Below are 53,491 nucleotides of genomic sequence, written 5' to 3' on the forward strand. Positions count from 1 at the left end.
CCCTTCGGGCTTCGCCCGAAGCAGCGAACCGGGTCGCTGCGCTCCCCGGCCGCTCCCGCTCCGCGTGAGCGGAGCGGCTCGCTTCGCGCACCGCCAGGCGGCACGCGCTGCGCGCGCACCGCCAACCGCAGGGCAGGCGCCTCGCGTTGCGAGGCGCGGCCGGCCTCCGGCCAGCCGGTGGCCTCCGCTGCGCTCCAGCCACCCCGCATCCCGCCACCTGACCCCGCCTCACCTCCCATACGGACAGGATGCGCCACGCTGCGCGCGGCCCACCCACGGGCCTGCGGCCCGCAGCTGGCTACAGGAAGGGGGAGGTGGCGGGGAGGCCGGAGGGTGAGGGGCTGAGTCGAGGGGTGGGGGCCCGAGTTGACCGGTCTTCAGGCCGCCTTGCCGGGTGACCATAAGGCAACGGTAACAGAATCCGGCCACGCTCAAAGGATTCTATCCGTTCCGAGTGCTTCACTTTGAATAGCCCGATAGACTATGGACTCAGATGGCACCACTACTAAGGGAGCTGGGACGGTTTCCGATCACGCTTCCGGTTACTGGCCCGAGGCTGTGACCCGGTCCCGGTGAAGTTCACCGTAGCCGATCGCAAGCCCTCTACATGTAGGTTTCCTGCTTCCTGCCCAGCAAGAGCCCAGGAGAAGGCAGACGGATATGTCGACCACAAGCCGAACCGATCAGCGTGAGGCGGCGCAGCAGGAAGCCGTTGACGCGGTTGTCCGTGCTCTCGAATTGCCTGCAAGGTCGCTTGCGCCCGAGAGGGGTCTCCGGACTCAGGTGATCATGGCGACGGGGTCCGGCAAGACCCGGGTCGCGGCCCGCAGCGCGGAGAAGCTCCGTGCGGGCCGTGTGCTGGTGCTCGTTCCCTCGCTGGATCTGCTCACCCAGACCGAGGCCGCGTGGCGCGTGGCCGGCCGTACGGGCCCGATGATCGGGGTCTCGTCCCTGCGGGGCGAGGACGTGCCCTTCCCCAACACCACGGACGTGGACGAGCTGGTCGACTGGGTGCGGCCGTTCGAGAAGGTCACCGTGTTCGCCACCTACGCCTCCCTGGGGCTGGGCACGCTGGAGCGCGCGCACAGGGCGGGCCTTCCTGGCTGGGATCTGATCGTGGTCGATGAGGCGCACCGGACCTCGGGGCGGCTGGGCAAGCCGTGGGCGGTCGTCCACGACAACACCCGTATCCCGTCCCTGCGCCGCCTCTACATGACCGCCACGCCCCGCCTGTGGCAGCTGGACGAGAACGCCGAGGGCGCACCAGGCGAGCTGGTGGCGAGCATGGAGGACGACCCGGACGGCCCGTTCGGCGCCCGCTGCTTCACGCTGACCCTCTCGGAGGCGATCGACCGGGGAATCTGTGCCCCCTACCAGGTGGTGTGCGTGGACATCACCGACACGCAGCTCCAGGCCGCGCAGCTCCTGGGCGCTGAGGGCCGCTCGGACGCGGTCCGCGGGGCCCGGCTCGCCGCCCTCCAGACCGCGCTGCTCAAGGCGTCCTCGGAGGAGAACTTCCGGCGCACGCTCGTCTTCCATCATGTGGTGAAGGAGGCCGAGGCGTTCGCGGCCGGCCTTCCGGACGTCGCCGCGCAGCTGCACGCCGCCGCCCCCGAGCTGTACCCGCGCACGATCTGGGCGGACTGGCTGTGCGGCGAGCACAAGCCGAACCACCGCCGGCGCCTGCTGGGCGAGTTCGACCGGGGCGTCGCCACGGACGGCACGGTCGTGGAAAAGTGCTTCCTGTGCTCGGTGAAGGTGCTGGGCGAGGGCGTCGACACCAAGAACTGCGACTCCGTGTACTGGGCTGACGTGCGTGGTTCGATGCCCGACCTCGTCCAGGTCGTGGGCCGCGCGCTGCGGATGCAGCCCGGTGAGGGCAAGGTCGCATCCCTCGTGGTGCCGGTCCTGCTCGGGCCGGGCGAGACGGTAGACAACATGCTCACCTCCCGGGCGTTCGGAGGGCTGGCGAAGCTGCTGGAGGCGCTCAGGGCGCACGACGCCCGGATGGTGGAACAACTCGCTGAGCAGCAGGCCCTCAGCGCCTACAAACCCGTCCAGAAGGCCGCGCAGGGTCAGGAGAGCCGGGGCGAGGGAAACGGGTCCGGCGGCCCGTCGGCGCTGGCTCGGCAGCTGCTGAAGTTCTCCGTGCCGCGCGACCCGGCACAGCTGGCCGCGTTCATCAACCTGCGCGTCCTCAACCCCGAGCACGAGCACTGGCGGCGCGGCATCGAGGCCGCCGTCATCTACAACCGCGAGCACGGCGACCTCAAGGTCCCGTTCACCTTCCGCGTGCCCGCCGTCGACGGCCAGGAGGCGGAAGCCGAGGGGTGGCCGGCCTCGCTCGCCAACTTCCCCCTCGGACAGTGGATCGCCGACAACCGGCGCTTCTACGCCCGCGGCAACATGGACGCTGACCGCATCGAGCAGCTGGAAAAGCTCGGCATGGTCTGGTCCCACTTCGACGTCGCGTGGCAAGAAGGCCTCGCGGCGGCGCGCGGCTGGGCCGAGCAGAACGGTCACCTGCTCGCCCCGCTGGACGCCACCTACCAGGGCTACCGGGTAGGCATCTGGCTGAAGAACGCGCGAGCCGCCGCCCGCAAGGCGGCAGAGATCGAGCAGCGGCGAGCCGAGGGCCTGACCGTGGAGTCCTCGACCGGAGCCATGCCGGCGGAGCGGCGCGAGCAGCTGGAAGACATCGACCCAGCCTGGTGCCCCGCCTGGCCGGTGGAGTGGCAGCGCGCCTTCCACCTCGTCCGCCTCCACCTGGAAGCCGGCCACCCGCTGCCCACCGAACCCGGCGACATCGTGCACCAGAGCGAGGACCTCGGCCGGTGGGTACGCTCAGTCCGGCACGGCTGGGACAACCTCACCACCGCACAGCAGTGGATGTGCGAACAGGTCCTCGGCATCACACCCGCGACCGAAGAGGAGAAGCCGCCCCCGCGCCGTACGCAAGCGGACAAGTGGGCGCTGAACTACGAGGCCGCCAAGCAGTTCTTCGAGCGCGAGGGACACCTGCGGGTGACGAGGAAGCACGTCGAACGGATCGTCGTCGGCGAGGACCAGGAGGAGCGGGAGCTCCGGCTCGGTGCATGGATCGGGAACCAGCGCAGCCGGGCGGCGACGCTGCCTCCGGAGCGGGTGGAGCTGCTGTCCACGATCGGGATGCGGTGGTCGTGATGGGCGTCGTGCACGCTGGACAGTCGCGTTCGAATTGTGTTCAGCCGACACGGGGCGGTACGCGTAGAGGGACTGGGTCCTCCTGCCCCTCCCATGCGACGTAGATCACTGAAGGGATCGGTACCTGCATGCTCCCGGCCATGAGGAAGTCGTGCAATTCTCCCGGGGCCAAGGTGAGGTCGCTTGGCCAGGGGTGGTGCAGTGCAGGAACCTCTTCAGTGAGTCGCACGCCTCTTGCGGTAGCTGTTCCGACGTTGATGATTTGCCACCTGGCCTTTGTCGCATGTTCGACACGCAACTCAACCCGCGGGCGGCTGGCTTCCCGCTCTGCCGCAAGACGATCGGCGTCCTGCTGTCGCTGATGAGCCAGCGCTTCTTCGGCAATTGCAGCGGACCGCTCGGCTGCGTCAGCCGACCGCTTCCCGTCGCCACGCGCCTTGAGGCTGATCACAAAGGCCCCTACCGACACCCCGAACGCCGCCCACCCGGCCACATCACCCCAGTCCATGCGCGGACTCTACGACACTGAACCTACTGAGCTGAGCGTCGACCTGTCGGAGGACCGAATACGTTCAGCGCATGTGTTCCATGGAGGTCAGCAGGCGTCGGCAGTTGTTGACGGCATCGTAGGTGCTGCCGAGGGGCTGGTATCGGTAGGAGCCGCGGCGAACGGACCACAGCCCTCTCCAGACTGCGTAGGGAGCCATGGCATCCGCCCATCTGCGGGGATAGAGCGTCATCCGGGTGGCACGTGCGGGCGGTGACAGTCGTTGGATCTCCCGTTCCAGTACTGCTCTGTCGAAGTCTGCGTTGTACGCGAGACAGGACCGGTTCGCCAAGAGGTGGGCGAGGTCGGGCAGAAGCGTGCTGAAGGTGGGAGCGGACGCCAGTCGGTTCTGTTCAAGACCATGGAGGGCTGTGGCTTCGGGCGTGATGGCGGCCAGAGGATTGACGAGCTCGTCGAAGAGGACGTTGCCGTCCCGGTCGGTGGCGCCGATTTGTACGGCCCAAGCCGTACCGAGCCCGGTGGTCTGAATGTCGAGGACGAGCAGGTTCGGATCGCTGAGGATGCCTCGCGCCCACCGCCGCACAAGCTCTCGGTCGGTTGCCCACCGGACGGGACGGCGCAGGGCGCGGACAGCATCGTCAAGGCTGTGGTGACACTCGTTAAGAGACTGGACGTGCCATCGGCCACCGACGTCGAACTGGCCGTGGACCGTGCCCAGGTAACGAGCTTCTTCGTAGGCGACCCAGGTCGGCTGCTCGGTATCGCTGGGGCGCACGAAGTAGACGGGAGCCGTGTCCACTGTGTGGGTGAAAAGGTGATGTTGAGGAATGGGAGGGTCAGGCGGCTGCATGGTCGGTGGTCTCGGGGATGAAGGGGGTAAGGGGGATGCCGTGCGCCATCCAGTTGTGGAAAGCCTCGGCGGTGTACGTCGTGCCGCTGCCCGAGAGCCGCCCGCCCTGCCTGGGGTGACACCGTTTGAGTTCCAAGATCAAGTGCCTTCCGCCTGCCTGGTGAGATTCGCCGAGGTCGAGGTAGACAGTGCGCTGGCAGGCGCCGATCGTCTCGCGGGGCATGCTCCAGGCGAAGTTGACGCGTGGTCTCCCCGGGTAGAAGCGCAGGCAGAGACGGCCTTTGCTGTGTGCATGGCAGGCGTAGAAGAGCCAAACCATGTTCCCGTAAACGCGTTCGCGGTGCTGGATGTCGTTCTCGGAGAGATGCCCGTACTGCAGCTCCACGATCACGCCGTGCGGATTCTGGCAGTCTCCCACCAGTTTGCCGCGGGGGACGAACTGGTTGCCCTCGGGCAGCTTGGCTCGCCAGCGCTGGTTCCACGGCCCCTCACCGTGCACACGGGAGGGGCCGAGGAGCGCCCCGCAATGGGGACACCGGTTAGAAGAGGTCATTACGTCGTCTTCAATGACGCATGCGTTGACCCTGCATAGAGGCGTTCACGCTGGGCGACAACGACTTGGGAAAGGGGGTTGGTTTGCACTTCGACGTATGTGCCGTCCGCAGTGCAGACGTCCAAGGTCAGGCCGCCGTACGGGGTGCCTTGCCGGTTTTCGGTGAGCCCTGAGCGTCGCAGCTTGCTCCAGGCGTTCTCCGAAGCGATGCGCGGCTTCCTACCGCGGGGAGGGATATCGGGAGAGAACATCACGCCGCCTTCAGTTGGGTGTCCATCCACTGCACTGCTTCGTCGGTCAGGCCCAGGTCATGTGGGGCTTTGCCAGCTGCGCGGAGGACTTCAGCGATGGTCCTCGCGTTGCGGTAGGTGTTGACCAGGTTTTCCAGCCCGGCGGCGTCTGCGGCCTCTGCGAGGTCGAGGTACTTGAGCTCGTCGTCGTTGCTCTCGATCTGCCTCTTCGTCGTCTTGGCGACACCGACCAGACGCCGGTTCTCCGTCTTGACCTCCTTGCGCCGGGTGGGGATGCTGGCCCGCCACTCGCTGTAGGCAATAAAGAAAAGCGTCCCCTGCTGCCCGATGCCCGTCTTCTGGTCTTTCCCTTCGTCCGTCCTCCCCCCGCCGCACCCTCCACCGATGTTGTTCGCGTCGTTGCCAGCCGATCCCCCCGGGCCTGTGCCCGTTCCGGCGTTGGCACCGCCGCCCTGACCTTCCTTGCCCTCGCCCGTCTGCTGCCCCGTATCGGTTCCGGGGGCTTCCGGTGGGTCTGTCTTGCCGGTGGTGGAGCCGTTAGGTGGTCCGGTCACGATGGCCGCCGAACGGGCTTCGTCGTATTTCGCGTACCGCTCCTCAAGGTATTTCGCAGCGGGGCTATTGGCCGCAATGAATTGGTCGGCGACGACGAAGGCGTGGGAGACGCCGTCGTGCAATGCAATGCGGATCAGCTCGCACCAGATTTTGCGGAACTCGTAGTGGCTGTCCCCGGCCTTGTCGTTGGCCTCGTCCCCCAGCTCGGCGAGCCATCGGGCCGTCTCGGGCGGGTACCGGTCGAAGAAGGAGGCGGCGTTGTCGCCCGTGTGACCGTTGTCTTCGCCATGGTCGTGATTCATGCGGTGGTGCTCTCCAGAAGGCGCAGGCCGGGCTTGCGCGAGTTGAGGATGGCCGCGGCCCACTGGGCCACGTCATCTGCGAGGTAGGTGATGAGTTTCAGGAGGTCGTCGTCGGCGTTCGCGGCGACCTTGTCGGCCGGATACCAGTCGGTGACGAAGGCGTTGATGCGGGAGATCGTCTTCGCGAAGTCCTCTCGCCATTCGGCCAGCCGCAGCTCGTCGCTGGGCCGGTTGCCTCCCATGACCTGGAGAAGTTCGCGGAAAACGGCCTCGCCGCGATCCGCGCCGGCCGAAGCGGAGGTGCCGTGCGTGGCGGCTTCCTGGGCTGCAGCTTCCATGAGTTCCGGGTCTTCGCGCAGGACAGCGCGGGCCAGGTCGGGGCGCTGCATCAGGTAGGCGGCGGCCACGGTCTTCGTGGCGTCCTCGTCGGCCTTCACGGCGTCGAGGACGGCGGTACGGACTTCGGGACGGCGCGCTTCGAAGTGCTGGACGGTCGTCGTGAGCGCCTTGTGCCCGACGCGTGCTCCGGGCTGGCGGCTGGGGCGGATGGCTTTGCGTACCGCCCTGAGGTAGTCGGTCTCGGTGACTTCCGTGATGTTGTTCTGCTCGGCCTGTGCCATCAGGTCCAGCAGAACGCCGACTTTGGCGTCGAACTCCGCCTGGTCGAAGACGCCCTGCACGCTGCTCAGGGAAACCTGGTGGACGAGGGTGAACGATGCGAACACCGAGGCGTCGAAGACCGGCGGGCGCCGTTCGGGCCGCCACCGGTGCGCGACCATCCGCCATCTGCGCAAGGTGTCAGGGGCCTTGCGGAGCCGGCCTGCGAGCTCCTCTAGCTGGGATTCGGTTCCGTAACGGGAGTGGGGTTTGGGTTCGGGCCCGTATTTACCCAAGAGCCAGTCGCCGACGGCAATGCGCGCATCCCGCGACTCACGGCCCGTGGCCGCGGTGACCGAGATGACCTGTTCGATCTCCTCGAACTCCGCCGTGGTGCAGCCGGTCCCGTCTGCAGCACGGGGTTCAGTCCAGTACGGCGTAGACGTCCTTGACATCCTCTGCCCTCCGGGCGCATGGGCCGTTCCCGTCGAACGACCAGACACGGAGAGTAGCCAGAACCCGCATACCGGACACACTGGCTGAATTCACCAGGCCGCGTTCACTGCATCAGGCATGCCCAGGAGCCGCGCGGGACGGGACGTTCCTGCACCTGCCAGGCGGCATCATGCGTCCACCGACCGAAATCCACTCTTCCGGGTGAGCGGAAAGCCTCTACGACTGTTTACCGAACTCTCCTGCGCTGCGGGCGTCATCGCAGGCCGCAGCCCACAGCCAGCGGGCATCGGCCTCGCGCTCCGCCTCCGTCACGGCTTCGGCGTTCGCCGCGGCATGCCCCCACAAGATCCGTTCCCGCCCTGAACAGCGCGCCTCCGCCTCCCGCGACCGAGCGGCCAGTCGCTCGGCCTCGGCACGCACACGGAGCAGCGGCGGAGTTACTGCTGAACGAGAACAACTGAGTGTCATGGCACCACACTGCACATCTGAAAGCCCCACAGGATCCCGGCAGAGCCGGTGTGACGCCGATCGCCGACACGGAGGTGCTTCCGCCGGTGCAGACGGATCCCGGGTCGGCGTGGCAGGCATGCGCCCCGTGCTGGTGATCAGGCCATGGCAGCGGGGGAGGCGGCTAGGCATGGATACCGGGTGACCGGTTCAAAAGGGTGCGGAAGAAGTCGGCGACGACAGATGGGGCGCGCTCACCACACAGTTCGTCGTGGCCAAACCGGAACACTTCGTACCCGCGGAACTTCAGATCGCGGTCACCAGCCATGGTTGCGGCGTACTTCGCGCTGTCGGGCTCGGTTCTGCCGTTGCGGGTGCGGGTGAAGTGCTGCTTGCCGTCGACTTCGAGCACCACCCGCCGGCTTCCCGGCAGCAGCATGAGGAAGTCCATGCGCAGGTTCTGCAGGGCTCGTTCGCCGCGTTTGCGGACGGTCACGGGATCCCAGTGCAGCCATATCTCCGGAAGGAGAGCGGGGAGATCGTGCAGGTGGTCCTTGTAGAGGTGGTGGTAGAGCCAGAACAGGTTCCTTTGCCCCTCGGATTCGCGGGGAAGGGATTTCTGCATGCGGTCGTAGAGAGCCAGGCCGGCGCTCTCCGGGTCGGTGGCTTCGTGGGTCTCCTGCCACCAGGCCAGCAGGTCGCGCCAGAGCAGCCCGTCATTGCTGATCGGCCGGTCGTAGACCAGGACCTGGTCGGCGCGTTCGGCGATCTCGATGTCGTTGTCGAGAGCGCTGGTGAAGCGGATGTCGGGCTTGCCCAAGGTGGCGAAGATCAGGTTGCGCGGCCGGCGGGCGGTGCCGTAGCCCGGCCGGACGAGCTGGAACAGGGGGTAGCCGTCCTCTTCCCCTTCCTGGCGCAGCCGTGCACCCAGTGGTTGCAGGTGGCGGTTGGCCAGTTCGACGAAGTGCCGCTGTGCTTCCTCGTCCGGAAGGACGGCCGGGGAGGCCAGGCCCTCAAGGAAGTACCCGAAGCGGGGGTGCGTGGCTTCGAACGCCTCCAGCTTGTCGAAGAGCTCCTCGGTCGACCAGTCGCGGAACCTGATCACATGGCGCTCGATCTGGCCGCACAGGCTGCGGGCGGGATCCCCCCACCCGCCGAGGTCGCCGTCCAGGTCCCACAGATGTTGCAGGAGGGCGAGAAAGCGGTCCGGGTAGCCGAGGTGGTCGGCCAGGTCGAAGTCCTTGGCCAGCTCGCGCCGCGTACGCCCGGGTATCTCCACGTAGGGGCGGCCGAGCCACAGCACGTCCTGCAGCTCATTGCGTTCCCGTGCGCGCAGCGGCTCTGTGCCGAGAACCGCTTCAGCAACATCCTCCAGGCGGTCATCCGGACACGCTTGCAGGCTGGCCGCCAGGCGCTGGTGCTTCGTGTGCCCGTCTTCGGGAGGGGGCGCCGGAAGGCACAGACGATCGCACAGCTCCGGCAGATCCCGGTGACCGTACCGCTGGTACAGGTCGACCAACACGCCCTCGATCAGATTCCGCAACCGCGGCAGGTCCGTCCGCTCAGCCATCTCACGATGATGCGGCAGGCCAGGCGGCGATTCCAGTGATGCAACCCGGCAGGCATGGCCGCCCCTCCTCGCAGCCCCAGAGCGGCGCTCCGGTTCCGGGGATACGTCCGACGCCGCAGCCGACTACGGCATTCGCAGCGGCTGGTCGAACGGCTCGTCCTCCCAGTAGGTACGCACGTTGCGGCACCTGGGCCGGGTACACATCCAAAACCCGTCCGGCACCCGCCCTGTCACCTCCCGCAACCACCGCCGCTGCTCGCGGCTGTCCAATGCGACGTGCTGCTCACGCGACCGGCAGGTCGCGCAATACAGCTCCCTCAAGTCCTTGGCCATACCCCCACCGTCCCCGGCACGCCTGGTTCCGGGAAGATGCGCACGCGCCACCCTGCCCGGCACGGAGCCCCCACCGCCGCACCACTGGCCCCGGCGACGCGGGTGATTGCCCAGGTGGCCCGTGGGTCTGATGTGCCACCGGTTCGGGACGTGCCCGACGGACCGGAAACGCGAGAGCCAGCCGCCGGCCTTCTGCTCCGGCAGGGCCGGCCCCTCCTGTTCTTGGCGCTCGTCCTCGGCCTGCCGGCCGGCGGACCGCGGTGGTGGTGAGAGGGAATTTCTCCGGTCTCTGTCCACAGGCCAGCCAACCGAGCATGCGGGAATGACGCCGTGAGTGGCACGGCGGCCATCGTGAGGAGAGCTTGATGCCGTATCTGATCCCGTCCCGTACACCGCTGACGCCCCAGCAGGTGGAGCGGGGCTTCGACTACCTCCTGGCGCTGCAGACCGGTGGCGGCGCCGCGGTCGCCGGGCGGGCGGAAGCAGATCCGGAGCTGCCGTTCGTCCTGCTGCGGCTGGCCGAGGACATCATCTGGCCCGCCACGGCCGTGAACGGGGAGGCCGCCCCGTGCGCGGATTCCTTCGCACTGGACGAGGCTGGATGCGTGCTGCTGTCCGCGCTGCGGGACTGGGCACGGGACTCCCCCACCACGGCGGCGCCGGGCATCGCCCGCAGCCTCATCAGGTTCACGGTGAATGTCCTCCCCGACCCTGGCCATCCGGACACCGCCGGCACGCTGGAGGCGATGCGCGACGAGCGCCTGGTGCTGGCGCACGCGGTGTACTCCGCGCCCGGTGCGCACCGGTAGCCAGCGGCTCACCCGGCTGTCAGAACGAGTCGTCCGGAGGCGGAGGCAGCGTACGCAGCACCGCCTCCGGGCGGCAGATCGCGCACGTGGTGGCCACCTCCGGGCCCTGGGCCAGGAGCCGGAGGGCGTCGGCGTCGGTGGCCAGGCTGCCGCCTTCGGACCCGGCGGCGCAGTCCAGGCGGTGCACCAGGCGGCGCCCGTCCCGCGTCACGTCGACGCGCCAGCGGGTGCGCTTCTCCGGCGGCGGAGGATCAAGGACGGTGTAGTCCTGGCCCTCGATCGGCCGCACGATGCCGTACGGGGCGCTGAATGCCACGACATGCGGCTGCTGGATGGGTCCGCGCGGGGTGTCCACCCGTCCGGGCAGCGTGAGTTCGCAGTCGTACCACCAAGTACCCGAGCGATCGCGGCGGCGCCGGGTGACCACCGCCCGGATCGTCTGCCCGTCCGGCAGCGCCACTTCCACCAGCGGGCCGTCACCCCAGTGGGCCGCCGCCTCTTCGTACACCTGCACCCCCTGACCCTAGAACGCCCGCCCAACTGCCGCGCGGTTCGCCCCTTCACGGCCGGGATCACCCATGTGTAGCGGCACAGGCGGCGGGGCAGGGCCGGCCCTCCTGTTGCTGGAGAAGACGGACGAGGCGCGGCAGCCCCGGACCGACCACGCCCATCTGCCAACGACGCGTCGGCTCCCGCATGGTCTGGTTCTGCTGTCCTCAGCAGGCGGCGGGTGCCGGCAGGTCGGCTTCGACCGCGCGCAGACCGCGGTCCCACTGCTCAAGGACGTCACGCAGCCGCGTGGCCAATGCTCCGCTGCAGCGCGGCCGCCCGGCCACGCTGCGCACGTACGTCTCGGCTCCCTGGAGCATCCCTGAACGGGGGTACTTCAGCACCATCGCCCGGTGGGTGCCGTAGGGGCCGACGTGGCTCCAGGCGTCGAAGTCGCTGCTGTCGGTGGTGGCGGGGATGTGCCCGTCCACGTAGCCGCCGCCTGGCTTCTCGCACGACCAGGGTGTCTCCAGGGCGCACCTGTCGCAGGCGAGCAGGCCGCGCATGGCCGGGTAGCGGCGCTGCCATTCCCTGTCCAGGGTGTGGATGTCCTGGGCGGGTGGGATGTTCTTGCGGCACAGGCAGCACGTGATCCGGAAGGGTGCAGTGGTCGAACGGGGCATGAGGGCTCCGGGTGTCGGCGAGGTGGGGTGCCGACGCTGGCACACCGCTCGTCATCGGCCCGGCACGATCGGGGGCGACACCAGCGGGATCACTCGCACGAGCGTCTGGGTACCGGGCGGCTCGTCGTACGGCTGACGCGTGCCGGGCAGCGTGGTGGTGCGGCACGTTCAGTGCGGGCCGTGTCCGAGATCGTGCAGCAGAGCCTGGCGTTCGGCGTGCTCGCGGGCCAGGACCGCGTCCAGGGCGTCCGGGTCGCGGTGGCGGCTGATCGCCGTGTGCACGATGCCGGCCAGGGCGGCGGGGCTGAGTGCCTCTGCCTGGGTGGTAGACGTGCCGGCGAACGAACGCCGGTCGGTGGCCTTGACGGGGGCGGTGGGCAGACCGAGCTCGGTGACCTGGTCTTCGGTGACGGCCAGGCGCTCGAAGGTGAAGGGGATGCCGGGGGCGTCGGTGGCGGCGAAGGCGGTGATGTCCTCGGCGAGCGCGGTGAACAGGTGCAGGCCCGAGGGGTCCCAGTCGCTGATCACCATGATGTGCACCGCGGCGTGCCCGCCTTCGGCGGCGCGGCGGGCGGCGCCGCGTTTGCCGGGCAGGCTGTTGTAGCCGGAGCCCGAGTAGCACGGCACACCGAACGGTTCGGCGACGGCCGCCAGCTGCGGCACCATGCCCGCGGTCTCGCAGAACAGCTCGATGCGGGCTGGCTGGCCCGCCTGGCGGTCCAGCCGGTAGGCGCGGGCCGCCTCGAGCTGCGCCTGCTGGAAGTCGGTGACGCCGGTGAAGGCGACCGGCTCGGCGGCGGTCTCGGTGTCGTCGCGGATCGCTTCCCAGGGGATCCGGCCGGAGCGGCGGGCCATGCCGCACAGCTCGACCAGCCGCTTGTAGGTGCGCTCCTGCTTGGCCAGGACGTCGTCCGAGACAAGCGCGTACCAGATCTGGCGGATCGTGAGCGGCAGCTGGGCGGCGTAGCGGGCGAGCACCCGCTCCACCGCCGTCAGCAGCTGAACTGTGTGCGCGCGGGGCTTCCAACCCGGCTGGTATCCGCGCGGTCGCTTGTCCGGCATCGGCCCTCCCCGGGCAAGGACGCCAAGACGTCCCTTCTCCCCGGCCTTCAGGATCCCGTGCTGCGGTCCGCCGTCAACAGCCGCGGCCTACACCTGCCGGTCAGCCACCGCAGGTCGCCGGCAGCGGCGCTGTGCATGACAGCCCGGACATCTGGGCATGATCGGCGCGGCTCGTTCCTCGGGGAAGAAGAACGAGACACCGGCGGGAACGGGTCGGCGGCGGCCAGACGCCGGTGACGAACCGGCCCGGCCCGCCCCTGCGGACCCGCCGAAAGCACCGTCGCCCGGGCGCGGTGCGGGCTTGATGTCGGCGGCCGCCGTTGGTCAGGCCCCGCCGCCGTCGTAGCGCGGGCGAGGGGGCGCAGGCGCCGAAGGGTGTGGCGGGCTCCGTCGGGTGTGCGCGGGCGCATTGTAGGGGCTGGGCCTTCTTTGCGGACGTTTATAGGAACTTTCGCGCGGGGGCGTTAAGGCGTGCTGGACAATGAGGCTGCCGGGTGTCTGTTACGCCTCTGCGCATTGCTTTCGTGTATTCATTTGAGAGGCTTTTCGTCTTTCGTGACGACGATGTCGCTCTCTGTACACGCGGCGGGCTAGGGTCTGGCATGCGGGAGGGCCCTGAGTGGCCGTCAAACCTTTCTCAGGGCCCTGCCGTCGAAGTGCGAGTACAAGGTGAAAGAAATGGTGCTCATGTCTCCTGCCCCGCGTGCCGCCGGCTGCTTGCTTGAAGCATTGACCAGCGGATTCGACCGTAGCATGCCGCCTGTTTGGGGGCGGCAAACCTTCCGCGTTGTCGACACGGCTGTCAACATGCCCGTGGCGGTCTTCGTCGTCGTCCTGGCGCTGGGTGTCGTGCTCGTCCACGGCCCCCAGGCCGCCGGCCCCCTGGGCGTTGTACTGGCGCCGGCACTCCTGGCCGCGCGCTGTCCCCTGCTCCGGCACCGGGTTATCCGCTTCGAGTAGCGGAAACCCGGTGGTGCGGTCCCGGCTGAGACCGGGCCGCACCGTTTTCGCTCTGCTGTTTCACTGGTCGAACGGCACTCGGATGCCCCTCATTCGTGTCGCCGGATTCCTGTGAAGCCGCTGCCCTGCGCTGCATGAAATCTGCGACCAGACAGACGCGTGTTCGCGCAATGCCCTGATCGAATACGACCGAAAACGGGAAAGCCGAGGATGACGAACGAACCGTCCTTGCTCATCTGCGACCATTGCCACCGGCATTTTCAGCGCCCGCGCTCCACCGGACGCATGCCGCGCTACTGCGGCCCCCGATGCCGCAGCGCCTCCTACCGGGGCCGGACCCCCACCCCGCCCCCGGCGCGCACGTACGACGAGGACGCCGCCCGCATCACCAAGGCCCTGCTCACCAAGGCCCAGGCCCTCGAGCACCGCGCCAACCAGCCCGTGCCCGCCTACCCGCTGGAGACCATCCAGTACTGCGTCGCCCTGCGGCGCGATCTGGAGGAGGGCCTGGCCGTCCTGATCCGCCAGTCCCTGCAGAACGGCGCGACCTGGGGCGCCCTCGGCAAGACGCTGAACCTGACGCCCAACACCCTCAAGAGCCGCTACTCCGCGCCGCAGGTCGACAAGCTGCTGCGCGACCGGGCCGACCGCCGACCGCCGGCGATGCCCGCCCTCCCCGCCCAGTACACCCCCGAGGACGGCCATCTGAGCGCGGTGACCCGCTCGCTGCCCGGCCGTCCCGGCGACGCGCTCGCCCGCGCCCTGTCCCACCTGCACAAGGTCTCCGGCCACAGTGTCCGCGCCCTCGCCCCGGCCACCGGCGTCTCCCCCTCCTTCATCTACCGGATCATGGCCGGGCAGCGCACGCCGAAGTGGCCGGTCGTCCTGTGGTTCGCGCGCGCCTGCGACACCGACCCCGAAGACCTGTGCCTGCTGTGGAACAAGGCCCAGGGGCTGGCCTCGGCCCCGGCCGGCACCTACGACGACGCCATCCGCCAGGTGCAGGCCGCACTGCGCGGACTGCACCTGGCCGCCGCCCGGCCCCCGCTCGACACCCTGCCCGACCGCCCCGGAGCCGCCGGCCTGACCGAACGCACCGCCCGCGCCCTGCTGGGCCAGGCAGAACTTCATCCCGGTGACCTGACCTGGCCGGCCGTGCGCGCGTTCGTCGCAGCCGTCCGGGGCGACGAAGACGACATCGAACCGCTGTGGACGCGCGTCCAGGCGCTGCACCCGCCTCCCGGCCCCGACGGGCCCTGCCTGCCCGCGCAGTCCTTCGGCTAACCCGCCCAGCCTGCCACCGCTCCACACGGGGGACCCATGCCCAGCCCGCCCGCCCTCACCGCACCCGCCGGCTCAACGATCACCGTACGGCTGCCCGCCGACTTCACCGCCTTCTGCCAGCTCCACCACCCCACCTACCTGCACTACACCCACCTGCGCGTGACCCACGCACCGCAGGCCGAACGCCTCGTCGAAGCCGCCCTCGGCGACCTCGCCACCATCTGGCCCCAGGCACTGGCCAGCCCCAACACCCCCGCCACCGCCTGGCACCTGCTGACCACACGCATCAACTGGTTCCAACGCACCACCCCCGCCCCCCGCTCCGACCCCCTGCACACCCTCCTGCCCCACCCCGAAGCCGACGCCGCCCTCCTGTGCGGCATCATCGGCCTCACCCCCACCCACAGCGCCGACATCACCGGCAGCACCCCCACCACCATCACCGGCCTGCTGACCGCCTTCCACCGCCGCCTGACCACCCCCACCGGCACACAACTCCGCGCCCGCTGGCACCACCTGAACACCCAGCCCCTCCGGGGACACACTGGCGATCAAGAACGCGTACCGCGCGAGCGGTAGGCCGGAACTCGATACGGGACACTGGTGCAGTGACCAGCCCTCCTGCACCCCGCGCCCTCGGCCGGGGCGGGCGAGCCGGTGGCGCAGCGCACGTCTCTCAGGCCGATGTGCCACCGCAGACCACTCCGCCGCAGCACAGTGACCGAGGCATACCGCCTTGCTGCGGCTGCCCTCAAGCCCCGCCCAGTGACGCGTTCGCGATGTGCTGCCAGGTGATGTGACGACGGTCGTGGGACTGCGCGACGAGCGAAATCTTCTCCGCGCGCACCACGACCGGTTCGCCAGGGTGATCAGACATCAGGCGCTTCATCGTCTGCCGGTTGGCCCGCTCGGGGCCGGCCACCCCGTACGCCAGAGAGCTGTGCGGGTAATAGCCGGAAGGGGTGGTCGGGAAGCGGCTGCCGGTCACTTCGGCGTCGATCCTGGTGGTCAGCTCCCACAAGCGCCGGGCCGGGGCGCCGGGACGGGCGGTGCATTCCACCGCGACGCGGCCGATCGCCGGGCGGTCGAAGACCAGGTCGAAGGGTGCGATGGTGGCGCACTCGGCGCGCACGCGCTCCAGGATGGTGTCGATCTCGCCCGGCTTGTACTCCTCCATGGGGCCGCCGTGCATGACGGTGGTGTGCACCCAGCGGGCGTCGACCGGGGCGAGCCCGGGCTGGTGCAGGATCTCCCGGTACGGGGCGACCAGCTTCTCCTCGATCACCTCGGGGGCGAACAGGATGTGCCAGTGCAGGTCCGCCCGTCCCGCAGGCCAGGCAGTCGCCCGGGTCTCGACCTCCGCATAGAAACCCTCCATCAGCTGCCCCATCAGATCGCCGTGCTGCAAACGGCAGATCATCTTGCCACCAGGGGTGCAGGATGAGGGCATGTCTGACGTCCCGACGGCGGAGCCCGCCGCCCAGAGCGCATACGACCTCGACCTGGAGATGAGCCTGCTCCTATTCTCGTCAGCCCCAGACCGCTGGGTCACCGCAGTGCACGAAGCGGCCCGCATCCTCATCAATCGGCCGTGGGTGCGCGGCGGCCGGGCAGGCGACGAACTGTGCACGCTGGCGCTGCTCCTCTTCGCCCGCACCTACACCGGAGAGCGGCAGCCTCATGATGTGCCCACCGCCGAGCTGCATGACGCCCTCGCCGGGCCCGCCGACCGAGAGCCTCAGATCATCGACGAGATCGAGCTGGCCCTGAACGCAACCGGGCAGAGCTACGATCCCACGTCGCTGTATGCCCCTCCGCTGTGGCGGATCTTCAACACCATCCGCAGCCAGTACGGCGGCCGCCTCGGCAGTTCGCTGGCCGACGACATCGAACCGCCCGCCCCGAGCCCCTCCCCCATGCGCGGCGCCGTCCAACGGCTCACCGAGTTGCTCACCGGCTGCTCCGACCAGGAACGCCGGCAGGCCACCGCACCGGAAGTCCAGGCCGGCTCCCTCACCATCGAAGCCGACCGCATCCGAATCGTGACCGCCAACAGCCTCGTGCGGCTCTGCTGCCCAGACGACCACCCGGCTCGCGTGGTGCGCGCCGACGGGCCCTCAGCCATCCGCGAATGCGCGCAGGGGCACGTTTCGGAGCACTGGCAGCTCGACCCCGCTCACCTGCGTGTGGCTGCCGCCCGGGCCACCGGCGTACGCCCCTCGTCCCAGGGTGTCCACCAGGCTCAGGACCTCATGATCGTGGCAGCGGATATGCCTCGGCACAGCGACCCGAACGAGATCAACGCGTTCCTCCGGCAGCCGGAATACCCGATCGTCGGTCGCGACGACATCATCGAACAAGTGCGCCGGAAGGTCGACGGCGCGGACTGACTGCCACCGGCCACCTGGCCGGGAGTCTGGCGGCAACCCTCGAGGCAGCCTCGCGGATGGCCACCTGGCCAGGTGGCGTACGAGAGCGTTGGTGCTGCCCTGCCGCCGTATGGCCTACCGCGCTCGGGCACCGGCACCGCCGTTCAGTACTCGTGATCGCCGAGGGCGTCGGCGATCTGACGGTGCTCAAGCAGCCGCCGGTATATGGCCCCGAAGGCCCGCATCGGTGTCTCGGTCTCCCAGTAGCGCTTCCCCGCCACATCCCGCGCCACCATGGCCGCCAGCTCACCGGTGACACGCAGCACCCGCTCCCACCGGTCCCGGCCGTCCAGACGGCCCGCGTGCTCGGCCAGCGCGATCCGCTCGGTGCGGCCCCGCTCGGTGCTCTCCTGGTCGGGCACGCCCTGGACGCATGCGAGAGCCTGCTGGGTCAGCAGCCCGGTCACTCCGCGGCCCTGTGGTGCGCACAGCGCCACGTCGTTGGTCTCCTCCCCTACCAGGGCCGATGTGGACGCCTGCTGGTAGATGGCGGCCGCGAGCACCACGTTGACCAGGAGCCGGTCCGGCTCCGTCAGCGTCAGCGCCCACTCCTCGGTGGGCACCGTACGGCCGGCCTTCTCCACGTAGTCGATCATCGCTGTGCCCCAGCTCAGGCAGAACTCCCACGTCGACTCCGGCGCACGCCCCTGCCCCTGGTCCTGCTGCCCACCTGTCATGCCGCACACCGTAGACCGCCCGGCACCGCCAGTCGGCCCCGGGCCGGGGCCCGCTTCGCCCGGCAGGCATCACTCCTGGGCCAAGGGGCGGAGCATCATGGTGTAGACAGGGGCATCGGCGAAGGGCTGCTGGTTGCCGAGAGCGCGGTAGCCCCACTGCTCGTAGCGCCGCCGAACCTCCGGGTGGGACGCGTCGACCAGCAGTGTGGCACGTTGCTCCGGCCGATCGTGCAGAAGCCGTTCGTGGAGACGGTGTGCCTCGCCGGTGCCACGCCAGGGGCGGCGCACCATGACCTCGAAGACGGCGAAGGTGCGCCGGCCGTCCTCGCGGGTGAAGTCGTCCGACAGCGGACCGGCAGCGGAATTCCACCAGGCGGAGCCGGCCGGCAGCGGGGCGCCGAAGGCATATCCGGTCACCTCTCCCCCGCTGCCTCCCGCACGGCCGAGGACAGCGCACCAGCCGTCCAGGGAGGCGTACATGTCGGCGCGCTCGGCGAACCGGTCCACGTCATGAAACGCCTGGTCCTCGTCGGCGTAGATCTCACGGTAGACGTCGAGCAACAGGCTGCGGACCTCGCGGTACTGGTCAGCGCGGACAAGCTGCAGCAGGCTCTCGGACACGACGCTCATCTCCTACCGGAAGGTGGGGCGGGGGGGCGGTGCAGCCAGTCGGCGGCGGCCGGCTCGTACGGGGCGAGGGCGGACAGGCGGGTGCGGAACTGGCCGAGCAGGGTGCGGATGCGCGCGGAGGCCGGAACCGGTCCGGCCAGGGCGAGGGCCTGGTCTGCGGTGGCGCACGCCTGCTCGATGTTGCGCTGAGCGGCCTGGGCCAGGGCGAGCGTGGCGGTGTAGTACGCGCGGTTGCGCACCAGGTCGGGGTGCATCTGGGCCAGGGCGTGGTGGGCGCGGTATTCGGCGAGGTCGTACTGCCCGAGGCGCTGGTGGAAGACGCCAGCGAGACCGTGCAGCTCGGCCGCGTCGAAGAAGCGCAGCCAGCCGGGGCGCCAGATGTCCGAGTCGGCGTGGGTGAAGGACCGCTCGGCGTAGCCCAGGGAGCGCAGGACGGCTTGCCGGTTGCCGGTGCGGGCGTGGCAGGAGGCGGTGCGGGCGTGGGCGAGGGAGGCGTAGAGCGGGTCGCGGGCGGCGGCGCTGGAGGTGCGGGCGGCTTCGGCGGCGGCGAGCGCGTCGCTGTGCCGGTCCTGCTGCGTGGCGAGCATGGACAGGTTGTGCCAGGCGCGCAGTTCGGCGTCCGCGTCGTGCGCCATGCCGGCCAGGGCGAGCGCCCGGTGCAGGCAGGCGGCGGCCCGGGCGGGGTTGTGGGTGTCGATCGCCGCCCAGGCCGCCGTGGTGGTCGCATCTGCGGCCAGCGCGTACAGCGCGCCGCGGACCCGGGCGGAGGCCACCGTGCGCTGCAGCAGTTCCTGTGCCTGATCGGCGCGGTGCAGCGCCGTCTTCTCCAGGCCGCGGCTGCCGCCGTGTGCATCGTCCTGGTGAGCCAGGGCGTCAATCCGTGCGCGCAGGCGGTGGACGTCGCTCATGCCGACCGCGGCGTTCCTCGGCAGGGCGGCGCCACCGGCCGCGGTCACAAAGCGGCGTCGGCGCACCTCGTCCTCCTCCCCGTCAGCGGTACGGGGAACGAAGCCTAGGCCGGTCGCCGACTGGCCGGTCACCATCTGCAGGGCTTGGCGTTGGCGGGCTTGTGGCCATGGAGTTTCTCCGGACAGCCAGCGGAAGACGGTCCGGTCGCTGACGCGGCCGCGCCGGCCGGTGAGCTGTTCCAGGGCCGCATTGACCCGGTCGGCCAGCTCGAGCGTGGTGAAGCGGTGTTGGTCCATCCAGCTGCCGAGCGCCCGGTTTCTCACCCGCTCCATGAGGCCACGGTAGGGCGGCGGCCGCTTCCACTCGGGTAAAGGACGGGTCAACTTGTCAGGGTGCCGGTGGGGTGAGAGGGCAGCGGTTCGTCATGGTCCCCTCGCCTGCTACGGCGTTGTCTGTGCGTAAGCCGTTCCGCCGTGCGCCGGCCCCCGCCGCGCGCCGAAACGGGCATCGCACGCGAAAGGGCAGCCGCGCATGGACCAGCACATCCTGTACGACCCGGGCGGCCTCTGGGAGCAGACGCTGCCGCTCGACCGCGAACCGTACCTCTCATTGGTCACCGCCGTCCTGGCCTGGACCGGCCCCAAGCCGGTGCTCCAGCCCCGCGACTACGAACAGATCAATTTGCAGCTGACCGGGCATGCCCGGGCCGTGGCCGGCGACGTCCAGCGCCGCTGCGCCGCACTGCCCAAGAACAGCACGGTGCGGGGACTGGCCGAGGTCGTCCTCGGCGAAGCCGAACGCCGCCTGGCAGCTCAGCCGGACGCCACGGTCGCCTGTGTGCAAAACCGTGCCCGCCTCGTACGGGCACTGTACGAACGCCTCGACCACCTGAAGGCTGCCGAACGGCCTGCCCCCGCCACTACGGCGCCCTGAGGAAGCGTCCCAAAGCCGCCGCCCGGCGGTACCACCCATGGCCCCGGGCGGCACGAAGCCCCGGCGCCGCACCGCCTGCTACCACCTGCGGCCGCCGGGGCTTTCGTCGGCGCGATCCAGCCCAGAAACACGCACTGCCCGAGCGGTAGCTGGCCGCGGTCTTGCGGGCGTTGGGCTTCGGTTGGTTGGCTGAACGTCCCGATGACCAGAGGGGGCAGCAGTGGAAGCGAGCGAGTCGGAGCACTTGAAGTCACTGATCATCAGCACCGCACAGGAGTTGTGGGAGGACAAGGCCGCACTCGGCAAGTTCCTCAATGTCGTCCGACGCAGCGCCGGTTTCGTCCAGCTCGCCGACACGATGGAGCAGTCCGAGGTCCGGCCCCCGAAACCTACGTTCCTTGGCGTGAAGAGCACCGAGTTCCAGGACTGAGCAGGAGCCGGACGCACCGGTACCTGGACGACAGCACATACGGCGGCCCCATCTCGGTGGTGGGGCCGCCGTATGCCGTTCACCGACGTCTGCCGGAGCTCTGGCCGTGGCCCGGCTGAGGCGGACGCTGTGCGCGCTCGTCTTCTGGGCGAGGCGTACGGGGTGTGTCATCGCCGTGGTCGTCCTGGCGGAGCCGCTGCCGGGACGCGTCCCCCACCTCGGCGAACGCCTCGCCCGCCCGCTGGATTTGATGCAGTTGCTCGGCGGTCAGCGCGAGCGCCTCCAGGTCGGTACGCAGTGCCTCCAGGTCGACCGCCGGCTGGGGCACATCCTTTGTCCTGCGGCGGTCGGGGGCGGTGTCCTGGTGCGGGAGCAGGAGTTCGGGCATCGCTGCTTGCTGGTGCCCGGCGACGTCGTAGACCCGGCCCCGCACGGCGGTGGTGGTGCGCAGCTTCCCCCGCACCGCCGCGCCGGCGAGGACCGCCCGGTCGTAGCGCAGCGGGACGCGGGGTATCTCCCGCTCCCCCAGCTCCGGGTCCGGGGGTCGGGGCGAGGCGGGCGCGCCGGGGCCGGCCGGGGGCTGCGGGTCCGGGTCGGATGGCGCGGTGCTGGGTGGGCGCCGGGCGGGTTCGAGGTCGGACAGGGCCCACTGGGCGGTGTAGAGGCGGTAGCCGGGCTCTTCGCCGCGCGGGGTCTTCGGCTCGCTGATGTCCAGGCAGTGGGTGTCGAGCGCGGCGGTCACGATCTGGTCGTCCAGGTTGGGGTCGCGGCGGCGGCCGCGCAGGACGAGGGCGAGGTGACGGCGGGCTTCGGCGAGCAGATGCCGTCGGTGGAACCGGCCGCCACCATTCATCACGAACACCGTCGCGGTGACGTCGACCGCCGCCAGGGCGACGTCCACCACCGCGGCGACCCGGGCCCGGATGGTGACGGCCGCAGCGCGAGCGCGCTCGAGGAGCGAGTTCACCAGGTCGGCACCGAAGTGCATGATGGCGCTCGCCTTCCACGAGGCGCGCAGCTGCGCGAGCGGCCGGGGCTTCTGCTTGGGCGGGCGGGTCTTGAGGGCAGCGATCCGGTTCAGCTTGGCGCGGGCCCTCTCCGAGACCACGGGCAGGAAGCGGGGCTCGCCGTCGTCGTCGACGGCGGTGACGTACTCGTGCTCCAGCTCGGAGAGGCAGGCGGCGATCTGGTCGCTGCGCCGGGCGGTCCAGCGGATCAGCTCGTGCGGCACCCCGGCTATCTCTATCACGGGCCGGCGCCCGGCGGTGACGGTGCGCGGCTCGGTCGCCAGCCCCAGCGCCTCGCAGACCTCCGTGGCCACGAGCTCGTTGTAGAGCGCTGAGGCGGCGACGGTGTTCTCATGCAGGGCCGTGGTGTGGATCGAGCCCCACTTCCCGTCCAGACGCTGCCCCTTCACGGACAGAAGCAGATGGTCATGGAGCAGGGGCATGCCGGAGCGGGCCTCGTAGTGGCGGAAGCGCGCGGCGACCAGCCCGCCGGGCGGCCGGTCACGGTAGATGCCGTCCTTGCCGTAGCGGATCACCGCCACCTCGTCCTCGATCCACGCCAGCACCCGCTCGATCGCGTACTCGTGTGCGGCCTCGATCACCCGCCGGGTCTCGTCATCCCCCAGCGCCCATAGGAGGTAGATCGTCGGCTGCGGCCGGAAGACGAAGCCGACGCCGGTGACCGTCACCCGGCGCCCGAGGGCACCGGCCCTGACCGCCGCCTTCGGAGAGTCGCCTTGGGCGAGCCGGTCGGCCTCGATCCGGTCCGCGTGCGGGTGCCGCCCCCGCTCACCGAAGAGATTCCGTAGCTGACTTTCGGTGACTTCCTCGCCCGGCGCCAGTCCGAGTGCGGCCAGGCCGCGGCCCATCCACCGCCCGGCCGGGACACCGGCTTGTTCCTGGGCCTCGCGCAGTGGCGTGCGGGCCGGGCGGTGCCCGTCGCCGACGACGGTATGGCGCAGGCAGTAACGGTACATCTGACCGGCTCGGATGATGCTGATCTCCACTGTCATAGAGCCACGCCACACGGCTCTGACCTGCAAGAAAGAGCCGACCAGCGGTAGGTCCCGTCAGGTGGGAGCAGCGGCCGGACTTTCTTCTCAGGCGCCCGTCAGGCGGGAAGTGTCCCCGGGCCGGAAGCGAATGTCATCGCTCTCCGGCAGCCCACACCTCACGAACCGAATGACACCGGCAAGCACCGCTGAGCATCACTGAGCACCAAAAAACGTGCACCGCTGACGAGCACCGCCCTATTCAGCCCCCGGCGCCCGCCGGGGGCTTCGTCGTGCTGCCCGCAGGAGACTGCCGTGCCCACCTTCGAGGTCCTCCCCCGCTTCGCCGCCGATCTCCAGCACCTCACCCCCGCCCAGCGCCAACGCTTCCACCGCGTCGTCTTGGACGCTTTCGTCCCCGACCTGCGCACCGGGCTCTTCCGGCCGGGCCTGCGCATCAAAGGGGTGCACGGCGCTTCTGGCGTCTACGAGCTCACCTGGTCCATGGGCGCCGGGCCCGCGGGACGTGCCACCTGGCAGTACGGCCAAGAGCAGATACGCGGCACCCGCCACATCGTGTGGCGCCGCATCGGCACCCACGCCATCCTCACCGGCCCGTAGTGCCGTCGTCGGCAGTCTCCTGGCAGTACCTGATCGGGTACTACATGACCTACCCGGATTCCGGCGACGTGTGTGCCCCAGCGGCCGACGGCCGATAGGGTCGCCACGTCTAAGGGCGCGAGGAGTTGGTGTGGACCACCTCTTTGAACGCGGCCACGTCTACCAGGCATGTGCTCCGCCTGGCCGGCCACCCCAGCACGTACGGATCCTGCGGCGGCATCCCGGCGGCCAGCGGTACCGGATCGCGGTCGCGGCCACCCCGCAAGGAACGGTGAACAGGAGCGAGCAGCCATGGCCGCAGAAGCCGAGCAGGGGCCGGGAGAGCGGGCCACCCTGGAGAACTGGATGTGCCCACCGCCGGACGGCTGGACGTACGATCAGGTGAAGCACGCGGAGCTGCCGTTCGAGTGGGAGCTGCTGGGCGGGAACATCGTGGTCCGAGGGCTGACCGTTCTGTGGCACAACCGCGTACGGAACCAGCTGTATTGCCAGCTGAAGAGCGCCTGCCGTGAGCCCTTCGACGTCGGCATCGCGCCGTACACCGTGATCGACGACCACAACATCCCCAAGCCCGACGTGTTGGTCTTCGACGAGTCGCAGCTCGATATCGACACGGTGGCCCAGATTCCCGGGGAGAGGGTCGCACTCGCCGTGGAGGTCATGTCCGAAGGGTCGCGCCACGCCGACCGCTTCAGCAAGCCGGCCCTGTACGCCGAAGCCGGCATCCGCTCCTACTGGCGCATCGAGCGCGCCGAGGGCGGCCTGCCCGTGGTGCACGAGTTCCGGCTGCACCCCGAGGGGGGTGTCTACGAGCCCAGCCCCGAGCGCCCCCTTCACACCGGCGAGCTCATCACCAACGTCCCGTTCCCCGTGAACATCAGTCTCCGGAAGCTCACCAAAGCGTGATCACTCCGAGGACGGCGGCCCCGCCCCTGCGCGGGGCCGCCGTATCCGGCACCCGGGTTGCGGGGGCGGAGTACGCACACTCGGCCAGGCGATCACTCCGACTTCGGGAGGCGGATCGCGACAGCTCTGTCGATCTGCTGGAGCACCGCACCGATGGACTCGATGAGCGGGACAGCGGTCTCCGGCTGAGCGGTCACCGCGCGGCGGGCGGCAGCCCTGTTCACTTTCTTGGCCGCCTTTTGGAGGCTGTCGAGGGCCTCCGCCAGGCGGTCGATGTCCTTCGCCGCGAGCACTTCGGCCTTGCTATCGCTGCCTTGTGCACCGGACTCCCCAATTGGGGAGTCCTTGCCGAGGGAGGTGATGCTCTGGACCCCACCGTCTGGCTTCTCGGCCTCATCCTGGTCGTCCTTGCCCGGCGACTGGAGCGCCTCACGCACGCGACGGCTGGCTTCGGCTGCGTCTAGGTCTTTCGGGAGGGCCCCGAGCCCGTTGACAACATCTTCCACTATCTGTGCGGTGACCCGGGGCACGCAGCGAGCGATGGTGTCGTAGACCGTGATGGCAACCTTGTCGGTGGTTTGGCGACGCACCTCTGTGAGCTTGCGGACGTGCGACTCCAGCGGCTTGTGGCCCAGATTCGCGAGAGCTTCGCCCACCCTCCACTCGTCCTTGAGCCGGTAGAGCTGGGACTCGGAAATCTCCCAGTTTTCCCAGACCCAGTCAGCGAAGTTGGGGTTCTCTTCGCGGTGGAGCTCGGCAGTGCTCATGGTCTCCAGAGACTTCCCGGCGACCCAGAAGGCATTGCGCAGGTTGTCTACGCCCGCCTTGCACGCCTGAAGGTCTTGGCGTTCCTGGTCGGAAAGACGGGCGTCTCCACTGGGCTGATACGGCGCGGGGATCGAGTCGAGTGTGGTGCCAGGAGGAGCTTTGATCACGACGTTGGCCGTGCCGCCAGCCGCGGGGAGGCCGCCAGAGAACAACCCTCCTGCTCCGGTCTGCGGTGCATCTTCATCGACGTCGAACAGGCCCATCAGGCCGCCTTCCTGCAGTGCTCGAGGATTTCCTGGTTCAGCTCCCGCATTTCCTTGGCCAGCGGGATGATCGTGTCAGGGACGACGTCAGCGTCGGTGGCGCGGCCGGCCTTCACGTCGTAGCGGGTCGCGGAAGTCGGGAGCAGTTCGGCGTACTCGCCGAACAGCAGGCCCTTCTTGCGGGCGTTACGGGCGGGCAGCTCGCGGTAACCGACGATGGTGTCCAGGATCGGGGTGCCTTCACCCAGGGTTCTGCGGATGTCGTCGCGGACGGCGGCGTGCATGAGGGTGGCAGAGCGGTTCGAGCCGTACAGGAACGCCCCGGCCATCTGCAGATGCGGATTCACCTGCCGCTTGACGACCTTGAAGTTCCTGCTGATGCGTTCCATCCCGAGGATCGAGGAATCGTCAGAACGGGTCGGCACGATGAGATGCTTCGCGCTGGCGAGTACGAGCTGCTCCAGAGAGTCACTCTCGGGGGCGCTGTCGAAGACGACGCGGTCGTATAGCGCGGCAATCGGGGCCAGGGCGCGCGCGAGCGACAGGACGACACCCGGGCCCTCCTGCATCATGCGCAGCATAAGGAGCTGGGAGACCTCGCCGACCATCGGCCCCCCGGGGACTACGTCCAGGTTGGGGCGCACCTCACGGATCGGCTGGAGCGGGGTGCGGTCGTGAAGCGCCCGGTAGAGACCCTGACCGTCCAGGACCGAGGGCCCGGCGGGGTGGGTTCCGCGCCCGAACCGTTTGATGCCGAGGTCGTCGTCATCCTGTCCGGTCACACAGATGAGAAGGGTTCGGTAGCCAGCCTCAGCAGCCTCGCCGGCGAGGTGTGCGGCGACGGTGCTCTTGCCGACGCCGCCCTTGCCCGTACCGACGACTGTGCTGCCCTCGGGAGGCTCGATCAGCTGCGCTGCGCTTTCGTTCAGCACGGGGTGCCCTTTCGTTGCTCATGTGTGGACCGCACCGTGCGCGGCACAGGCATCTTGGCACACCATGCCCCCTTGGCAGGACTGGGCTGCGGGCTGCACTCCCCAATTGGGGAGTGCATGCCTGAGTGCTTGATCCATCGGGTGGCGGACAGTGCGGAGTTGACGATTCCGGGTCTGGATACGAAAAAGCTCCGCTCCCGGCACGCGGCCGGAAGCGGAGCTTGGGGTGACGGTTCCCAGGCCGCCCAGGTTGCGGGCGCAGAAGTCCCTTGTTCGGGTCGTGGTAGGTGCGGAAGGTCGACGGCGGCGGGCGCCGACCGTTTCCAGAGCGGCGGTGACCGCGGCTTCGCAGATGTGGTCGGCGACGGTCAGGTGCGCATGAGCGCCTGTACGGGCGGCGGCACGACACCGGGGAGTGACGGATCAGCGCGGAGCGGACCATCAGCTATGACGAGGAAATCGTCGGTACGCCAGTCCATGACGACCCGTGCGGTCTTCCCCTGGGCCTGCTGCTGAGTGGCGTACTCGTCTGCGGGCCATGAGCCGTAGGGACCGCCGGCGGGAAAGCGCTTGAGAACGATGCGCGTGGGCTGGTCGGTCATTAGGACGCCTCCTGATCGGTGAAGGAAAGCTGATATACGGGACGCACTGTGCGGGGAGGGGGCGGCCGCGGCGGAGCCGGCAGCTCGATACGTTCCAGGTCGGCATCGGCGAGGAAGCCGAGCTGCCCGGCGGCGGCCGCGCGGGCGGCCAGCGTGATCGATCGGGTGATCCGGTGGTGTCCGTGGTCGATGCGCAGGTGGCACAGCTGGCAGGCGCCGAGGAGGTTCTCTTCTCGCACATCCTCCGGCTGGTGGTTGAGGTGGGCGGTGGTCAGGACCACCGTGGAGCCGGTGTCCGGGTGGTCCTGACCGTGGACTGCGGCGCAGCGGCCGCCGGGGTGCGCCAGGCTGCAGTGGCCTGTGCACTCGCAGCGGCCGCCGGCTCGCTCGAAGCGAATCCGCGCGCTGATCTGGGGCCAGTCGCGCGGGTAGCGGTGGATGTTCTCGGGCCGGATCGGCACGACGTCTTTGGCTATTCGCCGTCGGCGGCCTGACGCTGCTCGAACGCTTCGAGCAGACCGCCGACGTCGCCGGGGGTGTCCGCGCAGCCGACCCAGACGCCAGCCTCGGTCCACGTCGGGACTTGGTCGGTGTCGGCGTCGAGGTAGCAGACGTACGGGCCGTAACGGTCCAGCACCGCAGTGAAGGCCCCGGCAACGTCGGTGAGGACAGGCGCGGTCGCGAGGATCTCAAGGGCGGTGACGGCCAGCCACAGCGGGGCGTCCGGCGTGCGCGGCAGCCGCAGATGACCGGTGACGCGCAGCTTGTCGCCGGGGACCAGGCCGTGCAGGACGGCGGCCGCCATCACCGGGTCGGTGATGCTGCACGGCAGGGTCGCCTCGTCCGTCCGCTCGTCCGAGGGGGAGACGGTCAGCCGGAAGCGGGCTGTGAATCCGTGCAGGTCGCCGGGCACGGTCTCTTCCTCCAGGAAGCCGTCCAGGACTATCGCCTCGATCATGCTTCAGCCCGCCTTCCGAACCGGAGCCTGGTGGGCGGCGTCGTACGCCGCCAGCACCTTCTTGGGCACCACGCCCCTGTCGCCGACGGCGTGCCCGTTCGCGCGTGCCCAGGTGCGGATGGCGGTGAGCTCCTGGGGGGTGCGGCCGCTGCCGCGCGCGGTCCGGATCGGGGTGGGCGCGGCAGCCGGAGTGCCGGCCGGGCGGGGGCCCGCCTTGACCGCGCGCAGCTGCTCCTGTGCCTGCTCCAGCTCGGCCTTGAGGCGGGCGACGCGCTCTTCGGCCGCCTGGTGAGCAGCGTCGGCGACGCGTCGTGCGGTCAGTTCGGACAGGTCGCTGCGGATCCGGGCGGCTTTGTTGCGGATGCCGGCTGCCGGGTGGTCTTCGGCCCAGGCGAGCAGCTGCTCCACCGGATCGTCAGCCCCAGCCTTCTCGGACGGCGAAGTAGTGGAGGTGCGGGCCTGCTCGTCGGCGTTGACGAGGGTGGTGATCTCGTCTTCGGACAGGCCGGTCGCCGCGGTGATGTCGGCGGTGCTGGCGTCGGCGTAGTACATGGACAGTGCCATCGCCTCGAACGTTGTGAGGGTCTTCGGTGCCGGTGTCGGCTGGGGTTGCGGCATGTCGGTGTCTCCTTCACTGCGGGGGAGGAGGGGGAGCAGGGTGGTGAGGGTGGTGTCGTCGTCGGGCAGGCCGACGGCGTCCAGGAGGAGGACCAGGTCCTCCTTGCTGATCGCGCGGCGGGCGACGGTGCGGGCCGCGGCGGCCTGCTGCTCGGTGCTGGTGGGGTTCGAGGACCAGGTCCTCCTTGCTGATCGCGCGGCGGGCGACGGTGCGGGCCGCGGCGGCCTGCTGCTCGGTGCTGGTGGGGTTCAGGGGCAGGCCCTCGGCTTCGAGGGCCTGCTGCCAGTCGGTGAACATCAGACGACCCTGGTCGACAACGCGGCCTTGAGGATCGCCACGTTGCGCTCCTGGCGGGCCGGGGTCATCGGTTCCTTCCACGGCTCATACGGCACGGGCCGGGTGGGGATGAGCTCCCGCTCCAGGCGGGCCAGCGCCGTCTCGCGGACGGCCGGCGGGGCGAGGCGGGCCGCGCGCCGCTTCTCCTGCTGGCGGCGGTCCTGCTCGGCGACGATGTCGATCCAGCCGGTCCCGAGGCGCCGTTCGAGGCTCCGGCGCAGCGCGTTGCGCTGCCGGGCGGTGGTCGCCGCCCATACGCCGGTCGGCGTCAGTTCCTTGTGGGCCAGGGCCCACTTGAGGCAGTCGGTGACGACCGGGCAGCCGGAGCAGGCGAGCTTGGCCTTGGCGAGGGTCCTCTTCCGCGCGGTGCGGCCGGTGACCTCCTCGATGGCGAACAGGGCCGGGTCAGCCTGGCAGCGGGTCGGGGTCTCGGTGCGGGGGAAGGGGAACCGGTCGTCGGCGAGCACCACGGTGGTGTTGGGGGTGCCGGTACGCAGACCGCTCATGACGGAGCCTCCGTGAGCCGTGGGGCGAGGTCGGGGAGCTGGACGAGGATCTGCTCGAAGACAGGCAGCGGGACGCGCCACGGGCCGAGCTGACCGCCGCAGGGGATGGGCAGCGGCAGCACATGGACGTCGTCCAGGCCGACGTGGATGCGGTCAGGCTGGGCCCAGGGGCTGCACGGCTCGCCGGTGTCGGTGTGGCAGCCGGTGATGCGGACGATGCCGAGGACCCCGCGGGTGGGCAGCTCGCGCCCGCCGATGGTGCGGGCCACGAGCGGGTCGCGCACGGCCGCCCGGTCGGTCTGGGCTGCGGCGTGCAGCAGGCGCCAGCCCGGAGCCCAGGAGCGGGGACGGTTTTCCACGCGCTTGCCGCCGTGCAGGATCGCGGTGACCCAGGGCTGCTTGATGGTGATGCCGCGGATGTGGTCCGGGGCGTAGAGCGCCGGCGGCTTCACGCTGCGGCTCCCAGGGCGCTGGTGCCGGGCCGTCCGGCGCGCCGGCCGTTGATGGACGGCACGGTGGCGTGGGAGCGGTCGGCGAGGACGGCTCGGCCGGTGTGCTTGCCCGTGTACATCGCGGCGTCGGCGGCCCGCTGGAGGGCGGACAGGTCCGTCGTGCCGATGGTGTCCGGGCACGCGGCGCCGATCGACGCGGCGACGTCGACCCAGGCGCCGTCGTCGAGTTGGACGGGCTGCGCGAGGAGGGTGGCAAGCTGCGCAAGACGCGGGCCGCGGCGGCCGGGGCCGATCCGTGCGGCGACGGCGAACTCGTCGCCGCCGAGCCGGCCGACCGCCCCATGGCTGCCCGCCCAGGCGGTCAGCCGCTGCGCGGTGACGGCCAGGACGCGGTCGCCGGCGGCGTGGCCGCCGGGGCCGTCGTTGATCTGCTTGAAGTGGTCCAGGTCGACCATGGCCACCAGGGCGTGGGTGCCGTACCGGCCGGTGATCTGCCGGGCCTTGGCGGTGTAGCCGTCGCGGGTGAGCAGCCCGGTGAGCGGGTCGCGGCGGGCGGCGGCGAGCTTGCGGTGAAGGCTGACGGCGTGGGCGGTCCAGCCGGTCAGCGGCACCGCAAGGCTGGTGAGGATCAGGGCGCGATGTGCCGAAGGGCCGTGTACGCGCACGGTGGAGGCCATACTGGTCTCTCCCTCTCATCTCGTACGGGATGGATGGGCCCGGGGCAGGCGTCGGTTTCCAGGCCGTTGAGCGCCTGCCTCGGGGCGTACCTACAGTGCGAAGCTGCCGGTGCTGCACCAGCTGAATGGGTCGGTCCAGGGGGCGGCCGTCGCCGCTCCCCAGTCCGGCTCCCAGCCGTCGCGCGCGCCGCGCGCTCCCCAGCCGCCGTCCTGGCGCCCGGGATTGTCACGTCCGGCCTCGCGGGCGGCGAGCGCCTGGTCATAGACCTGATGGGCGCGGGCCAGGGCCTCGCCAGGCGAAGTGGCCTGACCGGTGAAGACGTGCAGCCCGTGCAGCGTCCGGTCGGTGGTGTGCATCGGGACGTCCACCTCGAAAAAGGTACGGGCCCTGTGCTGTGGCATGGCGGCCTCTCCTTCCTGCGCTGGTTGTGGCGGAACACCGCGTCCGCCCCGGCTGCTGGCCGGGGCGGCACGGAGGAACGCCGCGTTCCTTCAGGAAAGGGTCAGCGGGTTGTAGCGTCCGCGAGGATTTCGGCGTGGTCGAACGCGAGGCGGGGGAGTGCGGTCAGCGGCCACCAGCGGGCCTCAACGGCGTCGTCCGCTGCCGTCGGCCGGGCAGGTGAGGGCAGCGTGGCCGTGAAGGCGTGGGTGATGTACTGGCCGCGGGGGTCGCGGCCAGGGGCGTCGTATCGCCCCACCTGCCGGAGGGCGGCGGCCGGGACCGTGACACCCGTCTCCTCCCGCAGCTCGCGGGCGGCAGCAACATCCGAAGCCTCGCCCGGGTCCTGGTGACCACCGGGCAAAGCCCAGCAGCCGGCATACGGATCCCACTTCCGCTTGATCAGCAAGACATGTCCGGCGGCGAGCAGGATGACGTCGGCGGTGTGGTGCATTTTGTCGGTGGTCACGAGGTACCTCCTGATCTCGTGCGGGTGGGGAAGCCGGGTCGGTCGGCCCTCGGTCGGTGCCCGGCCTGTGCGGGGCGTGGCGGAACTAGCGACCGCCCCGGCCGAGAGCCGGGGCGGCACGGGCCATCGCCGCGTCGTGGGGGGGGGCAGGCGCCGCCCGCGTTCAGGGCGGCCAGCTGCTCGGAGAATTTCGGGGCGTCGGCAACCCGAACCCACTCGCCGTCGGTGATGCGCTTGCCGCTGCCGCTGGGAGCCTTGTGACGACCGTAGAAGGGGTGCAGGAGCGGGACGCCGCCGCTCCAGCGGTCGTAGTGCTGACAGGTGAAGTGCGGGCGCTCGGGCTCGTCGTAGTAGTACTCGCCCGCGGGGAGGTAGGCCTGGGTCAGGTCGAAGACCTGACCGGTGGTGGGGTGCGTCCACTGGGTGCGGCCGATCTCGTCCTCGGGGACGGGCTGGCCGTGGGCGTCGATGCGGCGGTCCATCCAGGAGACGGTGACCAGAAGGCCGCGGTGGTCCCAGATATTCGGCGACGGCTGGCCGGGTTCGTAGTAGTCGAGGTGAACGTCGCGGTCCTCGACCGGTGGGCGTCCGCGCAGCGCGGTGCGCAGCAGACGGGCGCGGCCGGCCTCGAGGGGCTCGGTGTACGGGTCGTCGGTGCTGCCGGTGCCGCCGCTGTTGGCGAGCCAGCCGCGCACCGAGGCGTAGACGCGGCCGTCGGTGTCGGGGGCGTTCTCGGTGACCTTCCAGTCGGCGATGACCAGTTGGACGCCGTCGGTGAAGTGCAGGGTGCCGTGTTCGGTGTCGGCGATGCGGTGGTCCGGGGTGTTCCAGTTCTTCATGCCGATCCCCTTTTCTGGAGTGGGTGGTCCGCGGGCCGGTCAGCGGCGTGTGTGCTTGATGCCGCGCAGCTCGTCCACGCGAGTGGCGGTGTGCGCGAGGGTCTGGGCGAGGCCGACGAGCCGCTGGGCATCGTCGGCGACGGGCTGGGCCCAGATGAGGCTGGCGGCGAAGTGGGAGGCGTGCGCGGCCAGTTCCCTGGCGTGCTGGGCGAGGTGCTCCCGCGCCGTCTCCACCGGATGGGTGCGCACCGCTCGCTCGGGAAGGGGCTGCTCGGTCAGCCGCTCCAGGATCACGGCCAGGGCGTCGGCGACGGCCTCCAAGTCGCCCTCAGCAAGCCAGCCGTCGATGGTGTCGTGGCCGGTCAGGTCGGGGGTGTACTTCCCGAAGCGCTGCCGGGCGAAGTCGTCCTCGTCGTCGGCCGGCCCCACGATGAACACGATCCGGTTGTTGCCCCGGTCCGGGTAGACGGTGAGCTGCCGGTCGGCGGCTTCGTGGGTGACCACGATGGGCCAGTCGGTGCTGGCGGACATCGTCCAGTCGGCGCCAAGGACGCCTGCGAGGACGGTGATGAGGCGCCGGGCCGGAGCCATGGTGACGGTGCGGGTCAAGGGAACCTCCTGCGAAGCGGACTGATGGGCCACCGCACCGCCCCGGCCGGGGCCGGGACGGAACGGGCAGCCCCTCAGGCGTGCAGGCTGGCGCAGCTGTCGTCCAGGACGTCGTCCTGACTGCTGCTGTCCGGGGTGTCGGAGCTGGCCGAGGCAACGGGGAGGCCGGCGGCACGGGCGGCGAGGCGGTGGCGCAGCTGCGCCAGGCCGGTGATGGGCACCGGCTGGTCGCTGTCACCGGTCAGCAGCGCGAAGCGCGGCTCGCTGCTCCCGTACCTCTCCTCTGTGCGGTAGTGGAGCCAGACCCCGGGGGCGAGGAAGCAGGATGCCTCGCCGTTCTCGTAGCCGCGCCAGCGGGTGGTGTCCCGCAGGAAGCCGTTTCCCTCGTCGAGCTGCCAGGCGTCCGACGCGGCACGGCGGGCGGCGTCGTTTTCGGTGGCCGCCACAACCTGGGCCAGCCCCTCGTCCAGGCTGTCCGGTGCGTTGGGAACAGAGCGCGGCAGCCCGCGGCGGGCCTGAATGAGCCAGCGGCGTACCGGGTTAAGGACGAGGTCGGCCAGGCCGTCGACGGCGACGGCGGCGATGGCCGCAACGGCGCCAGCGAAGGCCAGCCGCCATTCGCCGGGCCAGGTGTCGGGGTAGTAGGTGTAGCCCGCCCAGGCGCCGAGGGCGCCGCCGAGGAGGGTGAGGGCCATGCTGGTTCCCTCGGTGGCGGTGTCCGCGAGGTTGATCAGGGCGGAGCGTGCGGATCGGTTCATGATGGTGGTACTCCTCTTCTTCTGCCGGTTGGTGTGGAGGGGGAAGAGTGGTGCTCCGGGGCGGCCGGGTGTGAAGGCCGGCGGTCGCCCCGGGCGTTTGTCAGCGCCAGACCTGTGACGGTGCGTCAGTACGGGTGGCCTGCCTGAGTCGTTCGGTCAGCGCGTGGTGCCCTGGTCGTCGTCGGCTCCGGCGAACCCGGTTTCGCACAGGGCGGCGTCGTCATGTCGTACGCCTTCGGGCCACAGCCCCGAGCAGGGGCGGTTGTCGAGGATGGCGTGGCCACTGTCGGCGAGCAGGTAACGGAACCAGGCGAAAGGCCGGTCCTCGGCCGGCACCGATCCGCCGAGCCCGAATGCCGCCGGGCCGTTCTCGCCGATGGGGCTGTGGATGCTGGCCGAACGCGCCGCGGGGACGGTGTGGCCGTGCTCGTCGGTGATCAGGCCGAGGGTGCCGATGGTCACCGGTACGTAGCACTGGGAGCAGTAGCAGTGCACCTTGCTGTGGCTGCCGGGGCGGTGGGCGCCCCAGCGCGGCCAGTGTCCGGTGCGCGGGGCCCATCCGTCGCGGCGGGCCCGGCGTACGGTCTTTCGGCAGGAGAGGCAGTACTTCGCCGGTGCTGCACCACCATGCTTGGCGATCATGCGGTGGTACAGAGCGCGGGTGGGCGGCATCCGCCAGTGGATCCAGTCTGCGCCGTATCCCCAGCCGGGCCGGCCCCGGCCACCGGCGCGCGGCAGCATCTCCGGACCGGTGGAGGCGTCGAAGGCCAGCTCGTACAGGCCGTCATCACCCGCCGTCTCCCGGGGCCATGCGCCCTGCGGCAGGGTGGCGGCGATGGCGGCCGCGGCTTCCTCGGCCCGGTCGCGGGCGAAGTAGGCGAAAGCGGCTACTTCACGGCCGTCGGGGGTGGAGATGCACCAGGACTGCGCCCCTTCGACGGCAAGGCCCTGGCAGTACGGGCGGGCCGGGCGGGCGTGGTCCGGGTACGGGGCGTGCCAGCCGGTATGGACGACCAGCCCCGTGGGCTGGAGCCAGCCCGTGCCGGGCGCTTTCGCGATGCCGTCCGGTTCCACGGGCGTGAAGGCGACTTCGACCGGTTCCGTCGGCAGTGGGCTGCCAGCGTCGACGGAGGCGGCGCCCGTCCCGTCGGACAGGCGAGGACGCTGCCGTACGGCAGGTTGTGCAGGCATGTGAGGCAACTCCTTGGAAGGGGGGCTCGGGGGCGGCCGGGTGTGATGGCCTGCGGCCGCCCCGGGCGTCTCAGGTACCGCTGGCCGTGTGGACGGCGGTGGTACGGACGCTGTCGGCGAGCAGCACGGTCAGCTCGTGGCCGAGGCCGACGGCGTCCTCCAGGCGCGCGATGAGCTCCGGCGCCAAGCGGCGGTTGCGGGCGCCAGCCAGGACGCCCTCCAGGTACAGCACGTCGGCCAGGACTCGGCCGCGGACATCCAGGACGCCCGGCTGCACCGCCAGCGCGTCGCTGTTCTTCGCGGTGGCCAGGGCCGCGTGGTCGGCGGCCTGGGCGTAGGCGGTCTCGGTCTGCTCGGTGAGCAGGGCGTCGACCTCGGCGGTGTCGCCGTACGCGCGCCGCCACCCGAAGCGGGCAGCGGCGGCTTCCATGAGAGTGCGGCGGGCGAGGGACACGGTGACCTCCACAGGTCCCGGTCGTCCGGTCCGGTTGACCGGGCGGACACCGCACGGCCCCGCTCCGGCCGGCAGCCGGCGGAGCGGGGCCGTGCCGAAGGCGTCCGGTCAGGCGAGTGGACGCGGCGCGCCCCCGTTGGTGTGGTCGCCGCCCTGGTCGTGGCCGGTGCTGCCGGGACCGCCGTGGACAGTGCAGACGGTGTCCGGGTGCACGATGGCGGTGGTGTGCGCGGCCAGGAGATCGCAGACCGAGAAGACCGGCGCCCACGCGGGCGCCTCACAGTCGTCGTCGACCGGGCAGGCCACCAGCAGGTCGAACCCGAAAGCACCCACATCCTCACTGCTCGTACGCAGAGCGAGAACCATGCGGTCAGGGCCGAGGCGGATCTCTCCGACGCGGTCGCCGCCGGCGAGCTCGGAGCCGTCGCGCCAGCGCCACAGCGGCAGGATCTCGGAGCCGAAGACGCGGCGTACCGTCCGCAGGCCGAGCAAGCGGCGCGCCCTTTGCAGACCGGGCACGCCACCGCCGCCGTTCCAGCCGGCCTCCGCGCGGTGAGCGGTGCTGGCACGGCGCAGCAGCGGCTCCAGGCGGTGGATGGTGTCGGCGAAGACGACGTGCGCGAAGCCCTCGTCACGCAGCAGGTGCGGGAACGCGGCGACAGCTTCGGCGTGCTGACGGCGTATGACGTGCTCGGGTACGGCGCGGGCCGGGCTGCGGCCGTCCTGGCGGGCGACGCACACGTCAACCGGGGTAGGGACCAGGAACGCGACGGCCGGCATGCCGTAGGTGCGGGCGACGTCCAGAAGGCCGGCCCGCACGTGCGCCTCGGTGTTGGTCGCGTCGATGACGGTCGTCTTCTTCCGGGCGAGGCGGGCCTCCAGCACGGCGTGCAGGACGGCGGCCGCGTCCAGGGTGGCCGACTGGTCGCCGGCGTCGTCCGAGACCATCGCCCGGAGCTGATCGAGTTCCAGGACCTGTGTGGACGGCCAGGTGTGGGCCCAGGTGGACTTGCCGCTGCCTGCCGCGCCGATCAGGACGATGAGCGCCGGGTCGGGGACGGTCGTATCGAGCGGCTGCATGGTGCCTTCGAAGGTGGTCTTCACGAGCGTTCTCCTTGCGGGTGGAGGGTGGAGGTGGCCAGGTGCAGGCGCCTCCTGGCGGAGTCGAGAAAGCGCTGCGAGATGGTCACGCCCTCCGGCTGCCAGGTCTCGCCGATCTCCGGCCATGCTTCGCAGTCCGGCAGGTCAGCGCGCTCGGGTCGGGCGCGGAACAACTTGAAAGCCATAGCGGCTGCTCCTTTTCGAAGTTGAGGCAGGTGACCGGCCGGGCACGGGTACGGCTGCGGATCAGGCGAAGGCGGCCAGTGCGGCGGCGATCAGCAGCAGGCCCAGTGCGGCGAGGATCGTGTCGATCGCGCGGGTCAGGCGCCGGTACTTGCGCACCGCGATCTGCGATAACGCCTGGGTCCGGGGCAGACGGGTGTCGCGGCTCATCGCGGCGAGCAGCGCTTCCTCGTCCAGCTGCGCCCACAGCGGGAACCCTTCGTGCACGGTGCGGCGGCGGCCGCCGAGGTCGGGCCGTACGACCAGGAGGAGCAAGACGGCCGCGGCGATCAGGAGGAGGGCGGCGGCACCGCCGACGATCTGGGCGGGCAGCGGCAGTTTCTTGTCCGCGAGTCCGGCCAGGCCGGCGAGCGCGACGCCGTCGAAGGCGAGCAGCAGCGAGGCCTTGCTGTCGGTCCGGGCGATTTCCGCGGGCACCGAGGCACAGGCGCTGTCCAGGTTGGTGCTGGTCCGGTGTGTGCCGGTGGGGGGTTCGCTGGTCGTAGTCACAGACGGCTCTCCAGGGGCGTAGGGATGTGACGAGCAGGCGGTCCGGCTCCGGTGCTCCTTGGGCGTCCGGTTCGGACGGACGTCGTCCTGCCCGGATGAGCGAGCAGGGCGACAGGAGGTGCGGATCAGTGGGGCGCCGGTCCGGGGCGCTTGAGGTGGCGGTGGAAGACCTGCACGGGGATTCCGGCGGCGCGCAGCCGGTCGGCGATCTCCTCGGCGACGGCGGGCGCCCGGTACTGGCCGTGCGGGCTGAGGACGTGGACAGCGATGTGTCCGCCGGGGCCGATGCGCTGGCGGATGCGTTCCATGGCCTGCCCGATGACGGTCCGGCCCGCGAAGGTGCGGTACGGGTGGATCAGGCAGCCGTCAGACAAACGGGTCAGCGGCGCAGGCCGCGCAGGGCGAGGGTGGAGGCGGCGGTCCAGGCCAGGACGGTCAGGCCGGTGGCGACCCAGCGGCCGGCGGCCGGTGCCTGGGCCCAGACCATGGCCGCCGTCGCGATGCCGTGGGCGAGCCAGGTCAGGCGGGCTCCGGTGGCGCGGGTGAGGAATCCGGCGGCCAGGGAGGCCAGGCCGATGGACTGCCACAGGGTGTAGGCGGTGGCGGGGGTGACGGGCAGGCCGGTGGTGTGCGCGGCGAGGTAGTCGTGCACGGGTTCACTGATGGTGCGGGCCCATTCGATGAGCTGGTGCCAGTCCTGGGCCTGGGCCCAGTCGATGGCTCGCGGCACTGCCCAGGTCAGGGCGAAGGCCAGGGCCACCGCGCCGAGGACGGCGCACGTGGCGATGGCGGCGGGCGGCAGGTCGTCCGGGGGCCGTACCGGCCGTCGGGGCAGGGCGGGCGGCGGCATCTTGTCGCTCACGGGACTCCTTGTCGGTTGGACGGCAGCAGGTGGCCGAACGCGGGCAGGCGGGCTGCCTTGGCTGGTCAGGCGGCGGGGGCCAGGCCGTCGGCCGGGATGTAGGTGCCGGGGTCGGCGGGCGTGCCGTCGTGGCACTCCGGGCAGCGGCCGAGGGTGCGCAGGGGCAGGCAGTGGTGGTAGCGGCGGCCGCAGTCGGGACAGGTCTGGCGCGCGGCCATGGCCTTGTCGAGGGCGGCTTCCTTGGCGAGGGTCATCGGCCGTACGGGCTGGGCCAGGTCGATGCGGTACAGGTAGGTGTAGCGGCCGTACCGGCCGGCGAGTTGCGCGGCGACGGGCTGGCCGCCGATGCGCAGGCCCAGGGCGCGCAGCTGGCGGCGGGTGGCCAGGTTGGCGTCCGCGGGCACGGTGCGCGGCAGGTAGGTGGGCAGCCCGTTGTGGTGCCGGCCGGTCGGGTCGTAGTCGAGTGCGCGCATACGGGCTCCGGCGTTTTCTGTCAGTGCAGGCGCGGCAGGAGCTGCTGCACGACCTGGGCGGCTTCGGCGTCGTCGGCCTTGAAGTCCTTGTTCCAGGCGCGGCGTACGCGCTCGGGCTGGGGGTCGATGCCGCAGCGGTCGCGCAGGACGGTGATGAACCGGTCGCGGGAGCGGGGCCGGCTCAGCTGGTCGACGGTGACGAGTTCGTACAGCAGCGTCTCGTCCAGGGCGCGGCGGTCGCGGTTGCGCCGGACGTTGATCAGGGTCAGGGTGCCGCCGCCCTTGCCGGGGCGCAGGCCGGTGGTGCCGTACAGCTTGCGGGGCTCGGCCCGCAGCAGCCGGGCGGCGGGCCCGGCCTGGTCGCCGGGGATGTTGGCGGCGGCCGCCTGGGTGCGGGTGAACAGGGCCGCCAGCCCGCTGGGGTTGGTCAGCACGACTTCGGTGACGGCCAGGGGCCGGCGGCCGAAGCGGTCGGCGACCAGGTCGGCGGCCTTGGGGGCGATGGCGTTGAGGTACGCCAGGGTGGAGCGGCCCAGCAGCCGGTAGGTGCCGATCTTCAGGGACATCACGTCCTCCTCGCGGTCGTGCCGGGGCTGTCCCGGCTCCCACCCGGCACCCGGCCGCGCGCGGCGGTTCGGGTGGCGAGGGGCAGCCGTCAGCGCCGCCGGGCGGCCGCCCGGCTCCGGCGGCCGCGGGTGGTGTTGATGTGCACGCGGGCGCGGCCGCGGGCCTTCACGTCGATGTAGGTGGTGCCGTGCCCGCGCCCGCTGCTGGAGAGCAGCAGCTTGATGACGGCCAGGCCGCCGACGGCGACGGCCGCCAGGACGGCGAGCGCCTGGAGCAGCGCGGCGAGGGCGGTCAGGAAGGCTGCGGCGAACCACAGGGCGACGCCGATGCCGACGGCGATCACGACGACCAGGGCGGCGTTGACCAGGCGCGGATCGGCGGTGGTCCGGGCGGGCGGGGGCAGCACCACGTAGGCGGGGCGTCCGTCGGGGCCGGGGACCAGCTGCACACCGGGCGGGGTGCGGTACGGGTCGACGGCGGCCTGCGGGTCGGGGCCGGCGGTCGGGTAGACCGTGTACGCCGCTGCCGGGTCCGGGGCGTCGGCGGGGCGGATGACGAGCGGGTCGTGGCGGCCGGCGAGTGCCGGGGAGTCGGGGTAGCGGGGCATGATGGGGGCCTCCTCGTTTCGGGGAGCGGGCGGCGACTTCATTGGCGTGAGAGGCCGCTCGGGCGCTTCGGTGCCCTCGCCGGTCCCCAGAACGGTTCGAGCGTTCTGGGGGCCAGCGGGAGAACCGCGCGGTGCGTGCGGTGGCGGGCCGCCTGGTCGGCGGCCCGCAGGTTTCAGTGGTGTCCGTACCGGGCGGGCAGGCCGTCGAGGTCGTCGTCGGCGACGCGGGGCAGCAGCACAGAGATCTGCGCTCCCTCGACCTCGGGGAGCAGCGGGTCGTCGGTCAGCGGTGCGAGGCTGATCTCGCGCTCGGGCTCACCGGCGGCGGTGGGGTTGGGCATCGGTCGGTTCCTTCCGGTCAGGCCGCGCTGGTGTCGGCGGCGGTGTCGAGCAGATCGAGCGCTTCGGCGATGACGGCTTCTTCGAATCCGTCCTCTTCCGCGAGGCGCCGGCGGGCGGCGCGGATGCGGTCGCCGACCCAGGTCTCGCCCTTGCCGTAGCGCTCGGACAGCGCGTCGGTGTCGGGCTGTTCGTTGTTCAGCAGGCATTTCGCGACGTACCGTTCGGCTTCCTCGCGCTGCTTCTCGCGCACTTCGCGAGGGATGCGTCCCTCACTTTCCGAGGCGGCCGGGCCGGAGAGTGCGAGGACGGTACGGCCGGTCCGCGAGGCGCTTTCCGAGGCGCGTCCGCCGGAAATCGAGGCGGGACGGGCGGTATTTTCCGAGGTGCTTGCCCGGCGCTTGGCCGCCCGCTCCTGCTGCGCCCTCAGCTTGGCGCGGGCTTCTTCCTCGCGGATCTTGGCTTCGGCCCGGGCCTGCTCCTCCAGGGCCTTGGCCTCGCCTTCTGCCCTGATCAGCTCGGCGCGGCGGGTGGCTTCCCGGTCCTTTTCCTGCTGGACCAGTTCGGCGTCCGTACGGCGCCGGACCGCTTCGATCTCGGCCTGCCGTGCCTTGGCGGTCGCCTCGGTTTGTGCGCGCTCGGCCTCGATGGCGGCTGCTTCGCGGGCCGCCTCGATTTCTGCGCGGCGCCGCTCGGCCTCGATTTTGGCGGCCTCGCGTTTCGCCTCGATTTCCGCCTTGGCCGCCTCGCGGGCCGCCTCGGCTTCTGCGCGCCGGGCCCGCTCGGCGGCCTCGCTTTGTGCTGCCAGGCGCTCGCGTTCGAGCCTGGCGTTGTGCTCGGCCTCCTCGCGTTCGCGGGCGGCCTGCCGCTCGGCTTCGATCTCCGCGCGGCGGTCGGCCTCCTCGCGTTCGGCGTTTTCGCGCCGGCGGCGCTCGCGTTCTTCGGCGGCCTGGTGCTGCTGCGTCTCGTACGCGGCGGTGAGGGCGCGCAGGTGGGCGAGGCGTTTGGCGAGGTAGGTGCGGTAGCCGCTGGAGGCTTCGGCGAGGCCGATCAGCAGGACCGGGGCGACGGAGTGCAGCAGGATGCCGCCGGGGTCGGCGTGGTGGGGCGGGAAGCTGACGTGTCCGTCGGGGAAGAGGGACGGCCAGCAGTTCATGGTCCAGGTGGCCAGGCCGGCGAACCAGCGCAGGGCCAGGACCCAGCCGCCCGGTTTGTATTCGCCCTGCTCGGTCAGGACGCCGTCCACGTAGAGCACGGTGAGCAGGGCGAGGGAGGCCAGGGGGTCCAGCATCCAGGCCACCCAGCCGGGGATGCCGTGCGAGACCGCAAACAGTGTGACGTTCACGCACGTGAAGATGAGGGCGCCGAGGCCGATGGTCAGCAGCGCGCTGGTGACGGTCTTGGCGACCTTCTCCAGCTTCGCGATGGCCTTTTCAGCGGCCTCGTAGTCCTGCTTGCTGACGTGCGCGGGGATCGGGGGCGGGGAGGGAGGCCGGGCCGCTCGGCGCTTCCGGGGGGTCTGGGCGACCATGGGGGATCGTCACCTTCCGTAGTGTTCGTGCGGTGTTCGCGGAGGTGTTCGCCGCACTGTTCGCAGCGCGCAAATGCGGATCTTCCGGACTGTTCGCGGGATGTTCGGCCCAGAACACCGCCGAGTTCCTAAGGGAGGGCCGGAGCGAACAGTGCGAGAGGCCCTCAACTGTTCGCTCCGGCCCGACTGTTACTCTCCGTTGCTTTCGGCGAGAGGGTCACGCATGATGTCGTACTCGCCGTACGTCTCGGAGTCCTCGATGAGGCCGTCCTCCAGCAGCTCCTTGCGCAGCCGGTTCCACCAGGCGCGGGGCTCCTTGAGTGCGACCCGCGTCCACACGTCCGCGAGCTCCTTGGGCTGGAAAGAAGCCTTCCCTTGTGCGAACCAGTCGTGCAGGCGCTGCAGGATCGCGGACCGGCCGTCCTCGGAACTAAGCTGCTCCTGCTCGTCCACGGCCGGGGGCAGCGCGAAGACAGGGGCGTCGTCGGCCGGCGGCGGGACCTCCTGCTCCAGGTCCAGGTCGGTGTACTGGCCGGGCTCCGGGTCCTCCTGGAGGAGGCCTTCGAGCATCTCCAGCATCTCTTCCGTCTCCTTGGCGATCATTTCCTCGTCCACCTCCACGTCCTCCTCCTGGTCCTCGTCATCGCTGTCCTCCAGCTGCGGCTCCGGGGCGAAAGCGGGTCCGGGCGCCGGGGGAGCGGCGGGCGGTGCGGGGGCGGCCGGGGCCGCCGGGGCGCCGCCGCCGGGCAGCAGCGGGGTGGTGAAGGTGGTGCGGTTGGTCCACATCGCGCCGAACGCGTCCGCGGTCACGGAGTCGAGCGGGGTGCGGACGTTCATGCCGGCGGTGACCGCGGCGGCCAGCGTGGCCCGGTCCGCGTGGTAGGTGCGGGCCACGACGTGCCAGCGCTCCTGCGGGATGCCGAGCCCCGCCACGTACACGTAGCCGGGCTTGCGGTTGCCCCAGCCCGGGTAGGCCCCGGCCTCGATCGCCTCCGGCGGCAGTACGTACGCGGCCTCCGCCCCGTCCGAGAGCCCGTAGGCCATGCCGGCCGGGTGGTTGGAGCGGGCGGTGGTGTCCATCTGGTCGTGCGTGGCGCGCTGGATGGAGGTCAGCACCCAGCCGCCGGCCGCCCGGATGGTGCGCAGCACCTTCGCGTAGGAGTCGCCGTCGGCGTAGTCCGCGGCCTCCTCACAGATGATCAGCAGGAAGTTCAGGCCGCACCCGGGCTCCCAGCGGGCCAGGCCCTTGGCGCCCAGGTAGGCGGCGCGGGCCTTGATGACCGGGCCGAGCTGCTTGAAGAACCGCCGGACGTCCTTCTCCTCGGTGATCCACATGTCGGCGGCGTGCCGCACATGCCCGTAGTCCTGGTCGGGCTTGGCGCAGTCCAGCAGGAAGATCGACACTTCCCGGCGGGTGGCGGCATCGGTGATCATCACGGCGTTGCCCTGGGTCTTGCCGGCACCGTTGGTGCCCTGCGCGACACAGTGCTCCACGTTGCCGGTCGCCAGATCCTTCGGGTCCAGCAGCACGCCGGGGAGGTTGACGAGCAGGTCCTCGCCGTCCTCGTAGCGGCCCAGCGGCAGCGGGATGTCGCCGAAGCCGGCGCCGAAAGCCGACGGGCCGGGCCACTTGACGCCTTCCTTGAGGAGGTCGGCGACCTGCACGCGCATCGTGATGTCGGAGACGTCGTCGTCGTTGACGTGATGCGTGATGCGCCCGGTGCCGACCTTGAGGGCGGCCGCCATCGCGGGGACCTTGCGGGCGAACTCATCGGCGGTGGCGCCGTCCTTCGCCTCGACCTTCGCGATGACGGTGCCGCGGCCGTTGGACTCGGCCTCCTTCAGCTCGTGCTTGGCCAGCCCGATCTCGGATTCCAGCTTCGCCCACCGGCCGCCGCCCTTGGCCTCCTTGCCCTTGGTGCCGAACGCGGACCAGAGGTTGTTGGCGATGCTCATGCCCGTACCGGCGATGGCCCAGGCGCCGGCCGTGGCCGGCGACTCCAGGCCGACGACGGTGCCGAGCACCGCGCCGCCGGTGACCACACCGCAGTTGACGGTGTGCAGGATGCGCGTCTCGCGGTCGACCTTGGCCCGGACGTCCAGCTTCTGCAGGAACTGCGTCAGGGCGAAGCCGGTGCCGGCCAGCGCCAGCGAGGTGAAGGAGGTGGCGACCGAGTTGGAGGCGGCCGCGGCGTGCAGCCCTTCGACCACCAGCCCGCCGACCCCGGTGACGGCCCAGGGGCCGCCGTAGGTGATGAGGTTGCGGCGCTCCTGGGCGCCGTCCTCGATGCTGACGTCCACCTCGCGTTTGCGGCCCCGGCGGGGGCGCGAGGTGCGGTAGCTGTCGCGGCGTCCCATCAGGCGGCCTCTCCGGCTTCGCCCCGCGCCCCGGCCTCGCCCTTGGGCTTGTCGCCGATGGAGAAGCCGGGCTTCTTGGCGCCCTTGCCCTGACGGGCGGCCTTCTCCGCTTCGATCTCCGGCTTGATGAAGTGCTTCACGAAGCTCGCGTACATCTTCACGCCGGACAGGCCCAGGATCTTCGCGGCGGCCGCGCCCGCGCGCAGGTGCGCGCCGACCAGCTTGCCGCGGACCTTGGACTGCAGGCCGAAGGTGTACCACTTGCCCTTGTACTGGGACAGGATCGCGGCGACCATGTCCGCGTCCATCCCGACGCGCATGTACAGCTCCAGGCCGATGGCCCGCAGGATCCGCGCGTAGTTGTACAGGTCCCGGTCGGTCCGGAACTCGATCTTCTCCAGGCGCGCTACGAGCTGGGCCAGGTTGGTGCCCACGGCGGCGTCGTCACTCACGGTGTGTCCTTCCTCTATGGGCTGGGGGAATGCGGGGGGTTACGGGAGCTGTGCGGCTCCCCGTCACCGCCCGGCCCGGCCGGCGGCCGGTACGGGCGGATCAGGCAACCGCCGGCCGCCGTGCGGCCGGTCGTCAGCCGCCGTTGCCGGCTCCCTGGATGCCGGCGCCGATCCCGGCACCGACCCGGTCGATCGCCACGTGCAGCGGCGAGGCGGCGAGCGCGTAGCCGAGCAGCAGCGCGCACACCAGCACCAGCGCGCGGGAGTCCATGCGCCACGCGGCGTACAGGCCGCCGCCGGCGAGGAGGGCGAGAGGGATGCTGATCATGAAGTCCTCCACAGGGGTAGGCGGGTGAATCCGGGCTGTCCGGCTCCCCTGCGACTCCGCCCCGTCGGCTGTCGGCCGGGCGGGGCGGAGCAGGCAACCGGCAGGCGCGGTGGTCGGGTGCGGTCAGCGCCGGGCGGCGCGGATGTCCTCGTTGGTGACACCGGCCGCGTGCGCGGCGTCCACGGCGGCGTTGGCCGCGTCGCGGGCGGCGTGGGTGTCGGGGTGGTCGAAGCCGTGCTCGTTGACGGTGGCGGTCAGGTGCTGCACGGCGTCGGCGGCGTTCTCGGCGTGGCCCATCACAGGCCCCCTTTCGTGAAGCGGTCCGGGCTGTCCGGCTCCCCGTCACCGCGAAACCCCGCCTCCGGCCGGGCCGGGCGGGGCTTCGCGGATCAGGCAGCCGTCAGAGGCCGTTGGGCTCCAGCGAGAAGAACAGGACGTTGGCGCCGCGCAGCATCCAGTCCTCCCGGGCGGCGTCGTCCAGGAGCCACCGCAACGCGTCATTGCGCGTCCAGTCAGGCGGCGGGGTGAGCGTGCCGTGCTTCGAGCTCACCCCGAAGCCGCCGCCGGGAGCGGGGAACTGCAGCGTCAGGACGTAGTGCCACGTACTGGCCAGGCTGGTCACCGTCGACATCGGAAGTGCCCTTTCGGATCGGTGATGCGAAGCGGCGCGGCCGGCGGCCGCGCCGTGTACGAGCGGGAGAAGTCAGTGCTGGATGGGGCAGTGGGTGAGGTGGTCGTCCACGCGCAGGCCGCAGATCCAGCAGGTCCAGCGCAGCGCGGCCAGACCCCGGACGCGCCGGGTGGTCCGGCGGGCGCCGCTCACCGGACGCCGGCCTGGACGCGGGCCCGGTTACGGGCGGCGCGGCGCCGCATCGCCCGCCGCTCGTCCTCCGAAAGCCCGCCCCAGATACCGTCCTCCTGCCCGGTCTCCAGCGCCCACTGCAGGCACCGCTCCCTGACCGGGCAGCCGTTACACACCGTCTTGGCCTGCTCGATCTGCAGCAGGGCCCGGCCCCTCTTGTCGGTGGGGAAGAACAGTTCGGGGTCCGTTTCGCGGCACACCGCGTGGTCTCGCCAGTCCACGCCGCTCACCGCCCCTGCCGGACGCGGCGCAGCGCCTCGTCCATGTCCGGGTCGGAGTCGGTGCTGCCGGGACTGGCCGGGCATGGAATGCTGTCGTGCATCAGGTCCTCCACACAGGTCCTGGACAGCCCCGGGGGCCCTATCCCTCGGGGCTGTGCTCTGTGGAGTTCGGGCGGGCTGCCCGGCTCCCCGTCACCGCGAACCCCGCCGAACAGATTGGGCGGGGCTTCGCGGATCAGGCAGCCGTCAGACCTGCCCGGCCGTGCTCGTGCCCTTCACGCCGCGGCCGCGACCGGCCGCCCGAGGCTGCTGGGCAGCGGTACGACCGGCGCGGGGTCCGGCGGCGCCATGTCGGCCGCGGCCGTACGCAGCAGCGCCTGCTGCCCCTGGGTCGCGAGGATGCGGTGCCAGTGCTCCGGCCAGGTGGCGCTGTGTCCGAGCAGTTGCGTCAGCGCCTCCCAGTCGGCGTACAGAGCCGGTGAGATGTGCGGTGTGGTGCGGCGGTGGATGGCCAGGTCGGCGGCGCGGGCGATCCAGGCCGGCAGGTCCTCGGTGTCCGCGCCGTCGCGGGGACCGGCGGTCTTGGACAGCGCCTGCCGCCAGATCTCCTGCGTGATCTCGTCGACCGCGAACTGGGCGAGGCCGGGCATCCGGCCGGTGATGTAGGCGGTGAGCTGGGCCTGGTGCTCGATGAAGATCTGCTCGGTGTACGAGTAGCGGCGGCGCACTGGGGCCTCCTCCGGTCGGGCGGAATGGGGCGGCCCCGCACAGCCGGGGCCGGTTCGTGCGGCGGAGCATGGTGCGTGGTGTCCTCCGCGTTCCCCACCGCCCACCAGGCCGCCGAGGGCGAGCTGGTGAGCGTCTGGGCAGCACGGGGCTGCTGAAGCAAGGTGCGCGGTCTTCACCGCGCGGGCCACCGATCGGGTGGTGGCGTGCCCGCGATATTCGCCCTTGTCTCACCGCGCGCTCGGATCCTTGTCCGCCCGTGAGGACGGCATGGGAAAAGGTGCGCCGGAAGCTGATCGCAGTCGAAGCTGCGCGCGCACGGCAGGGCTGGCTTGTCGCTGGTGCCTGTCCCGCATTTCGCCTGCGGGCCGGCGGCCCGCATCTCGCCTGCGGGCTGGCGGTCCGCATCCCCTGCGGACTGGGCCGGTTCAACCAGAGGACTCACCTGGTGGCACCCCTCCGCAGATCTCTTGCTCGGAGGCGCCGGCTAGTCGTAGCGCCGGATGTTCACTGATTCAGTTGAGAAAGAACGGCCACTCCGGGGATCCACTCACCGCGGTGGAGGGCTTCACCCAGGGCGTTGGTGCTGGCGGGACCGTGTCCGGCTCCCGCATCCGGCGCCGCCCGCAGGGGCGGTTCCGGGTGGGGGAGCCGGGTCCGAAGACCCGGCGGGTGGTGCTGGGGGGGGAGGTCAGGCCGCGATCGGGAGGGGCGCGGCGACCGACGGCGTGGTGCGCAGCTGCTCGGCGTAGGGGAGGAGTACGTCGACCAGGCGTTCGCGGATCCGGGCGGTGATGCTCGGGTCGTCGGCGGCGATGTCCGAGGCCGCCAGCAGCCGGTCGTGTCGGTCCCGGATCGCGGTCAGCGCCGCGTCGTCGTCCAGGCCCACGAGGCGCTCGTGGGGGAGTTCACCGGCCTCGTACATCTCGAGCGGGGTACCGAAGACCACGTCCAAGTCGACCCCACCGAACTCGGGGATCTCGACGTCCAGTTCGTCCAACAGCGCGAGCGTCTCGGGGTCGAAGCGCTCGATGGCGACGAAGCTGGCGGCGGGGCGGGGGGTGACGTTCATGGAGTGGTGCTCCTCTCGGATGCGTTGCGTTCGGGAGGCGTCCCGATGGCGAGTGGGCAGGGCGAAGCAGCACCTCTTCGGCACCTTCGCCCCGACCTCGTTAGCGAGGTTCGGCACATCCCCAGTAGACCGATGCACGTTAGCGATGTCAAGAGCCACGTTAACGAGGTACGCTCGTTCGGCGGCTCCCTCGCGCACTGGGGCGCCCTTGCCGGCCCCTCGATAGTCAGCGGCCGTAGGATCGCTAACGAGGTAGGGAGACGTATGGCGAATGACAAGGGCGAACAGCGGCCCAAGTACCAGCGGATTGCCGACGACCTGAAAGCGGCGATCGAGTCCGGCGAGTACGGTCCCGGTGACCGGCTGCCGGGCGAGAGCGCGCTTGCCGCCCAATACGAGGTCGCCGTGCTTACTGCCCGCCAGGCGCTGAAGATCCTGCGGATCGAGGGCTTGGTGGAGACGAAGAAAGGCGCCGGCGCTCGGGTTATCGAGTTCCGCCCGATCCGACGTCACGGCATCCAGCGACTCGCACGTGAGCAGTGGGGCGCTGGCAAGTCCATCTGGTCCGCTGACGAGGAGCGCCCCCTCACGATCGACGTCCGCGTGAACACCGCGGCCGCGCCATCGCACATCGCCCGGATGCTGGACGTGGACGAGAACGAACTCGTCTGCGCTCGGTCGCGACGCTTCGTGCTGGACGACAGACCAGTCATGCTCGCGACCTCGTACCTGCCTCTTAACCTGGCGGAAGGCACGGCGATCATGAGCGTGGATACCGGTGAAGGCGGCACATACGCCCGGCTCGCTGAGATCGGGCACGCGCCCGCTCACTTCCGCGAAGAGATCCGATGCCGACTGCCCGTCGCCGAGGAGGCCGAAGGACTGGCCATGCCCCTGGAGCGTCCCGTCATCAAGCTGTGCCGTACGGCTTTCGACGCTGAACTTCAGGCCGTCGAAGTGAATGAGATGACCATGGACAGCGCGGCGTACGTGCTGGAGTACGCATTCGATGCCTGAGCATCCCAACTCGCCCATTTCGAACCCCCTCATGACTAGTCGTCTTGTGGGGGCCATCACACTCGCAAGCGCCAAATCACAACATCACAAAGCCTTGTCGAAGCTCGTGCACACCCGTGTTCACGGGTTTTCAACATCTACGTACACATGGGATTTGCGGGCCTGGCTCTAGGCTCACGACCATGACGATCACGGAGGGTCACAGGGTGGGGAAGCACCGAGCGGGCTGGCGTCCTGACAAGCTGCGTGAGCAACGCGAGGCTCATGGGCTGACCCTGGAGAAAGCCGGTGAACGCCTCCGACAGGTCGCTGAGCAGGCCAAACTCAAGGGCATCCCCGCCGCGAATCCGCAGACTCTCTGGCAGCACGAGCAGGGCGAGGTCTACCCCGGTCCTCACTACCGACGTGCCTACTGTCTTCTGTACCGGGCCACCGAGCCTGACCTCGGTTTTCGGAACCCGCTGCCTGGTGAGGAGACGTCCTTCAAACTGACGCCGATGGATGACCGGCTCAACGGCGCGCACGTCCTCGCAGTCGAACGGGCAATCCACCGCATCGCGCCCGGCAGCGGCGACGCCGACCACTTCGCGCTTCAGCAGCGCATCATCGACGCCTGGAAGCGCCGGCACACCGGCGGTGACCCTCACCGCCCCGTATTGATCCTGGTCGGCGGCTTCGCCGGCAGCGGGAAGACCGAGCTGGCCAGGTTCTTCGTCCAGCTCACCGGCTGGCCGCTGCTCGACAAGGACCCCCTGACCCGCCCACTGGTGGAGAAACTGCTGGTCGCGCTAGGTGGTGACCCGAACGACCGCCACACCGGTCTCTACCGAACCCAGGTGCGCCCACTCGAGTACGACTGCCTGATGCAGTCCGCCATGGCGAACATTCGGTGCGGCATCAGCACCGTGCTTTCCGCGCCGTTCATCGCGGAGATGACGGACACGGACTGGATGCAACGGCTATCGAACCGCGCCAGCTCACTGGGCGTTGACGTCTTCCCGGTATGGGTGCGCTGCGACGAAGAGTCGATGCGCGAATACATCACCTTCCGCTCCGCCGCGCGGGACGCTTGGAAGCTGCAGCGGTGGGACGAGTACATGGCGACCATCGACTTGGACTTGCGCCCGGCGGTGCCGCATCTGGTCGTCGACAACCGCCTGGGCACCGCCGTATCGCTCGCTGATCAGGCTCGGCAGGCGATGGGGGCGATGAACACATGACCGGACGCCAAGGCGTGATCCTGTACGGCCCGCCGACGTCGGGCAAGGACACCGTCACCACCGCGCTCACCGAGCTGCACTCGAAGTACGCGCAGTTCGCGCGGCTCAAGGTCGGGACGGGCAAGTCGGCCGGCTACCGGATGGGCACAGCGGAGCAGCTACGCGAGCTGGAGGCAGCGGGCGGCATCGTCTACGCGAACGCCCGCTACGGCAACACATACGTCGTCGACGTGCCCGGTCTGGACGCGGCGTTCGAGGCCGGGGTGCCGGTGGTACACCTCGGGCAGGTCGACGGCATCCGGGCCTTGGCCGACGGCTACCCGGCCGACTGGTCGGTGGTGCTGCTGTGGTGCCCACGCGAGGTGACCGAGCAGCGATCGGCGGGGCGCGGCGACAGCGACACCGCGGCGCGCCTGGCAGCGTGGGACGCGACCCGCGAGGACCTGGACGCGCACCCGGGCATAGTCTGGGACCTCACCGTGGACACCACGGCGTCGGCGCCGCAGGACGCGGCCCGGCTCATCGACCATCTGCTGGTCCGGCGGGCGGGAGCGGCGCCGGCATGAGCGCGGGCTACGGCTGGGCGAGTCGGTCCAAGGCATCGGTGAGTGTGAGCTCGCTGTCCTTGGCGTCGTTCCACCGTGCCAGCGTGGACGCGGCCGCGCGCAGCATCTCCGGCGGAAGGCCAGCGGCCGCGAGCGCGTCGGCAGCTTCCTCCAGCTCCGGGCCCCAGCGCCAAGCGCGGGCGGCGGTCTTGGCGACGTACTGCGGCTCGGACAGGTACGAGTCGGTGCGTCGGGAGGCGACCTCGATGAGCTCCTGGTCGACGCCGTGCTCGCGCGCCATCCCGACCGCGAGCGCCACCAGCACCCGGCTGGTCTTCTGGAAAGAGGCGTACGCCAGCTTCAACGCGGACGCCTTCCCGACCTCCGTGCCCAGCACGGCCGTCTGCACCGCAGTGCCCGCGAACAGCACCTCAATCCGCTCGGTCGCCGTAGCCGGGCCGGAGACGAACAGCGTCGGGTTCTTCCCGCGCACCGGTGGGGAGCCCACGACACCGCCGTCCACGACGACCGCGTGCGGTTCGAGCACCTCGGCGATGCGCACGGTCCGTTCCGGGTTGACGGCGTTCGCCTCCACGTACACCCCAGTGAAGCGGTGCCCAGCGACATCGCGGGCCAGGTCCTCGGCAGCGGCCGGCGGGCAGAGGCTGATGACGATGTCGCTGCGATCCAGCAGCTCGGCCAGCGTTGCCACGGGCGACAGCCCGAACCGGGCGGCACGCTGCACGGACGCGGTACTGCGCCCGGCCGCGCACCACAAGACCTCGGCCGCGTTGGTCGCGGCGCAGGCGGCGACAGCGGCGCCCATGCTGCCGGGGTGGAGGATGCCGACGGTCGGCTGGTGGTCCACGGTGCTACTCCGGGGTGTCGTTGAGCAGGACGGTAATGGCGCCGGTGGCGTCGTCGACGGTGTGGTTCGCGGCCGCGAGACCAGCAGGCCAAGGGCGGCCGCGCAACCAGATGGTGCGCAGGCCGGCCTGACGGCCGCCGCCGACGTCCCCGGCCGGGTTGTCTCCGATCATCCAGCCGCCGCCTACGAGGCTCACGCCGCACCGGGAGGCGGCGAGTTCGAAGAGGCGCCGGTCGGGCTTGCGAATCTCCAAGTCACCGGAGACGGCAATACCGTCGACCAGATCGGCGAGGCCGGTTCTGTCGAGTTTGGCCCGCTGGATATCGCTGGCGCCGTTGGTGATGACGCCGATCGTCCACGCGGCTGCGCGCAGCTGCGCCAGTCCTTTGAGGACCTCCGGTCGGCAGGTGACGGCGGCCGCCATCAGCTCGAGGTACTCCTGCCAAAGCTGGTCGGCGGGCACGGTCAGGGCGAAGGCGTTGTGGAGCCGGGCGAAGTCACGGGGGTTGGCTCGGTCGGCCAGGTCGGTGCGCAGCTGCCGTTCGATGGCGTCGTCGAAGCCATGTGTACGGCACAGCACATTGACGGTGCCACCGAAGGCGCTCTGCCGGTCGACGAGGGTGTTGTCCAGATCGAAGAGCGCAAGCGGCATGAGCTGGACCCTACCGAGGCGTGGCACGCCGGTGTCCATGAGGTGCGTCAGTCCGTCACGTGGCGCGGTATCGAGAGGGGCTGGTGATGGCTGAGCGGTTCGTCCACTGCGCAGGTAGGACCGAGCTCACCACGGAGCAAGCCGAGCTTCTCCGACGCGTGGACCCGCGGTACGCCAGCTCCGGAGTCGATGACTTCTCACTGGCGCAGTGGTGTGAATTGTCGAACGGTCATGACGGCGTCCCGCACCACAGCGAGGTGATGTCTCTCTTTGAGGGCGACAACTGGTGGCTGCGGTGGGGTGGGGGTCAGCACGAGTTGGTGATCCTGGCCATGTGCCCTGTGGAGTCCGGTCCGCCCGACGAGGTCAGCACCTATCCCTGCGGGCTGTTCCTTGGGCACCCAGCCCAGCACGACTGGGAGGTAGTGGACCCGGAGTCGTGCGCGCACGCGGGGCTGGGTACGCCGGTCCTGATTTGCGAGGGCGTGTCGTACGACAAGCGGTACATCGCTATTTTTGAGGCCCCTTGCCTGGGCTGTCCTGAGCGGATGGTCCAGGTCAGTGCCGTCGATGCGGCACGAGCGCGGCCGCCGGAGCATCTGGGTGCCCGGACCAGTCAGTGGTCGTTGTACGGGGAGGAGGAGTGACGGTGCTTACCCGTACCTGCGGAGGTTCATGTGCCGCCACTCCGATTGGCGTTCCGTTCCAGAGATCACTTCGTGTATCTTTTCAGGAACTGTTTTTTATGGGGGAGGCCGCCATGTCGGATCCACTGCGTCGAGTTGATGCTCTGGTGGATGACGACACGCTCCCATCGCCTCGCGTTCGGCAGCAGCTGCGGGTCACGGCCGGTCTCACCCAGGCGGAAGTCGCCCACGCCATCGGCGTGCAGCGTGTCGCTGTCGCGCGGTGGGAGGCAGGGCTCACCAAACCCCACCGCGGCAATCGCCTCCGGTATGCGCACTTCCTTCGTCGGCTGGCCGAGAAATACCCGGCAGCCGCCCAGGAGGTGCCGGATGAGGACTGATCTCGTACCTGCTTCTGGGCATGCCGACTCCACCTTCGGAATCGAGGGGGTCGGGGTGACGTAACCGCCACCGGCCGCGCGCCAGAAGAGCGGACTGACAATCCACTCGGCCTCACGCGGCCCTTCACTCCGACCGGGCTTGACACCCCGGATCGGCTGCTCAGTTCCGGCTTGACACCCGGTTCCGAGCCTCGGCTCATCGAGCCACTTCTAGCAGCAACAACATCCCCGCCTTTGACAAGCGGGTCGGCCCCTTCGACAAGGGCCTCCAGCAAGACCCGGCCGCTGACAACGGCCGATGCCCCACCAAGCAACACCCCCGGTCGCTGACAACGACCAGGCGTATCGCTCACCGAACCGGAGGAAGGGAGGTCCCACTCACCCGTTCGATGTCCGCCCACTCCTCACGGAGGGGGCTCGTCCACCCATCTGCAGAAACTCACCCGGTGATACGCCGAGTGATACATCAAGGCGGTCTTTCTCATAGTGCCCGATAGTGGTGTCCCCTGTCAGCTTGACCCTGTCCGTTTCACCCCGGTTCAGGCGCGGTGGCCTTCCCGTGTGACGGGATCGCCGTACGGTTCATCCCTTCTTTTCCGATTCGTACAGGAAGAGGGATTTCCGGTACGAAGC

66 protein-coding genes are annotated in these 53,491 nt (G+C 70.4%); 16 read left to right on the forward strand and 50 right to left on the reverse strand.

The window, feature by feature from the left end; genetic code table 11:
- Window positions 1-660: 660 nt before the first annotated feature.
- Both ACFV57_RS34675 and ACFV57_RS34680 read left to right on the forward strand, forming a co-directional pair.
- Complete coding sequence (locus ACFV57_RS34675) at window positions 661-3,183, forward strand: Helicase associated domain protein (RefSeq protein WP_385240442.1); 2,523 nt, start codon at window positions 661-663, stop codon at window positions 3,181-3,183.
- Between the two features lie 283 nt (window positions 3,184-3,466).
- Entirely contained in the window at window positions 3,467-3,712 is a 246-nt protein-coding gene (locus ACFV57_RS34680) for a hypothetical protein (protein WP_385240445.1), read from the forward strand.
- A 43-nt stretch (window positions 3,713-3,755) separates the two neighbouring features.
- Here ACFV57_RS34680 and ACFV57_RS34685 read toward each other — a convergent pair whose 3' ends face one another.
- The 5 genes from ACFV57_RS34685 to ACFV57_RS34705 form a co-directional block, all read right to left on the reverse strand.
- On the reverse strand, window positions 3,756-4,541 hold the full coding sequence (locus tag ACFV57_RS34685; RefSeq protein ID WP_385240448.1) for a 3'-5' exonuclease: 786 nt from the start codon (window positions 4,539-4,541) through the stop codon (window positions 3,756-3,758).
- Complete coding sequence (locus ACFV57_RS34690) at window positions 4,528-5,094, reverse strand: hypothetical protein (RefSeq protein ID WP_385240451.1); 567 nt, start codon at window positions 5,092-5,094, stop codon at window positions 4,528-4,530. Before ACFV57_RS34690 ends, ACFV57_RS34685 begins: the two co-directional genes overlap by 14 nt.
- Window positions 5,095-5,344: 250 nt before the next feature.
- Window positions 5,345-6,202: a hypothetical protein gene (locus ACFV57_RS34695; RefSeq protein WP_385240454.1), complete on the reverse strand. Its 858-nt coding sequence runs from the start codon at window positions 6,200-6,202 to the stop codon at window positions 5,345-5,347.
- Window positions 6,199-6,996, reverse strand: coding sequence for a hypothetical protein (locus ACFV57_RS34700; RefSeq protein WP_206508031.1), 798 nt, complete (start codon window positions 6,994-6,996; stop codon window positions 6,199-6,201). The genes ACFV57_RS34695 and ACFV57_RS34700 overlap by 4 nt, the downstream gene beginning before the upstream one ends.
- An 890-nt stretch (window positions 6,997-7,886) precedes the next feature.
- Window positions 7,887-9,272 (reverse strand): hypothetical protein, encoded by a 1,386-nt coding sequence (locus ACFV57_RS34705; RefSeq protein ID WP_385240456.1) that lies wholly within the window; start codon window positions 9,270-9,272, stop codon window positions 7,887-7,889.
- Between the two features lie 698 nt (window positions 9,273-9,970).
- Here ACFV57_RS34705 and ACFV57_RS34710 point away from each other — a divergent pair.
- A complete protein-coding gene (locus ACFV57_RS34710; RefSeq protein WP_385240459.1) occupies window positions 9,971-10,414 on the forward strand; it encodes a hypothetical protein in 444 nt (147 codons plus the stop codon).
- Window positions 10,415-10,433: 19 nt separating this feature from the next.
- Here the strand turns inward: ACFV57_RS34710 and ACFV57_RS34715 are convergent, their stop codons facing one another.
- The 3 genes from ACFV57_RS34715 to ACFV57_RS34725 all read right to left on the reverse strand — a co-directional run bounded on the left by ACFV57_RS34715 (window position 10,434) and on the right by ACFV57_RS34725 (window position 12,648).
- On the reverse strand, window positions 10,434-10,928 hold the full coding sequence (locus ACFV57_RS34715; protein ID WP_385240462.1) for a DUF6233 domain-containing protein: 495 nt from the start codon (window positions 10,926-10,928) through the stop codon (window positions 10,434-10,436).
- Window positions 10,929-11,130: 202 nt separating this feature from the next.
- Complete coding sequence (locus ACFV57_RS34720; protein WP_385240464.1) at window positions 11,131-11,586, reverse strand: hypothetical protein; 456 nt, start codon at window positions 11,584-11,586, stop codon at window positions 11,131-11,133.
- Between the two features lie 168 nt (window positions 11,587-11,754).
- On the reverse strand, window positions 11,755-12,648 hold the full coding sequence (locus ACFV57_RS34725) for a hypothetical protein (protein ID WP_385240467.1): 894 nt from the start codon (window positions 12,646-12,648) through the stop codon (window positions 11,755-11,757).
- Window positions 12,649-13,455: 807 nt separating this feature from the next.
- Between ACFV57_RS34725 and ACFV57_RS34730 the strand changes: the two genes are divergently transcribed.
- From ACFV57_RS34730 to ACFV57_RS34740, 3 genes are all read left to right on the forward strand, one after another.
- Window positions 13,456-13,608, forward strand: a complete 153-nt coding sequence (locus tag ACFV57_RS34730; protein ID WP_385240469.1) for a hypothetical protein — start codon at window positions 13,456-13,458, stop codon at window positions 13,606-13,608.
- A 210-nt stretch (window positions 13,609-13,818) separates the two neighbouring features.
- Window positions 13,819-14,892 (forward strand): helix-turn-helix domain-containing protein, encoded by a 1,074-nt coding sequence (locus ACFV57_RS34735; protein ID WP_385240472.1) that lies wholly within the window; start codon window positions 13,819-13,821, stop codon window positions 14,890-14,892.
- Window positions 14,893-14,928: 36 nt separating this feature from the next.
- Window positions 14,929-15,471, forward strand: a complete 543-nt coding sequence (locus ACFV57_RS34740) for a hypothetical protein (protein WP_385240475.1) — start codon at window positions 14,929-14,931, stop codon at window positions 15,469-15,471.
- A 172-nt stretch (window positions 15,472-15,643) separates the two neighbouring features.
- Here ACFV57_RS34740 and ACFV57_RS34745 read toward each other — a convergent pair whose 3' ends face one another.
- A complete protein-coding gene (locus ACFV57_RS34745; protein ID WP_385240478.1) occupies window positions 15,644-16,300 on the reverse strand; it encodes a 2'-5' RNA ligase family protein in 657 nt (218 codons plus the stop codon).
- Window positions 16,301-16,325: 25 nt separating this feature from the next.
- Between ACFV57_RS34745 and ACFV57_RS34750 the strand changes: the two genes are divergently transcribed.
- On the forward strand, window positions 16,326-17,282 hold the full coding sequence (locus ACFV57_RS34750) for a hypothetical protein (protein WP_385240481.1): 957 nt from the start codon (window positions 16,326-16,328) through the stop codon (window positions 17,280-17,282).
- 143 nt (window positions 17,283-17,425) lie between these two features.
- Here ACFV57_RS34750 and ACFV57_RS34755 read toward each other — a convergent pair whose 3' ends face one another.
- From ACFV57_RS34755 to ACFV57_RS34765, 3 genes are all read right to left on the reverse strand, one after another.
- Window positions 17,426-17,998, reverse strand: coding sequence for a hypothetical protein (locus ACFV57_RS34755; RefSeq protein WP_385240484.1), 573 nt, complete (start codon window positions 17,996-17,998; stop codon window positions 17,426-17,428).
- Between the two features lie 69 nt (window positions 17,999-18,067).
- Complete coding sequence (locus ACFV57_RS34760) at window positions 18,068-18,619, reverse strand: GNAT family N-acetyltransferase (protein WP_385240487.1); 552 nt, start codon at window positions 18,617-18,619, stop codon at window positions 18,068-18,070.
- A 5-nt stretch (window positions 18,620-18,624) separates the two neighbouring features.
- On the reverse strand, window positions 18,625-19,869 hold the full coding sequence (locus ACFV57_RS34765; protein ID WP_385240490.1) for a hypothetical protein: 1,245 nt from the start codon (window positions 19,867-19,869) through the stop codon (window positions 18,625-18,627).
- Window positions 19,870-20,068: 199 nt separating this feature from the next.
- Here ACFV57_RS34765 and ACFV57_RS34770 point away from each other — a divergent pair, with 199 nt between their 5' ends.
- Window positions 20,069-20,470 (forward strand): DUF6415 family natural product biosynthesis protein, encoded by a 402-nt coding sequence (locus ACFV57_RS34770; protein ID WP_385240493.1) that lies wholly within the window; start codon window positions 20,069-20,071, stop codon window positions 20,468-20,470.
- 244 nt (window positions 20,471-20,714) lie between these two features.
- Window positions 20,715-20,900 (forward strand): hypothetical protein, encoded by a 186-nt coding sequence (locus ACFV57_RS34775; protein WP_385240496.1) that lies wholly within the window; start codon window positions 20,715-20,717, stop codon window positions 20,898-20,900.
- Window positions 20,901-20,979: 79 nt separating this feature from the next.
- Here ACFV57_RS34775 and mobF read toward each other — a convergent pair whose 3' ends face one another.
- Window positions 20,980-22,920 (reverse strand): MobF family relaxase, encoded by a 1,941-nt coding sequence (mobF, locus tag ACFV57_RS34780; RefSeq protein ID WP_385240499.1) that lies wholly within the window; start codon window positions 22,918-22,920, stop codon window positions 20,980-20,982.
- Between the two features lie 294 nt (window positions 22,921-23,214).
- On the opposite strand from mobF, the gene ACFV57_RS34785 reads away from it, so the two are divergent.
- Both ACFV57_RS34785 and ACFV57_RS34790 read left to right on the forward strand, forming a co-directional pair.
- The gene (locus ACFV57_RS34785; protein WP_385240502.1) at window positions 23,215-23,520 is read left to right on the forward strand and encodes a hypothetical protein; all 306 of its coding nucleotides are present in this window, start codon (window positions 23,215-23,217) and stop codon (window positions 23,518-23,520) included.
- Between the two features lie 291 nt (window positions 23,521-23,811).
- Window positions 23,812-24,426: a Uma2 family endonuclease gene (locus ACFV57_RS34790; RefSeq protein ID WP_385240505.1), complete on the forward strand. Its 615-nt coding sequence runs from the start codon at window positions 23,812-23,814 to the stop codon at window positions 24,424-24,426.
- 92 nt (window positions 24,427-24,518) lie between these two features.
- Here ACFV57_RS34790 and ACFV57_RS34795 read toward each other — a convergent pair whose 3' ends face one another.
- The 35 genes from ACFV57_RS34795 to ACFV57_RS34965 all read right to left on the reverse strand — a co-directional run bounded on the left by ACFV57_RS34795 (window position 24,519) and on the right by ACFV57_RS34965 (window position 47,529).
- On the reverse strand, window positions 24,519-25,457 hold the full coding sequence (locus tag ACFV57_RS34795) for a hypothetical protein (protein ID WP_385240508.1): 939 nt from the start codon (window positions 25,455-25,457) through the stop codon (window positions 24,519-24,521).
- Window positions 25,457-26,389 carry a ParA family protein gene (locus tag ACFV57_RS34800; protein ID WP_385240510.1) on the reverse strand — a complete coding sequence of 311 codons (933 nt, stop codon included), beginning with the start codon at window positions 26,387-26,389 and terminating at the stop codon, window positions 25,457-25,459. Before ACFV57_RS34800 ends, ACFV57_RS34795 begins: the two co-directional genes overlap by 1 nt.
- 368 nt (window positions 26,390-26,757) lie before the next feature.
- On the reverse strand, window positions 26,758-26,991 hold the full coding sequence (locus ACFV57_RS34805) for a hypothetical protein (protein ID WP_385240513.1): 234 nt from the start codon (window positions 26,989-26,991) through the stop codon (window positions 26,758-26,760).
- Window positions 26,991-27,452 (reverse strand): hypothetical protein, encoded by a 462-nt coding sequence (locus ACFV57_RS34810; RefSeq protein ID WP_385240516.1) that lies wholly within the window; start codon window positions 27,450-27,452, stop codon window positions 26,991-26,993. The genes ACFV57_RS34805 and ACFV57_RS34810 overlap by 1 nt, the downstream gene beginning before the upstream one ends.
- Window positions 27,453-27,463: 11 nt before the next feature.
- Complete coding sequence (locus ACFV57_RS34815; protein WP_385240520.1) at window positions 27,464-27,949, reverse strand: hypothetical protein; 486 nt, start codon at window positions 27,947-27,949, stop codon at window positions 27,464-27,466.
- A 3-nt stretch (window positions 27,950-27,952) separates the two neighbouring features.
- Window positions 27,953-28,567: a histone-like nucleoid-structuring protein Lsr2 gene (locus tag ACFV57_RS34820; protein ID WP_385240523.1), complete on the reverse strand. Its 615-nt coding sequence runs from the start codon at window positions 28,565-28,567 to the stop codon at window positions 27,953-27,955.
- A 13-nt stretch (window positions 28,568-28,580) separates the two neighbouring features.
- Entirely contained in the window at window positions 28,581-28,865 is a 285-nt protein-coding gene (locus tag ACFV57_RS34825; protein WP_385240526.1) for a hypothetical protein, read from the reverse strand.
- Window positions 28,865-29,410, reverse strand: coding sequence for a WhiB family transcriptional regulator (locus ACFV57_RS34830; RefSeq protein WP_385240529.1), 546 nt, complete (start codon window positions 29,408-29,410; stop codon window positions 28,865-28,867). The genes ACFV57_RS34825 and ACFV57_RS34830 overlap by 1 nt, the downstream gene beginning before the upstream one ends.
- Window positions 29,407-29,862, reverse strand: a complete 456-nt coding sequence (locus tag ACFV57_RS34835) for a hypothetical protein (RefSeq protein ID WP_385240532.1) — start codon at window positions 29,860-29,862, stop codon at window positions 29,407-29,409. Before ACFV57_RS34835 ends, ACFV57_RS34830 begins: the two co-directional genes overlap by 4 nt.
- The gene (locus ACFV57_RS34840; RefSeq protein WP_385240535.1) at window positions 29,859-30,539 is read right to left on the reverse strand and encodes a GGDEF domain-containing protein; all 681 of its coding nucleotides are present in this window, start codon (window positions 30,537-30,539) and stop codon (window positions 29,859-29,861) included. The genes ACFV57_RS34835 and ACFV57_RS34840 overlap by 4 nt, the downstream gene beginning before the upstream one ends.
- 90 nt (window positions 30,540-30,629) lie before the next feature.
- Complete coding sequence (locus ACFV57_RS34845) at window positions 30,630-30,941, reverse strand: hypothetical protein (RefSeq protein WP_385240538.1); 312 nt, start codon at window positions 30,939-30,941, stop codon at window positions 30,630-30,632.
- A gap of 101 nt (window positions 30,942-31,042) precedes the next feature.
- A complete protein-coding gene (locus ACFV57_RS34850; RefSeq protein ID WP_385240541.1) occupies window positions 31,043-31,447 on the reverse strand; it encodes an NUDIX domain-containing protein in 405 nt (134 codons plus the stop codon).
- Window positions 31,444-32,286 carry a hypothetical protein gene (locus tag ACFV57_RS34855; protein ID WP_385240544.1) on the reverse strand — a complete coding sequence of 281 codons (843 nt, stop codon included), beginning with the start codon at window positions 32,284-32,286 and terminating at the stop codon, window positions 31,444-31,446. The genes ACFV57_RS34850 and ACFV57_RS34855 overlap by 4 nt, the downstream gene beginning before the upstream one ends.
- 39 nt (window positions 32,287-32,325) lie before the next feature.
- Entirely contained in the window at window positions 32,326-32,895 is a 570-nt protein-coding gene (locus ACFV57_RS34860; protein ID WP_385240547.1) for a hypothetical protein, read from the reverse strand.
- Window positions 32,896-32,969: 74 nt separating this feature from the next.
- Window positions 32,970-33,653, reverse strand: a complete 684-nt coding sequence (locus ACFV57_RS34865) for a hypothetical protein (RefSeq protein ID WP_385240550.1) — start codon at window positions 33,651-33,653, stop codon at window positions 32,970-32,972.
- 156 nt (window positions 33,654-33,809) lie between these two features.
- Window positions 33,810-34,844, reverse strand: coding sequence for a hypothetical protein (locus ACFV57_RS34870; RefSeq protein ID WP_385240553.1), 1,035 nt, complete (start codon window positions 34,842-34,844; stop codon window positions 33,810-33,812).
- Between the two features lie 70 nt (window positions 34,845-34,914).
- Window positions 34,915-35,298 carry a hypothetical protein gene (locus ACFV57_RS34875; RefSeq protein WP_385240554.1) on the reverse strand — a complete coding sequence of 128 codons (384 nt, stop codon included), beginning with the start codon at window positions 35,296-35,298 and terminating at the stop codon, window positions 34,915-34,917.
- 108 nt (window positions 35,299-35,406) lie between these two features.
- On the reverse strand, window positions 35,407-36,402 hold the full coding sequence (locus ACFV57_RS34880; protein WP_385240557.1) for an AAA family ATPase: 996 nt from the start codon (window positions 36,400-36,402) through the stop codon (window positions 35,407-35,409).
- On the reverse strand, window positions 36,399-36,584 hold the full coding sequence (locus ACFV57_RS34885) for a hypothetical protein (RefSeq protein WP_385240560.1): 186 nt from the start codon (window positions 36,582-36,584) through the stop codon (window positions 36,399-36,401). Before ACFV57_RS34885 ends, ACFV57_RS34880 begins: the two co-directional genes overlap by 4 nt.
- A gap of 61 nt (window positions 36,585-36,645) precedes the next feature.
- Window positions 36,646-37,131, reverse strand: coding sequence for a Pycsar system effector family protein (locus tag ACFV57_RS34890; protein ID WP_385240563.1), 486 nt, complete (start codon window positions 37,129-37,131; stop codon window positions 36,646-36,648).
- Window positions 37,132-37,256: 125 nt separating this feature from the next.
- Window positions 37,257-37,505: a hypothetical protein gene (locus ACFV57_RS34895; RefSeq protein WP_385240566.1), complete on the reverse strand. Its 249-nt coding sequence runs from the start codon at window positions 37,503-37,505 to the stop codon at window positions 37,257-37,259.
- A 5-nt stretch (window positions 37,506-37,510) separates the two neighbouring features.
- Window positions 37,511-37,993 (reverse strand): hypothetical protein, encoded by a 483-nt coding sequence (locus ACFV57_RS34900; protein ID WP_385240569.1) that lies wholly within the window; start codon window positions 37,991-37,993, stop codon window positions 37,511-37,513.
- A gap of 65 nt (window positions 37,994-38,058) precedes the next feature.
- On the reverse strand, window positions 38,059-38,466 hold the full coding sequence (locus tag ACFV57_RS34905) for an RRQRL motif-containing zinc-binding protein (RefSeq protein ID WP_385240572.1): 408 nt from the start codon (window positions 38,464-38,466) through the stop codon (window positions 38,059-38,061).
- A 20-nt stretch (window positions 38,467-38,486) separates the two neighbouring features.
- Entirely contained in the window at window positions 38,487-39,032 is a 546-nt protein-coding gene (locus ACFV57_RS34910) for a hypothetical protein (protein WP_385240575.1), read from the reverse strand.
- A gap of 89 nt (window positions 39,033-39,121) precedes the next feature.
- Window positions 39,122-39,640, reverse strand: coding sequence for a hypothetical protein (locus ACFV57_RS34915; protein WP_385240578.1), 519 nt, complete (start codon window positions 39,638-39,640; stop codon window positions 39,122-39,124).
- A 173-nt stretch (window positions 39,641-39,813) separates the two neighbouring features.
- Complete coding sequence (locus tag ACFV57_RS34920; protein ID WP_385240579.1) at window positions 39,814-39,981, reverse strand: hypothetical protein; 168 nt, start codon at window positions 39,979-39,981, stop codon at window positions 39,814-39,816.
- 17 nt (window positions 39,982-39,998) lie between these two features.
- On the reverse strand, window positions 39,999-41,510 hold the full coding sequence (locus tag ACFV57_RS34925; protein WP_385240581.1) for a hypothetical protein: 1,512 nt from the start codon (window positions 41,508-41,510) through the stop codon (window positions 39,999-40,001).
- A 189-nt stretch (window positions 41,511-41,699) separates the two neighbouring features.
- Window positions 41,700-43,868 carry a hypothetical protein gene (locus tag ACFV57_RS34930; protein WP_385240583.1) on the reverse strand — a complete coding sequence of 723 codons (2,169 nt, stop codon included), beginning with the start codon at window positions 43,866-43,868 and terminating at the stop codon, window positions 41,700-41,702.
- Window positions 43,868-44,320 carry a hypothetical protein gene (locus ACFV57_RS34935; RefSeq protein ID WP_385240586.1) on the reverse strand — a complete coding sequence of 151 codons (453 nt, stop codon included), beginning with the start codon at window positions 44,318-44,320 and terminating at the stop codon, window positions 43,868-43,870. The genes ACFV57_RS34930 and ACFV57_RS34935 overlap by 1 nt, the downstream gene beginning before the upstream one ends.
- 133 nt (window positions 44,321-44,453) lie before the next feature.
- On the reverse strand, window positions 44,454-44,648 hold the full coding sequence (locus ACFV57_RS34940) for a hypothetical protein (RefSeq protein WP_385240589.1): 195 nt from the start codon (window positions 44,646-44,648) through the stop codon (window positions 44,454-44,456).
- A gap of 123 nt (window positions 44,649-44,771) precedes the next feature.
- Window positions 44,772-44,945 (reverse strand): hypothetical protein, encoded by a 174-nt coding sequence (locus ACFV57_RS34945; RefSeq protein ID WP_385240592.1) that lies wholly within the window; start codon window positions 44,943-44,945, stop codon window positions 44,772-44,774.
- A gap of 103 nt (window positions 44,946-45,048) precedes the next feature.
- Window positions 45,049-45,279, reverse strand: coding sequence for a hypothetical protein (locus ACFV57_RS34950; protein WP_385240595.1), 231 nt, complete (start codon window positions 45,277-45,279; stop codon window positions 45,049-45,051).
- Window positions 45,280-45,467: 188 nt separating this feature from the next.
- On the reverse strand, window positions 45,468-45,731 hold the full coding sequence (locus tag ACFV57_RS34955) for a WhiB family transcriptional regulator (RefSeq protein WP_385240598.1): 264 nt from the start codon (window positions 45,729-45,731) through the stop codon (window positions 45,468-45,470).
- Window positions 45,732-46,006: 275 nt separating this feature from the next.
- Window positions 46,007-46,459 carry a hypothetical protein gene (locus tag ACFV57_RS34960; protein ID WP_385240601.1) on the reverse strand — a complete coding sequence of 151 codons (453 nt, stop codon included), beginning with the start codon at window positions 46,457-46,459 and terminating at the stop codon, window positions 46,007-46,009.
- A gap of 689 nt (window positions 46,460-47,148) precedes the next feature.
- A complete protein-coding gene (locus tag ACFV57_RS34965; protein ID WP_385240604.1) occupies window positions 47,149-47,529 on the reverse strand; it encodes a hypothetical protein in 381 nt (126 codons plus the stop codon).
- A 264-nt stretch (window positions 47,530-47,793) separates the two neighbouring features.
- Here ACFV57_RS34965 and ACFV57_RS34970 point away from each other — a divergent pair, with 264 nt between their 5' ends.
- From ACFV57_RS34970 to ACFV57_RS34980, 3 genes are all read left to right on the forward strand, one after another.
- A complete protein-coding gene (locus ACFV57_RS34970; protein WP_385240607.1) occupies window positions 47,794-48,546 on the forward strand; it encodes a GntR family transcriptional regulator in 753 nt (250 codons plus the stop codon).
- A 182-nt stretch (window positions 48,547-48,728) separates the two neighbouring features.
- Window positions 48,729-49,766: an AAA family ATPase gene (locus tag ACFV57_RS34975; RefSeq protein ID WP_385240610.1), complete on the forward strand. Its 1,038-nt coding sequence runs from the start codon at window positions 48,729-48,731 to the stop codon at window positions 49,764-49,766.
- The gene (locus tag ACFV57_RS34980; protein WP_385240613.1) at window positions 49,763-50,332 is read left to right on the forward strand and encodes a guanylate kinase; all 570 of its coding nucleotides are present in this window, start codon (window positions 49,763-49,765) and stop codon (window positions 50,330-50,332) included. Before ACFV57_RS34975 ends, ACFV57_RS34980 begins: the two co-directional genes overlap by 4 nt.
- Window positions 50,333-50,339: 7 nt before the next feature.
- Here the strand turns inward: ACFV57_RS34980 and ACFV57_RS34985 are convergent, their stop codons facing one another.
- Window positions 50,340-51,179 carry a DUF1932 domain-containing protein gene (locus ACFV57_RS34985; RefSeq protein ID WP_385240615.1) on the reverse strand — a complete coding sequence of 280 codons (840 nt, stop codon included), beginning with the start codon at window positions 51,177-51,179 and terminating at the stop codon, window positions 50,340-50,342.
- Window positions 51,180-51,183: 4 nt separating this feature from the next.
- A complete protein-coding gene (locus tag ACFV57_RS34990) occupies window positions 51,184-51,831 on the reverse strand; it encodes an HAD family hydrolase (RefSeq protein ID WP_385240618.1) in 648 nt (215 codons plus the stop codon).
- Between the two features lie 86 nt (window positions 51,832-51,917).
- Here ACFV57_RS34990 and ACFV57_RS34995 point away from each other — a divergent pair, with 86 nt between their 5' ends.
- Both ACFV57_RS34995 and ACFV57_RS35000 read left to right on the forward strand, forming a co-directional pair.
- The gene (locus ACFV57_RS34995; protein WP_385240621.1) at window positions 51,918-52,478 is read left to right on the forward strand and encodes a hypothetical protein; all 561 of its coding nucleotides are present in this window, start codon (window positions 51,918-51,920) and stop codon (window positions 52,476-52,478) included.
- 113 nt (window positions 52,479-52,591) lie between these two features.
- On the forward strand, window positions 52,592-52,858 hold the full coding sequence (locus ACFV57_RS35000) for a helix-turn-helix transcriptional regulator (protein WP_385240624.1): 267 nt from the start codon (window positions 52,592-52,594) through the stop codon (window positions 52,856-52,858).
- Window positions 52,859-53,491 lie beyond the last annotated feature (633 nt).

It is taken from the genome of Streptomyces sp. NPDC059788, from assembly GCF_042732265.1.
In the GTDB taxonomy this organism is placed as follows: domain Bacteria; phylum Actinomycetota; class Actinomycetes; order Streptomycetales; family Streptomycetaceae; genus Streptomyces.

Bases quoted from the DNA above. Each gene is read 5' to 3' on its own strand.
- ACFV57_RS34675 (WP_385240442.1), top strand. From the start codon at position 661: ATGTCGACCACAAGCCGAACCGATCAGCGTGAGGCGGCGCAGCAGGAA.
- ACFV57_RS34680 (WP_385240445.1), top strand. From the start codon at position 3,467: ATGTTCGACACGCAACTCAACCCGCGGGCGGCTGGCTTCCCGCTCTGC.
- ACFV57_RS34685 (WP_385240448.1), bottom strand. From the start codon at position 4,541: ATGCAGCCGCCTGACCCTCCCATTCCTCAACATCACCTTTTCACCCAC.
- ACFV57_RS34690 (WP_385240451.1), bottom strand. From the start codon at position 5,094: ATGACCTCTTCTAACCGGTGTCCCCATTGCGGGGCGCTCCTCGGCCCC.
- ACFV57_RS34695 (WP_385240454.1), bottom strand. From the start codon at position 6,202: ATGAATCACGACCATGGCGAAGACAACGGTCACACGGGCGACAACGCC.
- ACFV57_RS34705 (WP_385240456.1), bottom strand. From the start codon at position 9,272: ATGGCTGAGCGGACGGACCTGCCGCGGTTGCGGAATCTGATCGAGGGC.
- ACFV57_RS34710 (WP_385240459.1), top strand. From the start codon at position 9,971: ATGCCGTATCTGATCCCGTCCCGTACACCGCTGACGCCCCAGCAGGTG.
- ACFV57_RS34720 (WP_385240464.1), bottom strand. From the start codon at position 11,586: ATGCCCCGTTCGACCACTGCACCCTTCCGGATCACGTGCTGCCTGTGC.
- ACFV57_RS34725 (WP_385240467.1), bottom strand. From the start codon at position 12,648: ATGCCGGACAAGCGACCGCGCGGATACCAGCCGGGTTGGAAGCCCCGC.
- ACFV57_RS34730 (WP_385240469.1), top strand. From the start codon at position 13,456: ATGCCCGTGGCGGTCTTCGTCGTCGTCCTGGCGCTGGGTGTCGTGCTC.
- ACFV57_RS34735 (WP_385240472.1), top strand. From the start codon at position 13,819: ATGACGAACGAACCGTCCTTGCTCATCTGCGACCATTGCCACCGGCAT.
- ACFV57_RS34740 (WP_385240475.1), top strand. From the start codon at position 14,929: ATGCCCAGCCCGCCCGCCCTCACCGCACCCGCCGGCTCAACGATCACC.
- ACFV57_RS34755 (WP_385240484.1), bottom strand. From the start codon at position 17,998: ATGACAGGTGGGCAGCAGGACCAGGGGCAGGGGCGTGCGCCGGAGTCG.
- ACFV57_RS34765 (WP_385240490.1), bottom strand. From the start codon at position 19,869: ATGGAGCGGGTGAGAAACCGGGCGCTCGGCAGCTGGATGGACCAACAC.
- ACFV57_RS34770 (WP_385240493.1), top strand. From the start codon at position 20,069: ATGGACCAGCACATCCTGTACGACCCGGGCGGCCTCTGGGAGCAGACG.
- mobF (WP_385240499.1), bottom strand. From the start codon at position 22,920: ATGACAGTGGAGATCAGCATCATCCGAGCCGGTCAGATGTACCGTTAC.
- ACFV57_RS34790 (WP_385240505.1), top strand. From the start codon at position 23,812: ATGGCCGCAGAAGCCGAGCAGGGGCCGGGAGAGCGGGCCACCCTGGAG.
- ACFV57_RS34795 (WP_385240508.1), bottom strand. From the start codon at position 25,457: ATGGGCCTGTTCGACGTCGATGAAGATGCACCGCAGACCGGAGCAGGA.
- ACFV57_RS34805 (WP_385240513.1), bottom strand. From the start codon at position 26,991: ATGACCGACCAGCCCACGCGCATCGTTCTCAAGCGCTTTCCCGCCGGC.
- ACFV57_RS34815 (WP_385240520.1), bottom strand. From the start codon at position 27,949: ATGATCGAGGCGATAGTCCTGGACGGCTTCCTGGAGGAAGAGACCGTG.
- ACFV57_RS34820 (WP_385240523.1), bottom strand. From the start codon at position 28,567: ATGCCGCAACCCCAGCCGACACCGGCACCGAAGACCCTCACAACGTTC.
- ACFV57_RS34825 (WP_385240526.1), bottom strand. From the start codon at position 28,865: ATGTTCACCGACTGGCAGCAGGCCCTCGAAGCCGAGGGCCTGCCCCTG.
- ACFV57_RS34830 (WP_385240529.1), bottom strand. From the start codon at position 29,410: ATGAGCGGTCTGCGTACCGGCACCCCCAACACCACCGTGGTGCTCGCC.
- ACFV57_RS34840 (WP_385240535.1), bottom strand. From the start codon at position 30,539: ATGGCCTCCACCGTGCGCGTACACGGCCCTTCGGCACATCGCGCCCTG.
- ACFV57_RS34845 (WP_385240538.1), bottom strand. From the start codon at position 30,941: ATGCCACAGCACAGGGCCCGTACCTTTTTCGAGGTGGACGTCCCGATG.
- ACFV57_RS34855 (WP_385240544.1), bottom strand. From the start codon at position 32,286: ATGAAGAACTGGAACACCCCGGACCACCGCATCGCCGACACCGAACAC.
- ACFV57_RS34865 (WP_385240550.1), bottom strand. From the start codon at position 33,653: ATGAACCGATCCGCACGCTCCGCCCTGATCAACCTCGCGGACACCGCC.
- ACFV57_RS34870 (WP_385240553.1), bottom strand. From the start codon at position 34,844: ATGCCTGCACAACCTGCCGTACGGCAGCGTCCTCGCCTGTCCGACGGG.
- ACFV57_RS34885 (WP_385240560.1), bottom strand. From the start codon at position 36,584: ATGGCTTTCAAGTTGTTCCGCGCCCGACCCGAGCGCGCTGACCTGCCG.
- ACFV57_RS34905 (WP_385240572.1), bottom strand. From the start codon at position 38,466: ATGCGCGCACTCGACTACGACCCGACCGGCCGGCACCACAACGGGCTG.
- ACFV57_RS34910 (WP_385240575.1), bottom strand. From the start codon at position 39,032: ATGTCCCTGAAGATCGGCACCTACCGGCTGCTGGGCCGCTCCACCCTG.
- ACFV57_RS34915 (WP_385240578.1), bottom strand. From the start codon at position 39,640: ATGCCCCGCTACCCCGACTCCCCGGCACTCGCCGGCCGCCACGACCCG.
- ACFV57_RS34920 (WP_385240579.1), bottom strand. From the start codon at position 39,981: ATGCCCAACCCCACCGCCGCCGGTGAGCCCGAGCGCGAGATCAGCCTC.
- ACFV57_RS34925 (WP_385240581.1), bottom strand. From the start codon at position 41,510: ATGGTCGCCCAGACCCCCCGGAAGCGCCGAGCGGCCCGGCCTCCCTCC.
- ACFV57_RS34930 (WP_385240583.1), bottom strand. From the start codon at position 43,868: ATGGGACGCCGCGACAGCTACCGCACCTCGCGCCCCCGCCGGGGCCGC.
- ACFV57_RS34940 (WP_385240589.1), bottom strand. From the start codon at position 44,648: ATGATCAGCATCCCTCTCGCCCTCCTCGCCGGCGGCGGCCTGTACGCC.
- ACFV57_RS34945 (WP_385240592.1), bottom strand. From the start codon at position 44,945: ATGGGCCACGCCGAGAACGCCGCCGACGCCGTGCAGCACCTGACCGCC.
- ACFV57_RS34950 (WP_385240595.1), bottom strand. From the start codon at position 45,279: ATGTCGACGGTGACCAGCCTGGCCAGTACGTGGCACTACGTCCTGACG.
- ACFV57_RS34965 (WP_385240604.1), bottom strand. From the start codon at position 47,529: ATGAACGTCACCCCCCGCCCCGCCGCCAGCTTCGTCGCCATCGAGCGC.
- ACFV57_RS34970 (WP_385240607.1), top strand. From the start codon at position 47,794: ATGGCGAATGACAAGGGCGAACAGCGGCCCAAGTACCAGCGGATTGCC.
- ACFV57_RS34975 (WP_385240610.1), top strand. From the start codon at position 48,729: ATGACGATCACGGAGGGTCACAGGGTGGGGAAGCACCGAGCGGGCTGG.
- ACFV57_RS34980 (WP_385240613.1), top strand. From the start codon at position 49,763: ATGACCGGACGCCAAGGCGTGATCCTGTACGGCCCGCCGACGTCGGGC.
- ACFV57_RS34990 (WP_385240618.1), bottom strand. From the start codon at position 51,831: ATGCCGCTTGCGCTCTTCGATCTGGACAACACCCTCGTCGACCGGCAG.
- ACFV57_RS34995 (WP_385240621.1), top strand. From the start codon at position 51,918: ATGGCTGAGCGGTTCGTCCACTGCGCAGGTAGGACCGAGCTCACCACG.
- ACFV57_RS35000 (WP_385240624.1), top strand. From the start codon at position 52,592: ATGTCGGATCCACTGCGTCGAGTTGATGCTCTGGTGGATGACGACACG.